The organism is Streptomyces sp. NPDC041796, from assembly GCF_055590785.1.
In genome coordinates, this window is sequence record NZ_JBVJAH010000001.1 from 170,958 (window position 1) to 225,491 (window position 54,534).

Consider the following 54,534-nt stretch of genomic DNA (forward strand, 5'->3'; position numbering starts at 1 on the left):
GACTACCCGTCCTGGACCGTCGGTGTGCAGATCATGCCCGCCGCCGAGGCCGCGACGTACCGGTTCAACCCGTTCGACCTCACCAAGGTGTGGCCGCACGCGGACTACCCGGTCATCGAGATCGGCAAGCTGGAGCTCAACCGCAACCCGCAGAACATCTTCGCCGAGGTCGAGCAGTCGATCTTCTCCCCGGCCCACTTCGTGCCCGGTATCGGCCCCTCGCCCGACAAGATGCTCCAGGGCCGCCTCTTCGCGTACGGCGACGCCCACCGCTACCGCGTCGGCATCAACGCCGACCACCTGCCGGTGAACCGTCCGCACGCCACCGAGGCGCGCACGAACAGCCGTGACGGCTTCCTCTACGACGGCCGTCACGCCGGGGCCAAGAACTACGAGCCCAACAGCTTCGGCGGTCCCGCCCAGACCGGCCGCCCGCTGTGGCAGCCGGTCCCGGTCACCGGGGTGACCGGCGACCAGGAGGCGCCCGTCCATGCCGAGGACAACGACTTCGTCCAGGCGGGCAACCTCTACCGGCTGATGTCGGAGGAGGAGAAGGAGCGCCTGATCGCCAACCTGTCGGGCTTCATCGCCAAGGTCTCGCGCGACGACATCGCCGAGCGCGCGATCAACAACTTCCGCCAGGCGGACGAGGACTACGGCAAGCGGCTGGAGGCCGCGGTCCAGGCCCTGCGCGGCTGAACAGCACTGGATCGCTTGTCGTAACCGGAGGGCCGGTTCCCCTACGAGGGAGCCGGCCCTCTCTCGCGCCCGCTACCCGGCCGTCAGAGTGGCCTCCCGGGTGGCGGCACGCAGGCGCACCGGCGCCCAGCAGCGGATGATGTCGCGTACGGAGACGATGCCGACCGGTCCGTCGCCGTCCAGCACGATCAGGTGCCGGAAACCGCCATGGGCCATGGCCGAGGCGGCCTCCTCCAGGGTCCAGCCCGGCGCCGCGAAGACGACGTCGGTGGTGGTGTGCGCGCCGGCCGTCTCCAGGTCGGGGTTCTGACCGGACCCGACGGAGACGAGGATGTCGCGTTCGGTGAGGATGCCGAGGCCGCTGGTGTCGTGGTCCAGGACCACGGCCGCGCCGACGCGGCGCGCCGCCATCAGTGCGGCGGCCTGCCGGAGGGTGTGTGCGGGGCCGATGGTGAGGACCACGGTGCTCATGGCGTCACGTACGAGCATGTGCGGAGCCACCTCCTTGGTGAACCCCCATGAGAAAGGATTCACAAGTTCACAAGCGGGGGGACTCTTAGAGTGGCAGCCCGCACGGGCCTCAACAAGAGGGCGGCGCCACCTGGCGCGCAGACGCCACTACGGACGGTAGGCGCCCGCCGGGGTCAGTAGCGCTGGTTCAGGTAACCCAGCAGCTCATCGTGGAGCAGGCCGTTCGACGCCGCCGCGTTGCCGCTGTGCGGGCCCGGCTTACCGTCGAGGCCCGTGAACGTACCGCCCGCCTCCTGGACCACGATCGCCGTCGCCGCCATGTCCCACAGGGACAGCTCCGGCTCGGCGCAGATGTCCACCGACCCCTCGGCGACCATCATGTACGGCCAGAAGTCGCCGTAGCCTCGCGTCCGCCAGCACGCGCGCGTGAGGTCCAGGAACCCGTCCAGCCGCCCCTGCTCCTCCCAGCCGCTCAGCGACGAGTACGCGAACGACGCGTCGGACAGCCGCCCCACCTTCGACACCTGGAGGCGGGTCGCCGACGAAAGGCTGCGGCCGGTGTACGCGCCCAGTCCCTTCGCCGCCCACCACCGACGGCCCAGCGCCGGCGCCGACACCACGCCCACGACCGGCTGGAACCCGCCGGGGCCCGCCTCCATCAGCGCGATCAGGGTGGCCCACACCGGCACCCCGCGGACGTAGTTCTTGGTGCCGTCGATCGGGTCGATCACCCAGCGGCGCGGGCCGGTGCCCTCGACGCCGTACTCCTCGCCCAGGATCGCGTCCCGCGGGCGCGCCCGCTGCAGCTGGCCACGGATCAGTTCCTCGGCCGCCTTGTCCGCCTCGCTCACCGGTGTCATGTCCGGCTTGGTCTCGACCTTCAGGTCCAGGGCGCGGAACCGGTCCATGGTGGCGGCGTCGGCGGCATCCGCGAGGACGTGGGCAAGACGCAGATCATCGTGGTAATCGGCCATGGGCCGACTCTATCCCGGTGGATCCGCTGCTTCAGCAGGGCCTATTGACAGTGCGTGGCCGCCCGTCAACTCTGAGCGCAGAGCCGGGATGACGGCCTGGGAGGCGACGATGCCCACCGCGCGAGAAGCACTGCTGAACGCCGCCATGGCGGCCCTGGGAGAACTGCCCTGGTCGGCGGTCCGGATGGTCGACGTGGCCTCTGCGGCCGGGGTCTCCCGGCAGACCCTCTACAACGAGTTCGGCAGCAAGGAGGGCCTCGCCCGCGCCCTGGTGCGGCGAGAGGCCGACGCCTATCTGTACGGGGTCGAGCGCGCCCTCCGGGCCAGGGCGGGCACCACGGACCGGCTCGTATCGGTGGTCGAGTGGACCGTCGGGGAGGCGGCTGCCCGGCCCCTGCTGCGGGCCCTGCTCACCGGCTGCTGGGGCGACCGGCTGCCCGCGCCCCGCCCCGCCGCCGTCCGCTCCCGCGTGCAGGCCGGCGCCCCGGCGCAGCGGCGCGCCGACGCCGGGGCGCCGGCCCCGGGCGAGCTGCTGGCGGCGGTACGGGAGCGGTCCCGGGCCGCCCTGGGGCGCGACGGCACCGACCCCGGCGAGGAGGCGTGCGAGCTGGCGGTGCGACTGGCGCTGTCGTACGTCGTCGCGCCGGACGCCCAGGGGGTCGGCGCGGTGCTGCGGCACGCCCTCAGTGCGACGAGCCCGAAAGCTGCAGACCGATGACGCCGACGATCACCAGCGTGATCGAAACGATCTTCAGGACGGACACCAGGTCACCGAGGAAGATCATCCCGTAGACGGCCGTACCCGCCGCGCCGATGCCGGTCCAGACCGCGTAGGCCGGACCGATGTCCAGCTTCCGCAGCGACAGGGTCAGCAGGCCGAAGCTGCCCAGCGCGAAGCAGGCGAACGCGACCGTCGGCCACAGCCGGGTGAACCCGTGCGACAGCTTGAGGCAGACCGCGAAACCGGTCTCCAGGAAACCGGCGACAATCACCAGCAGCCACGCCATCGTCAGTGCCTCCCGCGTCGGTGACCTCGGTGAGTGATGTCGGTGACTGCTTCGTGTCACTTGGTGCGATTATGCACTTACCAGGCGGAGCCATCCGCAAACGTGCGCGACTCAGTCGCCCTCGCGTCGCTCGCGCGTGGCGAGCAGTCGCCGCAGCGAATACAGCCGGGCGGGGTCGGCGTGCCCCTCGGCCACCCACGCGTCCAGCCCGCAGTCCGGCTCGTCGTGGCTGCAGGCGCGCGGGCACTGCTCCGTACCGGGCACCAGGTCCGGGAAGGCGTTGATGACGCGGGACGGATCGACGTGGTGCAGCCCGAAGGACCGCACGCCGGGGGTGTCGATCACCCAGCCCTCCGCGCGGCTGAGCGGCAGCGCCAGCGCCGAGGTGGTGGTGTGCCGGCCGCGGCCGGTCACCGCGTTCACCAGACCGGTGCTCCTCCGGCGGTCCTCCGGCACCAGCGCGTTCACCAGCGTGGTCTTGCCGACCCCCGAGTGGCCGACGAACGCGGTGGTACGCCCGGCCAGGTACTCGCGGACCCGGTCGGCGGCGGTGTGGCCGTCGTACAGCTCGTCCTGACTCGTCACGACGTACGGGATGTCGAGTGCCCCGTACAGGTCCAGCAGCTTTTCCGGCGGGGCCAGGTCGGACTTGGTGAGCACCAGCAGCGGCTCCAGACCACCGGCGTACGCCGCGACCAGGCACCGGTCGATCAGCCGGGGGCGGGGCTCCGGGTCGGCGAGGGCCGTGACGATGGCCAGCTGGTCGGCGTTGGCGACGACGACGCGCTCGTACGGATCGTCGTCGTCGGCCGTGCGGCGCAGCACCGAGGACCGTTCCTCGATGCGGACGATCCGCGCGAGGGTGTCCTTCTTGCCGGACAGATCACCCACCAGGGAGACCCGGTCGCCCACGACCGCGGCCTTGCGGCCCAGCTCGCGGGCCTTCATCGCCATGATCGTCCGGCCGTCGACCAGGCAGGTCAGCCGGCCGCGGTCCACGGTGAGGACCATGCCCTCGGCCGCGTCCTCGTGCTTGGGACGGATGTTGGTACGGGGGCGGTTGCCCTTGGGGTTGGGACGGGAGCGGATGTCGTCCTCGTCCGGGTTCTTGCCGTAGCGGCGCATGTCGTCAGGCCTCGAGCATTCCGAGCATTCCGGTCCACATCTGCGGGAAGTCCGGCAGGGTCTTCGCGGTCGTCGCGACGTTCTCGATCTCCACGCCGGGGACGGCGAGGCCGATGACCGAACCGGCCGTCGCCATCCGGTGGTCGTCGTACGTGTGGAACACGCCGCCGTGCAGCGGGCGGGGCCGGATGTGCAGACCGTCCTCGGTCTCGGTGACATCACCGCCCAGCTCGTTGATCTCCTTGGTGAGCGCGGCCAGCCGGTCCGTCTCGTGGAGACGCAGGTGGGCCACGCCGCGCAGCGTGGAGGGCGAGTCGGCGAGGGCGGCGACCGCCGCGATGCCGGGCGTCAGCTCGCCGACCTCGCCCAGGTCCACGTCGATGCCGTGGATCGTGCCCGTCCCGCTGAAGGTCAGGCCCTGCTCGGTGAGCTCGCAGGAGCCACCCATTTCGGTGAAGATCTCCCGCAGCGCGTCACCGGGCTGGGTGGTCCGCTCGGGCCAGTCGGGGATGGTGACCCGTCCACCGGTGACCAGCGCGGCGGCCAGGAACGGCTGCGCGTTGGACAGGTCCGGCTCGACGGTCAGGTCGCGGCCGAGCAGCGCGGAGGGGGAGACCCGCCACACGTTGGGCTCGCCGCCGGTCTCCGGCTCGTCGACCTGGGCGCCGACCGCGCGGAGCATGTCGACGGTCATCCGGATGTGGGGCATCGACGGCAGCCTGGCGCCCGTGTGGCGCACCTCCACGCCCTGGTTGAAGCGCGGCGCGGACAGAAGCAGGGCGCTGACGAACTGGGAGGAGGACGAGGCGTCGATCTCCACCGGGCCGCCCTCCAGGGCCCCCGCCCCGTGCACCGTCATCGGCAGCGCGCCGCGCGCCTCGTCGTCGATCCGGGCGCCGAGGACGCGCAGGGCGTCGATCACGCCGTGCAGCGGCCGCTCGTAGGAGCGCGGGTCGCCGTCGAAGCGCACCGGGCCGGTGGCCAGCGTCGCGACCGGCGGGAGGAAGCGCATGACCGTGCCCGCGTTGCCGACGTCGATCGTGGCGGGGCCGTGCAGGCCGGCGGGGATGACGCGCCACCGCTCGCCCGTGCCGTCCGGGCCGACGCCCTCCTCGATGCCGACGCCCATCGTGCGCAGGGCCTCCGCCATCAGCAGGGTGTCGCGGGAGCGCAGCGGATGCCGCAGCCATCCCGGCTCGGAGGCGAGGGCGGCGAGCACCAGGGCACGGTTGGTGACCGACTTGGACCCGGGCACGGTGACGGTCGCGTCCACGGCCCCACTCGCGTGCGGGGCCGGCCAGAGATCGAGCTGTGCGGGGGTTTCGGTCATGCCCCTCACTTTAGACGGGGCAAGTGGTCACGGCCGATCACAGCCCGAGCAGCCAGCGCCCCCCGCCGATCAGCGAGCACAGGGAAACGGCGTGGAAGAAGAACAGCCACAGAGCCGCGGGAACGTGCGTGAGCCGCGAGAGCTGGTCGGCGTCCGAGTCCGGCGCCCCGCCGTGCCGCCGCTTGGCCTGGAGCTCGAAGACCGGACGTACCCCGCCCAGCAGCAGGAACCACACCGCGCTGTACGCGAACCCGGACTGCACGTCCGGTTCCGTCAGCCACGACACCAGCACGAACGCCGCGCCCGTCAGGACGACCGTGAGCGCCCCGTACAGGTTCCGGATCATCACCAGCATGGCCAGCAGGAGCGCGGTGGCGATCCACAGCAGCAGGGTGACCCGGTGTGCGGCCAGGAGCCAGGCGCCGCCGAGGCCCAGCAGGGAGGGCGCGGTGTAGCCGGCGGCCGCGGTGAGGATCATCCCGAGACCGGTGGGCCTGCCGCGGCTGACGGTGAGGCCGCTGGTGTCGGAGTGGAGCCGGATGCCGTCGAGGCGGCGGCCGGTGAGCAGGGCGACCAGCCCGTGGCCGCCCTCGTGGGCGATGGTCACCGCGTTGCGCGAGAGGCGCCACACCCGGTGCGGGACGGTCACGGCGAGGGCCGCCACGGCGGTGACGACGACGAGCCACAGGTCCGGGGCGGGCTGGGTACCGAACAGATCGGTGCTGGCCATTTCTCGGACGGCTCCTCATGGTGTCGGTGGCGCGTGGCAATGTTGGCAAGTATGTGCGGACGTTATTCGGCGAGTCGTAGGCCCGAGGACCTGACCGGACTCTTCCAGATAGAGAAATGGGAGCCGAAGGAGGCCCTGGCCCCCGACTGGAACGTGGCTCCCACCAAAGAGGTGTACGCGGTCCTCGAACGCCCCCTCAAGGACAAGGACGCGGATCCCGACCGTCCGGTTCGGCAGCTGCGCGTGCTGAAGTGGGGGCTGGTGCCCTCCTGGTCGAAGACGCCGGAGGGCGCGGCCCGGATGATCAACGCCCGTGCGGAGACCGTGCACGACAAGCCGTCCTTCCGGCGGGCGTTCGCCCAGCGCCGCTGCATCCTGCCCGCCGACGGCTATTACGAATGGGTGACCGGCGCCGCCGAGCGGCAGCTGGAGGAGCAGGGCAAGAAGAAGCGCCCCCGCAAGCAGCCCTACTTCGTCACCCCGGCCGACGGGTCGGTCTTCGCGATGGCCGGCCTGTACGAGTTCTGGCGCGACCCCACCCTGCCCGCCGACCACCCGCAGGCGTGGTGGGCCACCTGCTCGGTGATCACCACCGAGGCCGACGAGGAGCCGCTGGGCGTGGCCCCGGTGGAGGGCCCCCACTCGCTGGCCGACATCCACCCGCGCATGCCCCTGATGCTGACGCCCGACCGGTGGGACGCCTGGCTCGACCCGGCCCGCACGGACATGGACGACCTGCGCTCCCTGCTGACCCCGCCGGCCGCAGGCCTGATGAGGGCCTACCCGGTGGCCACCGCCGTCAGCAACGTCCGCAACAACGGCCCCGAACTGCTGGAGGAAATCGCCGCCCCCGAGGAGGGAACGCTGTTCTGATCCCGGGCTCCCGGCCCGGCACACGGCAGGATGGCCGGGTGACCACCACCGAAACCGTCCCGACCGGCCTCGGGGACGCCCGTATCACCTGGTACGAGGCGGAGGGCCGGGCCGCCCGCCTGGTCGTGGCGCTGAGCCACGGCGCCGGAGGCGGCATCGAGGCCCGTGACCTCCGGGCGCTGGCCGCCGGCCTGCCCGCCACCGGGGTGACCGTCGCGCTCGTCGAACAGCCCTGGCGGGTCGCCGGCAAGAAGCTGGCCCCCGCGCCCAAGCGGCTCGACGAGGGCTGGCGCGACCTGTGGCCGGCGCTCCGCGCGCCCGGCCCGCCCGTGGTGGCCGGCGGGCGCAGCGCCGGCGCCCGGGTGGCCTGCCGCACCGCCCGCGAGCTGGGCGCCCACGCCGTACTCGCGCTGTCGTTCCCGCTGCACCCGCCCGGCAAGCCGGAGAGCTCCCGGGCGGACGAGCTGCTGGGCGCCGGGGTGCCCACGCTCGTCGTCCAGGGCGGGAACGATCCGTTCGGCAGGCCGGCCGAGTTCCCCGACGGGGATTACGAGCTGGTGGAGGTGCCCTTCGGCGATCACGGGTTCGCCGTGCCGAAACGGGCGCCCATCACCCAGGAGGACGCCCTGACCGTGATCACCGACGGGGTCGGGGCATGGCTGGGGGCCCTGCGGTGAAGTGACGCCCGCGTGCGGGAATGACGGACGGTCCTCCCGGTGTTGTGACGGGCGTCGGTGAGAAAGCAGAGCCAGGAGAGGGAGTCCGTCGCATGGGTTCGACCATCTGCCCGAGCCGGTCGCAGTCCGCTGCCGAGCTGGACTGGACCGTGCTGCCCGCGGCCACGACCGCGCCTGGCCTGACGGGCCGCACACCGGGTGGGAAGAATCGGAAGGACCTGTCCCCGGAAGGTCGACTATTCTCCGATTCGAGCGGGTCCGCACTCGGTCTCGCCGCCGCAGCGCTGGAGGAGGTGGGTCCGGTCACTGGGACCGACACAGGGACCGACGACGGCCACGAGGAGACGACGGCCGAGCGCAACGCGCGCTTCGAGCGCGACGCGCTGGAATACCTCGACCAGATGTACTCGGCGGCGCTGCGCATGACGCGCAACCCCGCCGACGCCGAGGACCTGGTGCAGGAGACGTACGCGAAGGCGTACGGGTCCTTCCACCAGTTCCGTGAGGGCACCAACCTCAAGGCGTGGCTGTACCGGATCCTCACCAACACCTTCATCAACTCGTACCGCAAGAAGCAGCGCGAGCCCCAGCGCAGCGCCGCCGAGGAGATCGAGGACTGGCAGCTCGCCCGTGCCGAGTCGCACATGTCCACCGGTCTGCGGTCCGCCGAGTCCCAGGCGCTGGACCACCTGCCCGACTCCGACGTGAAGGAAGCCCTCCAGGCCATCCCCGAGGAGTTCCGCATCGCCGTCTATCTGGCCGATGTCGAGGGCTTTGCGTACAAGGAGATCGCGGACATCATGGGTACACCCATCGGTACGGTGATGTCCCGACTGCACCGTGGCCGTCGCCAGCTGCGCGGCATGCTCGAGGACTACGCCCGCGAACGCGGACTGGTCCCGGCGGGCGCCGGAGAGTCGTCGAACAACGGGAAAGGCTCGGGCTCATGAGCTGCGGAGAGCCGCACGAGACGGACTGCTCGGAGGTCCTGGACCACCTCTACGAGTTCCTCGACCACGAGATGCCGGACAGTGACTGCACCAAGTTCGAGGTGCACTTCGAGGAGTGCTCCCCGTGCCTGGAGAAGTACGGCCTTGAGCAGGCCGTGAAGAAGCTGGTCAAGCGGTGCTGCGGACACGACGACGTCCCGGCCGACCTCCGGGCGAAGGTCATGGGCCGTATCGAACTGATCCGCTCGGGCGAGGCGGTGCCGGACCACGACGTGACGGCGCCGGGAGCGACCCCCGCGACCCAGGAGTGACCCGCACCGGCCGGCCCTGACCCTCACCGGCGACGCCCCCGCATCCCGCGCCTCCCGGCCCGGGCCGGGTCCCGCCGTGCGGGGCAACCCCGCTGCCGGCGTAGCCCCCTCGTGGGGCAACCCCTCCGCCGCACGTGTGACGCTTTCGCCGCCCGGACAAAGCCGCCCCTACCTGGGGTTGACTCCGCCACCCGGGACGGCCCGCGCCGCCCGGGAAACGCCCCTCCGGGAGAGGGCCCCGCGGCGGGGGCGCTTACGCCGGCCGGCGGCACAACACCCGTTCGTACGGGCCCCGTTATTCGGGACTTATGCCTCTCATCACCCGAAGGTGCTAATCGGTTTCGTCCCGCCGCCGCACCGGGGCCGACTCGTTAGCCTGACGATCCACGTGGTCGACGAAAGCCGACGAAAGCCGACAAGAGGCCGACGAGGCGGCGGGGAGACGGTGTGGGGATTCCGGTAGCGGCGCGCGTGTACATCGCGGGGGCCGTGTTGTGCGCCGTCACCTTCGCGCTTCCGGCGCTCGGTCCGGGGGCAGCGACGCCCTGGCCCGCCCTCGCGTTGCTCACCGGTCTCTACGCGGTGTGCGAGTGGCCCGCCCGCTGCCGCCTCCTCGGCGGGGTGCGGGGCGCCGGTCCCGCTCCGGTGGGTGCCGGATCGTTCCTGCCCGTGCTGCTCGCCGCCGCCCTGCTGCTGCCGCCCGCCGCGGCCGCGCTCGTCGCCGTGCCGGGTGCCCTGATCTCCCACGTCGAGCGGCGGCCCGCCGCGCCGCGCCGGATCTGGCGCGCCGCGCAGCTCGCCCTCGCCGCGTGGGCCGCCGCGCACACCGCCGCGCTCCTGGACGGACCCGCCGCGGTGGCCGCGTCCGACTTCCCGTACGTCCTCCTGCCCGCCGGCGCCGCCGCGCTCGCCTTCTGCCTGGTCGTCGCCGCCCTCGACGGCGGCATCCTCGCCGTGGCCGAACCGGTGCCGCTGCGTGCCGCCTGGCACGGTCTGCTGTCCCGGTCCCTCGTCCCGCACGCCGTGCACGGGCTCGCCGGACTGATGATGGCGGTGCTGTGGCGCAGCCCGTACGGCTGGCCCTCGGCCCTGTTCGTGCTGCTGCCCATGTACATCTCCTCCTGGATGTACGGCCAGTACCACCGTGAACGCGCCGCCCACCAGGCCACCATCCGGGCCCTCGTCCAGGCCGTCGACATCAAGGACACCTACACCCGGGGACACAGCGAGCGGGTCGGCCACGCGTCGGTGCTCATCGCCCGCGAACTGGGCATGGACGAGACCCGTCTCGACGTGATCCGGTTCGCCGGGATCCTCCACGACGTCGGCAAGCTGGGCGTCCCGACGCGGGTGCTGCGCAAGGACGGGCCGCTGACCCCGCAGGAGCGGCGGGTGATCGAGCTGCATCCGGAGTACGGGCACGAGATCGTGCGCGGTATCGGGTTCCTGGGGGAGGCGCGCGCCGCGATCCTGCACCACCACGAGCGGATGGACGGCAGCGGCTACCCGTACGGGCTGAGCGGCGACCGGATCCCGGAGGCGGCGCGCGTGGTCGCCGTCGCCGACGCGTTCGACGCGATGACGTCGACCCGCTCGTACCGGAGGGCCAGGCCCGTCGCGGCGGCGGTGGCGGAGCTGGAGCGGTGCGCGGGGCGGCAGTTCGACCCGAGGATGGTCCGGGCGCTGGTGCGCGCGCTGGACCGGCACGGCTGGCAGCCGGCGGTCACGGCCGACGAACCGGCACCGGCCCCCGGCGGCCCCGGCGCGGCGGGCGGGCGCCCCGACACCCCGGCGCGGGCGCGCGGGAAGGCGCCGGCCGGGCGGCGCCGGGCACCCGGCCACGGCCGCGGTCCCGGCCGGGCGTGGGGCGGCGCCGGGTGACCGCCTCGCCACGCTGCGCCCGGCCGGCCGCCGTGCTGCTCCACTCCGCCGCCGGGGCGGCCGCGGTCGCCGGGCTCGGCTGGACCCTGTGGCACGGGATCGCCGAGCCGGGTACGGCGCTGGCCTTCGGCGTCCTCGTCACCATCGGCGAACTCGCCCGCTGGGGCGCCCGGCCGGGTGAGAGGGAGCCCGCGCCCCTCGCGGCGGCCGGGGCCCTCGCGTACGCCCTGCTCGGCGAGTCCGCCGGGCGGCCGACCACCCACGGGGTCGCCCAGACCGTCGCCGTCGTCGTCGCGGGCGCCCTCGTCGGTGCCGTTCCGCAGGTGGCCCGGGGGCGGGGCCCCGCCTGCGACCTCGTGGCCCGCAGGGTGCTCACGGTCGGCTTCGCCGCCCTGTGCTTCCAGCCCCTCTACAACTCGGGTCAGCTTCTGCGGGCCACCGGGCGGGGGCACTATTACGCGCTGTTCCTGGTGGTCCTCCTGGTCCTGTACGCCCTGTGCGACGCGGTTCTCGTCGCCCTGCTGCTGCATGCCCGCACCGGCCATCCGTACGGCCCGCTGCTGTGCGACGAGCTGCGTGCCCTGCCGGGCATCGGCTCCGCCGTGTGTGCGACGGGCGCCGTGATGGCCCTGGCCGTGGCCGTCGCCGGGCTGTGGGCGCTGCCCGTGTTCTGCGTACCGCTGCTGCTCACCCAGCTGTCGTTCCGCCGGTACGCCGCCGTCCGCGACACCTACCGCCAGACCATCGCCTCCCTCGCGCGTGCCACCGAGATCGCCGGGTACACGCGCCCCGGACATGCCCGCCGGGTGGCGGCGCTCAGCCGGGCCGTAGGGCGCGAGCTGGGGCTGTCGGGGCCCGATCTGACCGTTCTGGAGTACGCCGCACTGATGCACGACATCGGACAGCTGTCCCTGGTCGACCCGGTACCGGAAGGCGCCACGGCCCGCCTACCGGAGGCCGAGCAGCGCCGGATCGCGCTGCTCGGCGGCGCGGTGGTGCGCCAGACCGGCGTACCGGCGGCCGTCGCGGTCATCGTGGAGCGGCAGGCCGACCCGTACCACGAGCAGCCGCTGCCCGCGCGGATCGTCCGTGCCGTGAACGCGTACGACGAGCTGTCGCGGGAAGGCGCCGAGGACCCGGGCGGGGCGCTGGGCGCCCTGGAACGGCTGCGGCTCGGCACCGCGCGGGACTATCACCCGAACGTGGTGGAGTCGCTCGCGAGAGTCCTCGCCCGGGGCGGCGTCGCGGGGTCGGCCCCTGGGTAACCCATGGGTAATGAGCGGGCGTGCGACCCGGCATGGTTGGATGCGAACAAGAGGGTGTCCGGGGGCAGAGACCTTCAGCGACCGGCAGACCGGCAGGCGGGAATCGTGAGGATCTTCGGGAAGGTACGGCATCGGCCCTCCGCCTCGTGGCGGCAGGCCACCGACCGCGCGTTCACGCTGATCGGGGACGGGCGGTACGAGGACGCGGGCGCGTTGCTGACGCGTGCGGCGGACCTGGAGCCCTGGCTCTCGGAGTCCTGGTTCAATCTGGCGCTCCTGCACAAGTTCAGGCACGACTGGGAGCAGGCGCGCACCGCGGGGCTGCGGGCCGTCGCGCTGCTCGACAAGGAGACCGGGGCGCCCGACTGGTGGAACGTCGGGATCGCCGCGACCGCCCTCCAGGACTGGCCGCTGGCCCGCCGCGCCTGGCAGGCGTACGGGCTGAAGGTGCCCGGGGCCGCCGCGGCCGGCGGGGAGCCGACCGGGATGGAGCTGGGCAGCGCGGCGGTCCGGCTGTCGCCGGAGGGCGAGGCCGAGGTGGTGTGGGGACGCAGGCTGGACCCCGCCCGGATCGAGGTGCTGTCCATCCCGCTGCCGTCCTCGGGGCGGCGCTGGGGCGAGGTCGTGCTGCACGACGGGGTCCCCAACGGGGAGCGGACGACATCGGCCGGGCACAGCTTCCCCGTGTTCGACGAGATCGAACTGTGGGCGCCGTCGCCCGTACCGACCTGGGTGGTGCTGCTCGAGGCGGCCACGGAGGACGACCGGAACGCCCTGGAGCGGCTCGCGGCCGACGCCGGGTTCGCCGCCGAGGACTGGTCGTCGTCGGTACGGCTGCTGTGCCGGGCCTGCTCCGAGTCGCGGATGCCCAGCGCCGAGGGCGAGGGCGAGCACCTGGACCCGCACGACCACAGTGAGCCGGGGCACCCGGGGCCGCTGGGCCACCGGTCGCCGGGCGAGCTGTGGGTGCCGGAGCGCGAGTGCGGCATCGCGGCGCCCGCCGGACTGGTCCGGGGCCTGCTCGACGGCTGGGTGGCGGACAGTCCGGACAGCCGGGAGTGGCGGGATCTCGAGGAAGTCTGCTGACCCCTGTCACTCGCGGCCCGTAGGCTGTACGGGCACAACGCGGCGTGCTGTACGGGCACGGCCGCGGGCATCGGGTACTCAGGAAGGCGCAGAAGCGGACATGGCGCAGCAGGAGACGGCTCAGCAGGTCGACGACGAGGGCTTCATCGTCGACACGGAGGACTGCGAGGAGCGCGAGCGCGCGTACCGCGAGCGCGGTACCTCCCGCCCGATCACGGTGGTCGGCAATCCGGTGCTGCACAAGGAGTGCAAGGACGTCACCGAGTTCGGTGACGAGCTCGCCCGGCTGGTCGACGACATGTTCGCCAGCCAGCGGACGGCGGAGGGCGTGGGCCTGGCCGCCAATCAGATCGGTGTCGACCTGAAGGTCTTCGTCTACGACTGCATGGACGACGAGGGCGTCCGGCACGTGGGCGTGGTCTGCAACCCGGTGCTGGAGGAGCTGCCGGTGGAGGGCCGCGTCCTGGACGACTCCAACGAGGGGTGCCTGTCCGTACCGGGTGCGTACGCCTCCCTGGCACGGCCCGACTACGCGGTGGTGCGCGGGCAGGACGTGAAGGGCAACCCCATCAAGGTGCGGGGCACCGGGTACTTCGCCCGCTGCCTCCAGCACGAGACCGACCACCTGTACGGGTACCTGTACATCGATCGGCTGTCGAAGCGGGAGCGCAAGGACGCGCTGAAGCAGATGGCCGAGGGGACGCCGCGCTACCCGGTCGTGGCGAACGACTGACGCCCACTGGCGGGCCCCGTTCCGGTGACCGGGACGGGGCCTTTTCGCGACCGCCAATGGGCGGACAAATGACGCCTCCCCCTGCCCTGTTGACGCGCGTGGACCCGCCGGTCAGTCTCATGGGCGGCGCTCCTCGGACCGTTCGCCCTCGGACAGTTCGCCTCGGACCGTTCGCCCTCGGACATGGAGGCTCGATGCCCGGACGTACCGCACGACTCCTGCTGTCGATTGTCATGCTCATGGCCGCATCGGTGACCGGTGTGGTCGCCACCGCCGGCACCGCCCACGCGGACGGCTGCTACACCTGGTCGCGCACCCTCTCCCAGGGCGCGTCCGGCGCCGATGTCACCCAGCTCCAGATACGGGTGGCCGGCCATCCCGGCTACGGTGGCGTCCTCGCCGTCGACGGCGCCTATGGCCCGGCGACCACCGCCGCGGTCAAGCGCTTCCAGGCCGCGTACGGACTCACGGCCGACGGCGTCGCCGGACCGGCCACCTTCAGCAAGCTCTACGCCCTCCAGGACGACGACTGCACGCCCGTCCACTTCGGCTACGGCGAACTCAACGACTGCAACACCACCTGGGAGGGCGGAGCCGTGAGTGCCGCCACCGCCAAGTCCAACGCGCTGCGCACCATGTGGAAGCTGGAGGCCATGCGGCACGCGCTGGGCGACCAGCCCATCACCGTGACCAGCGGATTCCGCTCGTACGCCTGCAACGACGCGGTCGGCGGGGCGTCCGGCAGCCGGCATCTGTACGGGGACGCCGCCGACCTGGGCGCGGGGCCGCACTCCCTGTGCAGGCTCGCGCAGCAGGCCCGTCACCACGGCTTCAACGGCATCCTCGGGCCGGGCTACCCCGGACACGGCGACCACACGCACGTCGACCACCGCGCGAGCCGCTTCTGGTCCGCGTCGAGCTGCGGTATCTGACCGTTCAGGCCCGCCACGGCCGGCACCGGGGACCGCGCGCCCCCGTGTTGCCGGCCCAGGCGCCCGTCGCCGCGGACCTGACCCCCAGGCCCGCGGCGACGGCCGGCGCGGCGGCGGCTCAGGCCGTCCACCGCACACCGATCACCTCAGAAGTCCTCGTCGAGGTCGACCGAACCCTCCACCGCCACCTGGTAGGCGGACGGGCGGCGCTCGAAGAAGTTGGTCAGCTCCTGCACGCCCTGGAGCTCCATGAACGAGAACGGGTTCTCCGAGCCGTACACCGGGGCGAAGCCCAGGCGCGTCAGGCGCTGGTCGGCGACGCACTCCAGGTACTGGCGCATCGACTCGGTGTTCATCCCCGGCAGGCCGTCACCGCACAGGTCGCGGCCGAACTGCAGCTCCGCCTCCACGGCCTCCTTCAGCATGTCGGTGACCTGCTGCTGGAGCGCGTCGTCGAAGAGGTCCGGCTCCTCCTTGCGGACGGTGTCGACGACCTCGAACGCGAAGTTCATGTGCATCGTCTCGTCCCGGAACACCCAGTTGGTGCCGGTCGCCAGGCCGTGCAGCAGACCGCGCGACCGGAACCAGTAGACGTAGGCGAACGCCCCGTAGAAGAACAGGCCCTCGATGCACGCGGCGAAGCAGATCAGGTTCAGCAGGAAGCGACGCCGGTCGGCCTTCGTCTCCAGCCGGTCGATCTTCTCCACCGAGTCCATCCAGCGGAAGCAGAACTGCGCCTTCTCGCGGATGGAGGGGATGTTCTCCACGGCGTCGAACGCCGCGGCGCGGTCCTCCGGGTCGGGGAGGTAGGTGTCGAGCAGCGTCAGATAGAACTGGACGTGCACGGCCTCCTCGAAAAGCTGCCGCGACAGGTACAGCCGCGCCTCGGGGGAGTTGATGTGCTTGTAGAGCGTCAGCACCAGGTTGTTCGCCACGATCGAGTCGCCGGTCGCGAAGAACGCGACCAGCCGGCCGATCAGGTGCTGCTCGCCCGGCGTGAGCTTGGCGAGGTCGGCGACGTCGGAGTGGAGGTCGACCTCCTCCACGGTCCAGGTGTTCTTGATGGCGTCCCGGTAGCGCTCGTAGAAGTCGGGGTAGCGCATGGGACGCAGGGTCAGTTCGAAGCCCGGGTCGAGCAGGTTCTTTTCCACGGACATTACTGGCAGGCCTCGCAGGACTCGGGGTTTTCGAGGGAACAGGCGACCGCGTCCTCCGGGGTCACCTGGGCGGGTACGGGGGCGGACGCCTGGGCGGCGCGCGCGATACGCGTCGCGGGGCGCGAGCGCAGGTAGTACGTCGTCTTCAGGCCCTGCTTCCAGGCGTACGCGTACATCGACGACAGCTTGCCGATGGTCGGCGTCTCCAGGAACAGGTTCAGCGACTGCGACTGGTCCAGGAACGGCGTACGGGCCGCCGCCATGTCGATCAGACCGCGCTGCGGGATCTCCCACGCCGTCCGGTACAGCTCGCGCACCTCGGCCGGGATCCAGGTGAAGCCCTGCACCGAGCCGCTGGACTCGCGCAGCGCCTCACGGGTCTGCGCGTCCCACACGCCGAGCCGCTTCAGCTCGTCCACCAGGTAGGAGTTGACCTGGAGGAACTCGCCCGACAGCGTCTCGCGCTTGAACAGGTTCGACACCTGCGGCTCGATGCACTCGTACACGCCCGCGATCGAGGCGATCGTCGCGGTCGGCGCGATGGCCAGCAGCAGCGAGTTGCGCATGCCGACCTCGGCGATACGGGCGCGCAGCGCCTCCCACCGCTCGGGCCAGTTGAGCTCCACGTCGTAGTGGTCGGGGTGCAGCACCCCGCGCGCGGTACGGGTCTTCTCCCAGGCCGGCAGCGGGCCGTTGCGCTCGGCGAGGTCGGCGGACGCCTCGTACGCGGCCAGCATGATCCGCTCGGCGATACGGGTCGACAGGGCGCGCGCCGCGGGGGAGTCGAACGGCAGCTTCAGCTTGAAGAAGACGTCCTGGAGGCCCATGGCGCCCAGGCCCACGGGCCGCCACCTGGCGTTGGAGCGCCCGGCCTGCTCGGTCGGATAGAAGTTGATGTCGACGACCCGGTCGAGGAACGTGACGGCCGTACGGACGGTCTCGTCCAGCCGCTCCCAGTCGATGTCCCCGCCGGACACGAACGAGCCGAGGTTGACCGACCCCAGGTTGCAGACGGCGGTCTCCCCGTCGTCCGTCACCTCGAGGATCTCGGTGCACAGGTTGGAGGAGTGGACGGTGTGGCCCGGCTCGGCGGTCTGGTTGGCCGTACGGTTCGAGGCGTCCTTGAACGTCATCCAGCCGTTGCCGGTCTGCGCGAGGGTCCGCATCATCCGGCCGTACAGGTCACGGGCCGGCATGGTCTTGCGGGCCAGGCCCCTGGCCTCGGCGGCGCGGTAGGCCGCGTCGAACTCGTCGCCCCACAGGTCGACCAGCTCCGGCACGTCGGCCGGCGAGAACAGCGACCACTCGGCGTCGGCGTTGACCCGGCGCATGAACTCGTCCGGGATCCAGTGCGCCAGGTTCAGGTTGTGCGTACGCCGGGCGTCCTCGCCCGTGTTGTCGCGCAGCTCCAGGAACTCCTCGATGTCCGCGTGCCACGTCTCCAGGTACACGGCCGCCGCGCCCTTGCGCCGCCCGCCCTGGTTCACGGCAGCGACCGAGGCGTCCAGCGTCTTCAGGAACGGCACGATGCCGTTGGAGTGGCCGTTGGTGCCGCGGATCAGTGAACCGCGCGCCCGGATGCGGGAGTACGACAGCCCGATGCCGCCCGCGTGCTTCGACAGCCGCGCCACCTGGTGGTAGCGGTCGTAGATGGAGTCCAGCTCGTCCAGCGGCGAGTCCAGCAGGTAGCACGACGACATCTGGGGGTGGCGTGTACCGGAGTTGAACAGCGTGGGGGAGGAGGGCAGGTAGTCCAGCTGGCTCATCAGCCCGTACAGCGCCGCGACCTCGTCCAGCGCCCGTACGGAGTCGTCCTCCGCCAGCCCTGCCGCCACCCGCAGCATGAAGTGCTGCGGCGTCTCGATCACCTTGCGCGTGATCGGGTGCCGGAGCAGGTAGCGCGAGTACAGCGTCCGCAGCCCGAAGTAGCCGAACCGATCGTCGCCCGCCGGGTCGACCAACGCGTCCATCCCGTCCGCGTGGAGCGACACGAACGCGGCCGTACGGTCCGCGATCAGACCCTCGCGGTGCCCCACCGCCACCGACGCCGAGAACGACACCGCGCCCTGCCCGGCCGCCTCCTCCGCGATGGTCCGCGTCAGCAGCCGCGCCGCGAGCCGGGAGTACGCCGGGTCCTCGGCGATCAGACCGGCGGCCGCCTCGGTGGCGAGCTCGCGCAGCTCCGCCTCGTCCGAACCGGCGTGCCGGCCGCGCAGCGCGGCGGCGGCGACCCGGCCGGGGTCGGTGTCGGGCAGATCGGCGGTGAGGTCGGTCAGGGTCCGCAGCAGTACGGTCCCGGGTCCGTCGCTTCCGTCGCTCTCGATCGCTGAAACCGGATCGGCTGGCGCGATGGTCACGTGGGGGCTCTCCCTCGCTCGGCTCGGGGCCGCCGCGAACGCGGGCAGGGGAGCGGGCACGCCCGGGCACAGGGCGCAAAGCACCGCGTCCACCGGCCCATTCCGCGAGGCCCGGACGTCTGGGCACCCGAACCGGACGGTCCGGGCGCGCTGTCGGCAGGTCTTCGGACTCGTACGTACACAAAGGCACACCAACACACCGTTGCGGGACAGTTCCGGAATTCCACCGGATTCCCCTGCGGCGACAGCGAGGACGAGCATACATGTGGGGGGCGCCCGTTGAGGCACCCCCCACATGTTGTGTCTTCCGTGCCTCAGAACTCCAGCGCGTACGTGAAGAGGGTCACGCCCGGAAGGGGCTCCCAGTCCCTCTCCGGGGTCCGCACGAACCCCAGCCGCTCGTGGATCCGGTGCGCCGCGCGCATGGACTGCCGGCAGGACAGCACCAGCCGCGCACACCCCTCCACCGCCCGCGCCCGCTCCACACACGCCCGTACGAGCGCCTCGCCCGCGCCCCGCCGCCGCGCCTCCCGCGCCACCGCCAGCATCCGGAGCTCCGCCTCCCCGACCCGGGCGAGCTCGGCCCACCGGGCGCCGCCCTCCGCCACGAACGTCACCCCGCCGAGCACCCGTTCGTCCTCGCCGACCGCGACCAGCACCTCCGCCTCGGCGGCCCGCCGGGCCACGTCCCGCAGCTCGATGAGGTACTCGTCGCTCTCCCCGAAGGGCAGCAACCCGTCCCCGAGATAGGCCTGCGCCGTGACCTCGGCGAGCGCCTGGTGTTCCTCCGGCCGTACCGCCCTGATGGTGATGTCCATGGACCGAGTGTGGAGGCGTACGGCGACGGGCCGCCGCATTTCCGTCCCCGGAAACACGGCGGCCCGTCGTGCCGTCACCCGCTCAGCAGCAGCGGAACCCGTCGCGGGGGTCCGCCTCCAGCGCGTCGGTGCGCCGCCGCTCGAACTCGCGGCGGGTCATGACCTCGGCGTCCGGGTCGCAGGAGCGGACGTGGGCGACGTAGGTGTCGTACGCGGCCTCACCGGACACCTCGCGGACGTACCAGCGGATCCAGCCCGCCGCCCGGCGCAGCCGGCCGCCCGCCCCCGTGGTCACCGGGGGCCTCACTTCGAGCCGCTCCCGGCCGGCACCGCCTCACCGGTGCCGCCCTCCTTCCGGATGCCGCCCTCGGGGCCGAGCCCGGCCGCGACCAGTTCGGCCTTCTCCTCCGCCGTGGGGAACAGCCCGGCCGGAGCGACCAGCCTGGACGGGGTGTACGGGACCTCGGAGAGCTTCACCTGGTCGGGGTTGGCGACGGCCTTGAAGCAGACCCGTCCCGCGTCGGCGATCACCACCACGATGAGCAGGGCGAAGAGGGCGGAAAGGACGCCGTCGACCGTGGAGTTGGTGACGACGGTGTGCATGTCGTCCATCGACTTCGCGGGGGGCAGCACCTGCCCGGAGTCGATGCCCGCCTGGTACTTGTCCCGCTGGGCGAAGAAGCCCACCCGGGGGTCGGCCGAGAAGATCTTCTGCCAGCTCGCGGTGAGCGTGACGGCCACGTCCCAGGCGAGCGGGACCGCGGTGACCCAGGCCCACTTCAGGCGGCCGGACTTGACGAGCAGGGTGGTGCAGACGGCCAGTGCCACGGCGGCCAGGAGCTGGTTGGCGATGCCGAACAGCGGGAAGAGCTGGTTGATGCCGCCCAGCGGGTCGTGCACGCCCACCCAGAGGAAGTAGCCCCAGCCGCCGACGACGACCGCGCTGGCGAACCAGACGCCCGGCTTCCAGCTCACCTGCTTGAACGGCTTGTAGAGGTTGCCGAGTGTGTCCTGGAGCATGAAGCGGCCCACGCGGGTGCCGGCGTCCAGCGTCGTCAGGATGAACAGCGCCTCGAACATGATGGCGAAGTGGTACCAGAACGCCTTCATGGTGGCGCCGCCGAACACCGCGGAGAAGATCTCCGACATGCCGAGCGCGAAGGTCGGCGCGCCACCGGTCCGGGACAGCAGCGACGCCTCCTCGACATCCGCGGCGGCCTTGGCGAGCTGGTCGGGGGAGATGGTGAACCCGAAGTTCGACACCGCTTCGGCGGCCGACTGCACGGTGGTCCCGACCACACCCGCCGGGGAGTTGACCGCGAAGAAGAGACCGGGGTCGATGATGCAGGCCGCGATCATCGCCATGACGGCGACGAAGGACTCGGTCAGCATGGACCCGTACCCGATCATCCGGATCTGGGTCTCCTTCTGGACCATCTTCGGGGTGGTGCCCGAGGAGACCAGGGAGTGGAAGCCGGAGAGCGCGCCGCACGCGATGGTGATGAAGACGAACGGGAACATCGAGCCGGCGAAGACCGGGCCGTCGCCGCGGCTCGCGAAGTCGGTGACCGCGGGCATCTTCAGGGTGGGCAGGGCGACGAAGACGCCGATGGCGAGCAGTGCGATCGTGCCGACCTTCATGAAGGTGGACAGGTAGTCGCGCGGCGCGAGCAGCAGCCACACCGGCAGGACCGAGGCCAGGAAGCCGTACACGACCATCCAGATGACCAGCGTGCCCGGCTCCAGCGTGAAGGTGTCGGCGAGCGAGGACTCGGCGACCCAGCCGCCCGCGACGATGGCCAGGAGCAGCAGCGCGACACCGATGACCGAGACCTCGGTGACCCGGCCCGGCCGCAGCACCCGCAGATAGACGCCCATGAACAGGGCGATCGGGATGGTCATGCCGATGGAGAAGACACCCCAGGGCGAGTGCGCCAGGGCGTTGACGATGACCAGGGCCAGTACGGCCAGCAGGATGATCATGATGGCGAAGACCGCGATGAGCGCGGCCGCGCCGCCGAAGGGTCCGATCTCGTCACGGGCCATCTGGCCGAGCGAGCGGCCGTCGCGGCGGGTGGAGAAGAACAGCGTCACCATGTCCTGGACGGCGCCGGCGAAGATCACGCCGACGATGATCCAGATCGTGCCCGGCAGGTAGCCCATCTGCGCGGCGAGGACCGGCCCCACGAGGGGACCGGCGCCCGCCACGGCGGCGAAGTGGTGGCCGAAGAGGACCCGGCGGTCGGTGGGGTGGAAGTCGACACCGTTGTCGAGCCGTTCGGCCGGGGTCGCCCGTGTCTTGTCGACCTTGAGCACCCGGTTCGCGATGAAGCGGGAGTAGAAGCGGTAGGCGATCGCGTACGAGCCCAGCGCGGCCGCGAGCATCCAGGCGGCCGATATCTCCTCACCCCGGGAGAGCGCGAGAACGGCCCAGCCGGCCGCACCCGCGAGGGCGACGAGTGACCAGATCACGATCGACCTCGGAGCGAGACCCGTCCGTGAAGAGTTCGGTGGTGCCGACGGCTCTGGCATGTGCACGTCCCCTCGCTGATCACCTGTAATGGGCAGGAAATCTAGGGGAGTGTGTCGCGCAGCGTCACCCCCCGTCCGCATATCGGTACGGCAACGCTTTGGGTCCCGCCAGGTCGCGGCAGCGGCCGGGACGGGCACGGGGCCTGTCCCGGCGTCAGACCGGGTTCGGGGCTCAGCCGTTCGGCCGCTTCAGCCTCGCGACGAACTTGTACCGGTCGCCCCGGTACACCGAGCGCACCCACTCCACCGGCCGGCCGTGCTCGTCCAGCGAGTGACGGGAGAGCATCAGCATCGGCAGGCCCACGTCCGTACCGAGCAGGCCCGCCTCCCTCGGAGTGGCCAGCGAGGTCTCGATCGTCTCCTCCGCCTCGGCGAGGTGGACGTCGTACACCTCCGCCAGGGCCGTGTACAGCGAGGTGTACTTGACCAGGGAGCGCCGCAGCGCCGGGAAACGCTTGGCGCTCAGGTGCGTCGTCTCGATGGCCATCGGCTCACCGCTCGCCAGCCGCAGCCGCTCGATGCGCAGCACCCGCCCGCCGGGCGAGATGTCGAGCAGCCCGGCGAGGGTGTCGTCGGCCGTCACGTACCCGATGTCCAGGAGCTGCGAGGTGGGCTCCAGGCCCTGCGCGCGCATGTCCTCGGTGTACGAGGTGAGCTGCAGCGCCTGCGAGACCTTCGGCTTCGCGACGAACGTGCCCTTGCCCTGGATGCGCTCCAGGCGGCCCTCGACGACCAGTTCCTGGAGCGCCTGCCGCACGGTCGTGCGGGAGGTGTCGAACTCGGCGGCGAGTGTGCGCTCGGGCGGTACCGGCGTACCCGGGGGCATGGTCTCCGTCATGTCCAGCAGGTGCCGCTTGAGCCGGTAGTACTTGGGCACGCGCGCGGTGCGGGTGGCTGCCCCGCCCTCGGTCTCGGTGCCGCCCCCATCCGTGGCCATGGCCCGCCTTCCCGACTCCTGTGCTGTTGCCGTCACCGGCTCCTCCGTCTATTGCGGCTCACATGGTGGCACGGACCGGTCACGGGTCGTCGCCCTCCCTCAGGTGTCGGTCCGGTAACGGACCCGACTGCCCTTCTTATACACCCTTGACACCCCTAAAGGTCTAGGCCAAGCTCCGGGTTACTGGTCTAAACCATTAAAGACCAGGTCCCAGTCCCACGGGCAGCACGGGCAGTACACCGGTATGGCTTCGCGGTGGGGGCAGGGTTTGCAGGCATCCCTGAGGAGGGTGGCGTGAAGCGCAAGCTCATCGCGGCGATAGGCGTCGCGGGCATGATGGTCGGTATTGCCGCGTGTGGCTCGGACGACGGCAAGGGGGGCGGCAGTGACGCCGGTGGCAACAAAACCCTCACCGTCTGGGTGATGGACGGCTCGGCGCCCGACGCCTGGATCAAGAACGTCAACAAGGAGTTCGAGGCCAAGCACAAGGGCGTCAAGGTCAAGGTCGAGATCCAGCAGTGGAACGGCATCCAGGAGAAGGTCACCACGGCCCTCTCCGAGGACACCCCGCCGGACGTCATCGAGCTCGGTAACACCCAGACCGCCGGCTACGCCGCGACGGGTGGCCTCGCCGACCTCACCGAGGACAAGGCCGAGCTCGGCGCCGACGGCTGGAACAAGGGCATGCTCGCCTCCAACGAACTGGACGGCAAGCTCTACTCCGCCCCCTGGTACGCCGCCAACCGTGTCGTCGTCTACGACAAGGCCGCCTTCAAGAAGGCCGGGGTCACCCCGCCGAAGACCCGTGCCGAGTGGATCGACGGCCTGAAGAAGCTCAAGGCGTCCGACCCCAAGAGCCAGCCGATCTACCTGCCCGGCCAGAGCTGGTACGTCTACGCCGGGTTCGTCTGGGACGAGGGCGGCGACCTCGCCGTCAAGGACGGCGACAAGTGGAAGGGCAACCTGTCCTCCCCCGAGGCCACGGCCGCCATGAACTTCTACAAGGAGCTGCAGTCGTACTCGACCGCTCCCAAGGACAAGGACGAGGCGACCCCGCAGCAGTCCACCGACGTCATCCCGAAGGGCGGCGTCGCGTCCTGGATCGGCCTCGGCTGGGAGGCCGGCGGCGCGATCGACGCCATGAAGAAGGCGGGCAAGACCGCCGACTTCGGCTACTTCCCGATCCCGGGCAAGACCGCCGACAAGCCCGGCTCCGTCTTCTTCGGCGGCTCGAACCTCGCGGTGTCCGAGCGCTCGCAGAACAAGGACCTGGCCAAGGAGTGGCTGGCGCTGGCCGCCGGCAAGGAGCACATGGCCAAGTACGCCGAGGCCACCCAGGGCGCGCTGCTCCCCAACAACGACGCGGCGCAGTTCAAGCCCGCCGCCGGTTCGTTCGCCGAGGCGATGGCGAAGGCCGCGCCCGTCGGCAAGATCACCCCGGTCACCCCGGGCTGGGCGAACGTCGAGACCGCGCCCAACCCGATCAAGGACTACATGACCAAGGTCCTGAAGGGCGAGGACGCCAAGAAGGCCGGCGAGGCGGCCGACAAGGTGATCACCGAGCGCGTCAACCAGCAGTAGCCGCATCGCCGCGGGCCGCCCCAGGGGTGCGGCCCGCGGCGGTCGCCCCAGCCCCCGGTGGTGCCACCGGTGACCCCACGCCGGTCGCACCACCGGGTCCATGACCCGGTCAGCACAGAACCGCGAGGAAGAAGACCATGACCGTGGACTCCCAGGGAGCGGTGAGCACCGCTCCTTCGGACGCGCCCGGGAGCGCGGCAGGGACGTCGAAGACCCCGCCACCCCCGTCCGGCTCGAAGCACGTCCCGAAGCCTCCTCGCGGCAGGCGCTCCCTGCCCGGCGGGGTGCTGCCCTACCTGCTGATCGCCCCCGCCATCCTCTCCATGGCGGTGCTCCTGCTCTACCCGCTGATCCGCAATGTGATCCTCTCCTTCCAGCAGGTCGGCCGGAGGGAACTGATCACCCGTAAGCCCGAGTGGATCGGCGCGGAGAACTACACCGAGCTGCTGGGCGATTCCGAGTTCTGGACCGTCGTGGTCCGCAGCGTCGTCTTCACGGCCGCCAACGTCGTCCTGATCATGACCCTCGGCACCCTGATCGGCCTGCTGCTCAACCGGCTGGGCACGAAGATGCGCCTGGTCCTGTCGCTGTCGCTGATGCTCGCCTGGGCCATGCCGATCGTCGCCTCCGTCACCGTCTTCCGGTGGCTGTTCGACGAGCAGTTCGGCGTCGTCAACTGGCTGCTGCGCACGCTCGGCTTCGCGGGGTACGAGCAGCACAACTGGTTCGAGACCGGCTTCTCCACCCTCGTCATCGTCACGCTCCTGGTGGTCTGGGGCTCCATCCCCTTCGTCGCGCTCAACATGTACGCCGGCCTCACCACGGTCGGCGGCGAACTGTACGAGGCCGCCAAGATGGACGGCGCGAACGGGTGGCGGACGTTCTGGTCCGTGGTCTTCCCGAACCTCAAGCCGTTCTTCCTGATCACCACGTTCCTGGAGATCATCTGGGTCTTCAAGGCGTTCGCCCAGGTGTACGCGATGAACCTCGGCGGCCCCGACCGGGGCTCCGAGACCCTGCCCGTCTTCGCCTACATCGAGGGCCAGGGGCAGTTCCACTACGGGGTTGCCGCCGCCATCTCCGTACTGACCATCGTGATGCTGATCGCGGCCATGTCCTTCTACTTCCGCCTGATCCTGAAGCAGGAGGAGGAGCAGTGAGCACCACCCACACCCAGACCCCCCAGGTCCTCCGCCGCAGGAAGCCGCTGCGCCCCGGGGTGATCGCCAAGAACGTCACCGCGCTCGTCCTGGCCGTGCTGTTCGTCTTCCCGGTCTACTGGATGCTCAGCTCGTCGCTGAAGCCGCAGTCCGAGATCCTCAGCAAGGACCCGGTGTTCCTCTTCGTCCCGACGTTCGAGAACTACCCGACCGCCACCGGCGTCGACCTGTTCTGGACGTACGTGGGCAACAGCCTCACCGTCACGATCGGAGCCGTGCTTCTCGCCCTGGTCGTCGCCCTCGCCGCCAGCTTCGCCATCGCCCGGATGAAGTTCCGCGGCCGCAAGGGCCTGGTGCTGGGCGTCATGATGGCGCAGATGGCCCCCTGGGAGGTCATGGTCATCGTGATGTACATGATCGCCCGCGACGGCGACATGCTGAACAGCATCCCGCTGCTCACCGCGATCTACTTCGTCATGGTGCTGCCCTTCACCATCTGGACCCTGCGCGGCTTCATCGCCGCCGTCCCGGTGGAGCTGGAGGAGGCCGCCCAGATCGACGGCTGCACCCGTGGCCAGGCCTTCCGCAAGGTGATCTTCCCGCTGCTGGCCCCCGGTCTAATGTCGACCTCGCTCTTCGGGTTCATCACCGCCTGGAACGAGTTCGCGATGGTCCTGATCCTCAACAAGGAGAAGACCGCGCAGACCCTGCCCCTGTGGCTGACCCAGTTCCAGACGGCCTTCGGCAGCGACTGGGGCGCCACCATGGCGGCCTCCTCGCTCTTCGCCCTCCCCGTCCTCATCGTGTTCCTCTTCCTCCAGCGCCGGGCCGTCGGCGGTATGACCGCCGGCGCAGTGAAGGGATAACGGCACCTCATGACGACCCTCGTACGCGGCGCCTCCCCGACCCTGGTCAGAGACGCGCTCACCGTTCTCCAGCCCGGCTTCACCGGCACCACGCCGCCCGACTGGCTGCTGCGGCGCATCGGCGAAGGCCTCTCCTCCGTGGGCTTGTTCGGCCGCAACATCACCTCGCCGGACCAGCTCGCCGCGCTGACCGCCCGGCTGCGCGCCGAGCGGGAGGACGTCCTCGTCGCGATCGACGAGGAAGGCGGCGACGTCACGCGCCTGGAGGTCCACACCGGTTCCTCCTTCCCCGGCAACCTGGCGCTCGGCACGGTCGACGACACCGGCCTGACCCGGGCGGTCGCCGCGGAGCTCGGCCGCCGGCTCACCGCCTGCGGCGTCGACTTCAACTGGGCGCCCTCCGCCGACGTCAACTCCGACCCGGCCAACCCGGTCATCGGTGTACGGTCCTTCGGCGCCGACCCGGAGCTGGCCGCCCGCCACACCGTGGCCTACATCGAGGGCCTCCAGTCCGTCGGTGTCGTCGCGTGCACCAAGCACTTCCCCGGGCACGGCGACACCAATGTCGACTCCCACCTGGCGATGCCCCGCATCGATGTGGACCTCGCCACACTGCACTCCCGTGAGCTGGTACCTTTCCGCGCCGCGATCGCCGCGGGTTCCAAATCGGTGATGAGCGCGCATATCCTGCTTCCCGCGCTCGACCCGGACCGTCCGGCGACCCTGAGCCCGCGGATCCTCACCGGTCTGCTGCGCCAGGAGCTGGGCTACGAGGGCCTGATCGTCACCGACGGCATGGAGATGCAGGCCATCGCCTCGGCTTACGGCATCGAGCGCGGCTCCGTCCTCGCGCTCGCGGCGGGCGCCGACGCCATCTGCGTCGGCGGCGGCCTGGCGGACGAGGAGACCGTCCTGCGACTGCGCGACGCGCTGGTCGACGCGGTACAGACCGGCGAACTGCCCGAGGAGCGCCTGGCCGACGCGGCGGCGCGCGTACGCGCGCTCGCGTCCTGGACCCAGGCGCACCGGGCCAGGGGGGCCGCGGCGGAGCCGGGCGCGGCTTCGGAGGAGGGGACCGCGCCCGGCACCGACATCGGCCTGGTGGCCGCCCGCCGCGCGCTGAGCGTCACCGGCTCGCCCGAGCCGCTCACCGTGCCCGCGTATGTCGCCGCGTTCACCCCGGGCACCAACATCGCGGTCGGCGACGAGACCCCGTGGGGCGTCGGGCCCGAGCTGACCCGGCTCCTGCCGGGGACGACGACCGGGACGTACGCCGCCGACACGGCCGTGGACCGGGTGCTGAGGGACGCGGGGGAGCGGCGGATCGTCGCGGTCGTCCGGGACGTCCACCGTCACCCCTGGATGGCCGGGGCCCTGGAAGGGCTGCTGGCGGCCCGCCCGGACACGGTGGTCGTCGAGATGGGCGTCAACCAGGCGCCCGCGCGCGGGGCGCTGCACATCGCGACGCACGGGGCGGCGCGGGTGTGCGGGATCGCGGCGGCGGAGGTCATCGCCGGGGCGTGAGCCGGTACGGCACCGGGCCGGTCCCCCTGCCGGGGGCCGGCCCGTTCCCGTACGCGCGGACCCGCGGGGGCGGGGCGACTGCGCTCAGATGCCCTGCCAGGAGGGCTTGTGGGCGTAGGTGTGACGGAAGTAGTCCGCGAGCTTCAGCTTGGAGGCGGCCGCCTCGTCGACGACCACGGTGGCGTGCGGGTGCAGCTGGAGCGCGGAGGCGGGTACGAGGGCGGCGACCGGGCCCTCGACGGTCTGCGCCACCGCCTCGGCCTTGCCCTCGCCGGTGGCGAGGAGGACCAGGTGGCGGGCCTCGAGGATGGTGCCGATGCCCTGGGTGATGACGTGGTGGGGCACCTGGTCGATGTCGCCCTCGAAGAACCGCGCGTTGTCGACACGGGTCTGCTGGGTCAGCGTCTTGATGCGGGTCCGGGAGGCAAGGGAGGAGCACGGCTCGTTGAAGCCGATGTGCCCGTCGGTGCCGATGCCGAGTATCTGGAGGTCCACGCCGCCCGCCTCGGCCAGCGCCCTGTCGTACGCCTCGCACGCCGCCTGCACGTCCTCGGCGGAGCCGTCGGGGCCCATGAAGGCCTCGGGGCTCAGACCCAGCGGCTCGACGACCTGGCGAAGCACCGTGGAGCGGTACGACTCCGGGTGCCCGGCCGGCAGCCCCACGTACTCGTCGAGCTGGGCGATCCTGGCGCGCGAGACGTCCACGGCTCCCGCCCGCACCTTGGCGGTCAGGGCGTCGTAGACGGGCAGCGGGGTGGAGCCGGTGGCCACGCCGAGCAGCGCGTCGGGCTTGCGGCGCAGAAGGCCGGCGATGCCCTCGGCGATGAGTTCGCCGCCTGCCTTGGCGTTCTGGACGATGACAACTTCCACGCTGGGCCTGCCGATCTCAGAGAACGTATGTGGTATAGACCAATCTAGCAGAATGGGCCTTCCGACTGGCGGCTTCCCGGGCGTCCTGCTCGACTGAGCGCATGAGCGAGCAGCCGGGCCGGATCATGTCCGGCGAGATGGCGGAGCAGCCTGCCGTGCTGCGCCGGATCCTGGAGCGGGGCGCTCCGGCGATCCGTACCGTCGCGGAGGCCGTCGCCGCCCGCCGGCCCCGCTTCGTCCTGCTGACGGCCCGCGGCACCTCGGACAACGCCGCCCTGTACGCCAAGTATCTGCTGGAGATCCGGCGGGGCCTGCCCTGCGGCCTGACGTCCATGTCCACCACGACGGCCTACGGCGCGAAGCCCGACCTCACCGACGTCCTGGTCATCACGGTCAGCCAGTCCGGCGGCTCGCCCGACCTCGTCGCCTCCACCAAGGCCGCCCGCGAGGCGGGCGCGGTCACCCTCGCCGTCACCAACAACGCCGACTCACCGCTCGCGGCCGTCTCCGAGCACCACATCGACATCCTCGCCGGCCCCGAGAAGGCACTGCCGGCGACGAAGACGTACACCGCCTCCCTGCTCGCCCTCTACCTGTTCGTCGAGGGCCTGCGCGGGGACGGCGACGGCGACGGTGGCGCCATCACCGCCCGTGCCGTCCCCGACCTGGCGGCCCAGGTGCTCGACCGCCTCCCCGAGGTCCGCGCCCTGGCCGGCCGCTACCGTTTCGCCGAGCGCATGGTGATCACCTCCCGTGGCTACGGCTATCCGACCGCCAAGGAAGCCGCGCTCAAACTGATGGAGACCAGCTACATCCCCGCCCTCGCCTACTCGGGCGCGGACCTGCTGCACGGCCCGCTCGCCATGGTCGACAACATCTCGCCCGTCATCGCGGTGGTCCCCGACGGCAAGGGCGGGGCCGCGCTCCAGCCGGTCCTCGACCGCCTCCGGGGCCGCGGCGCGGACCTCGTCGTCATCGGCCCCCGCCCCCAGGTCGAGGCCGCCTCCGCCGGTTTCGTCCTGCCGACGGAAGGGCTGCCGGAGGAGCTGCAGCCGATCCTGGAGATCCTGCCCCTCCAGCTCCTCGCCCACGAGGTCACCATCGCCCGCGGCCAGGACCCCGACGCCCCCCGCGCCCTCGCCAAGGTCACCGAGACCCGCTGAGCCGCCCGCTCCCGAGCGGGCCCTGAAAAACCCGCGGGCCGCGGCGCCAGGACGGGACCCTCAACCCGTCCGGCACCGCAGCCCGGAGTTGCTCGGCCGTCGGGTGTGCGGTCCCGCGGCCGTGTGGAGGACTCGGCGCAGTCAGGGCAGAGAGCGCCGGGTACCTCTATCCACCCTCCTGTGCGGGGAGGGCGGAAGCTTGTGTGTGCATTGTGGACTAGACCAATCTGGTCTGTCCATCGGTCTGCGATCGATAATCCATCACCCATACTCCCTCACCCACCGGCAGAACACCAGGCGCCGGTGCGCGGGTACGCTCGCACACGTGCCCTCCATGAACGACCTCGTACGCCAGCACACCGCTCTGAGCGAATCCGACCTCGACTGGCTCCACCTGCTGGTCTCGGAGTGGCAACTGCTCTCCGACCTGTCCTTCGCCGACCTCGTGCTGTGGGTCCCCACTCTCGACGGCACGCGCTACGTCTCCGTCGCCCAGATGCGGCCCAACACCGGCCCCACCTCCTACCAGGACGACATGGTCGGCCACCTCGTCCCGCGCGGCCGCCGGCCCCTGCTCGACGCGGCGCTCGACGAGGGCCGGATCGTGCGCGAGGGCGACCCTGAGTGGCGCGAGGAGGTCCCGGTACGGGTGGAGTCCATCCCCGTACGCAGGGAAGGCCGTGTACTGGGAGTGATCGCGCGCAACACGAACCTGCTCACCGTCCGTACACCCAGCCGACTGGAGCTGACCTACCTCCAGTCGGCCTCGGACCTGGCGCAGATGATCGCGGCCGGCACCTTCCCCTTCCCCGGTCAACAAGTCGACATGGACGCCTCGCCGCGCGCCGGTGACGGACTGATCCGGCTCGACGCCGACGGTGTCGTGCAGTACGCCTCGCCCAACGCCCTCTCCGCCTACCACCGTCTCGGCCTCGCCGCCGACCTGGTCGGCCAGCACCTCGGCCAGATCACCGCCGAACTCGCCCCCTCCCGGGGCCCCGTGGACGAGGCCCTGGTGAAGCTGGCCAGCGGGTACGCGCCGCGCGAGGCGGAGGTCGAGGGCAACGGCGGCGTCATCCAGCTGCGCGCCATCCCGCTCAAGCCCAAGGGCACCCGGATCGGCTCCCTGGTCCTGCTGCGGGACGTCACCGAACTGCGGCGCCGCGAGCGCGAGTTGATCACCAAGGACGCCACCATCCGGGAGATCCACCACCGGGTGAAGAACAACCTCCAGACCGTCGCCGCCCTGTTGCGCCTCCAGGCCCGCCGGATGGACTCCGACCGTGGCCGCGAGGCGCTCAACGAGGCGGTGCGGCGCGTCGGCTCGATCGCCATCGTGCACGAGACGCTCTCCCAGAACCTGGACGAACGTGTCGAGTTCGACGAGATCGCCGACCGGGTGATCTCGATGGTCGCCGAGATCTCGCCCGGCAAGGTCACCTGCCGCCGCAACGGCCGCTTCGGCATCCTCGACGCCGAGGTGGCCACCCCGCTGTCGATGGTCCTCACCGAGATCCTCCAGAACGCCCTGGAGCACGCCTTCGCCCCGGCCGAGCACGGAACGGTCGAGGTCTCGGCGGTACGCGGCGGCACCCGCCCCGCCGACGCCCGGCTGCTGATCACCGTTCAGGACGACGGCCGCGGACTGCCCGAGGGCTTCGACCCGCAGCGCGCCGGCAACCTCGGCCTGCAGATCGTACGGACGCTGGTGGAGGGGGAGTTGGGCGGTACGTTCGACATGCAGCCCGCCCCGGAGCGCGGTACGCGCGTGGTGCTCGACATTCCGGTGACGCCCCAGAAGTAGCCCGGAGGAACAGCAGCGAGCCCCGGACCGTGGGAGACGGTCCGGGGCTCGAACGCTTTGGGTTACTGCTGCGCGCTGCGGCTCGGGAGGCGGGTCAGTGCGTACACGCTGTACGCGCCGCCTGGCTCAGGCTCGTAGCGGTGGCGTCGCTCAGGCGCTGGCGTTACGCGCCCGGTTGCGGGCGGCGCGGCGCTTCATGGCGCGACGCTCGTCCTCGCTGAGGCCACCCCAGACGCCGGAGTCCTGGCCGGACTCGAGCGCCCACTGCAGGCACTGCTCCATGACGGGGCAGCGTCGGCAGACAGCCTTGGCTTCCTCGATCTGCAGCAGCGCAGGACCGGTGTTGCCGATGGGGAAGAACAGCTCGGGGTCTTCCTCACGACAAACGGCGTTGTGACGCCAGTCCATGGCTGCTACCTCTCCTTGGTGTTGCATGCAAGTTGCTTGTGAATGTGAACGCTTTCACGAATCCCTCAACAAGTGAAGGGCCGAACGCCAGATGAACTGGTGTGGTCCTGGATTTGAGGAGGGGTTCTGGCTTTCACTGGAGGCCGGTCTTGCGGGCCGTCCCGATCGCCATGTAGAGATTCGCAAACCTCGGCTGCGGATACAACCCCTTCCGGAAAGTTTTTTTTGATTCCTCGGTGTCGGCTAGGTCACAGCCGTACTTCTATGGGGTGGACCCTGGCCCATACGTTCGAGATAAAGGACCAACGGCCCTTCCACTCACACAATCACACGCAGTGCACGGCGAACGCCTGTGAACGTCACGCTGCTCCGCAGACCCAGGTGGTCACCGTCCATCTGGAAGGGCAGCGGAACCTTCGAATGCAAGGCGAAGTCGGTCAGGTCGTGCAGTGAGTGGGCATGCTTGCCATGCGGACCGCGCTCCGGGCTGGAGGTCAACAGCTGGGTCGCGTAACGGGCCACCGAGGCCGTCGACAGCCGGCTCAGCGCGAGCACGTCGAGCGCCGTGTCGAAGGACGCCCCGGGTGACGCGTACACCGGACGATTGCCCAGGTAGGTCCAGGGCGCGGTGTTGCAGACTATCGACAGGGAAAGATCGTGAAGCGGGTCGTGGCCCGGGCGCTCCAGCGTGATCACGCCGTGCCTCCGGTGCGGCTCGTCCAGGAACTGGCGCATGGCCTGCCGGATGTAGAGGGCGTGCGTCGACCTCTTCCCGCGCTCCCGCTGCTGTTCGACCCGCCCGATCACCCCCGCGTCGAACCCGAAACCGGCACAGAACGTGAACCAGCGGGCCGGAACGGACTCGTCCTCGGTGCCGGGCGTACCCGCCGCGAGCCCGAGACCGACCGTCCGGTCGCGTCTCTCGCGCAGCGCGTCCAGCAGCGCGCCCGTCGCCTCGACCGCGTCGTTCGGCAGCCCCAGGGCGCGGGCGAAGACATTCGTGGACCCCCCGGGCACCACCGCGAGGTGAGGGAGCCGGTCGGGGTCGGGGCCGTGGTGCAGGAGACCGTTGACGACCTCGTTGACGGTGCCGTCCCCGCCGAGGGCGACGACCAGCTCGACGTCCTGGGACTCGGCGGCCCGCCGGGCGAGGTCGCGGGCGTGGCCCCGGTACTCCGTCGTGACGGCCTCCAGCTTCATCTCGCTGGCCAGCGCGTGGATCAACACGTCACGGGTGCGGGCACTGGTGGTGGTGGCTGCCGGATTGACCACGAGAAGTGCGCGCATGCCCGCCAGGTTACCTACCGCGCGGTACCGGAGCCCAGCCCCGGACCGGTCCGTGGACAGCGGCGGCCGTTACCCTGCGAGGGTGAGCAGTACGGAGCAGACACCCGCCGACACCTCCTCTTCCGCCTCGCGTCCCGCCCGGGTCACGGCCGCCGCGGCCGTGGCCGGGCTGGAGGCGCTCGCCCTGTTCGCCGGGGGCGTCTACCTGCTCGTGACGAGTCTCACGGGCCGGCCCGACGACCTGACGCAGGCTCTGACGGGCGGGGCCACGCTCATCGCGCTCGGCCTGATCCCGCTGGTGGCCGCGCGGGGTCTGCTGCGGTGCCGTAGCTGGAGCCGCGGCCCGGCGATCATCACGCAGCTCATGGCCCTGCCCGTGGCCTGGACGCTCCTCCAGGCGTCGAGCGCCGCGATCCCGGCGGGCATCGCCCTCGCGGCCGCCGCGGTCGCCGGGCTGGTCCTGCTGCTGCACCCCGCGACCACGCGCGCCCTGGGCATCCGCCCCCGCGCCTGAAGCCCCCCGCGCGCGGGCCCCGGGCCGGAGGCTCCCGGCCTTGGGCGGTCCCGGGGGTGTGGTCGTCGGGTCCCGGCCACGGGGCGCCCGTCCCCGCGGGTGTGGTCGCCCCGCGGATGAGGTTGCCCCGCGGGTGGTCGTCCCGGGCTTGAAGTCGTCGCGCGGATGAGGTGGCCCGCGGTGTGGTCGCCCTGCGGCGGGGTCGCCGCGCAGGTGTGGGTGCCCGCGGGTGATCGTCCCGCGGGGTGGTCGTGCTACTCCTCGACCAGGAGCTTCTCGCGCAGCTGCGCGAGCGTGCGGGCCAGCAGACGCGAGACGTGCATCTGCGAGATGCCCACCTCCTGGGCGATCTGCGACTGGGTCATGTTGCCGAAGAAGCGCAGGAGCAGGATGCGCTTCTCGCGGGGCGGGAGATCCTCCAGCAGGGGCTTGAGGGACTCGCGGTACTCGACGCCCTCCAGCGCCTCGTCCTCCGCGCCGAGGGTGTCGGCGACCGCCGGGGACTCGTCGTCCGTGTCCGGGACGTCCAGGGACAGCGTCGAGTACGCGTTGGCGGACTCCAGGCCCTCCAGGACCTCCTCCTCCGAGATCCCGAGGCGCTCCGCGAGCTCGTGCACGGTCGGGGAGCGGCCGTGCAGCTGGGAGAGCTCGGCCGTGGCCGTGGTCAAGGAGAGGCGCAGTTCCTGGAGGCGACGCGGCACCCGCACCGCCCAGCCCTTGTCGCGGAAGTGGCGCTTGATCTCACCGACGACCGTGGGGGTGGCGTACGTGGAGAACTCCACACCCCGGTCGGGGTCGAAACGGTCCACGGACTTGATCAGCCCGATGGTGGCGACCTGCGTCAGGTCGTCCAGCGGCTCCCCGCGGTTGCGGAAACGGCGCGCGAGGTGCTCGACCAGCGGCAGATGCATCCGTACGAGCCGATTGCGCAGCTCGGCCCGCTCCGGCGAGCCGTCGGGCAGCCCCCGCAGCTCGATGAAGAGCGCCTTCGCGCCACTGCGGTCGTTCGGATCGTGGTGGTTCTGCTGCTGCTCGTTCATCCGGTCCGCCCGCTCATCCAAAAGACCGTCCACCGGGTGCGGCCGCGCCTGCTGCTCCGGGATCGAACTCAGTGCCCGTGGGCCGCGCTCCTCGTCTCGCACCGGACCGTCCCCGTTCCTCACGCCGGCCCGGGTCCCGCGCCGCGCTGTTTGTACAGGCTGATGGAGACCGTCCGGTCGTCGGCGACGGACGAGTCGACCTTGCCGGCCAGTGCCGAGAGCACCGTCCAGGCGAACGTGTCGCGCTCCGGCGCCCTGCCGTCGGTCGTGGGCGCCGAGACCGTGACGTCCAAGGAGTCGTCGATGAGGCGGAACACGCAGCTCAGGACCGAGCCGGGCACCGCTTGCTGGAGCAGGATCGCGCACGCCTCGTCGACCGCGATGCGCAAGTCCTCGATCTCGTCGAGGGTGAAGTCCAAACGCGCCGCCAGGCCGGCCGTGGCCGTACGCAGCACGGACAGGTAGGCACCCGCAGCGGGCAGCCGGACTTCCACGAAGTCCTGGGTCCCGGGCTCGCCTGCGATCTGGGACACCCTCACCTCCAAGGTGGCACAAGCTCTTTCGGGGCTCGGGGAGGGCAGATCCTCCCCGGAACCGTGCGGTACGCAGGTATGCGTAGTCCGCCGTGACGCTATCGCGATCCATGGTGCCGTGTCGCCGGGACCCCCGGTCCGGCGCTTGTCACTCATGGTAAGCACATGGGTACGCTCAGTGGCTAGAGGTTTGCGGGGCCCAATCGCGAGAAACCGGCGGAGGGTTGACGTACCCAGACCTCACACGATCGAACCGTCGACAAAGCACCAACGCCACTTCTGGCCGGGTTCGAAGGTCCGCATCACCGGGTGCCCGGTGTCCTTGAAGTGCTTCGTGGCGTGCTGCCCCGCCGACGAGTCGCAGCAGCCGACGTGTCCGCACTGCAGGCACAGCCGCAGCTGCACCGGGTGCGTTCCGTCGGCCGCGCACTCCGGACAGGTCTCGGAGAGCGGGACGGGCTCGGGTCGTGGCAGTCCGGCCAGGTGCAGACACTCGCGCATGATTGCCAGATTACGAGGTGCCGCCCAGCCGGTGCACCGAGGCGGAGCCTCGGTGGCGGAGGTGGTGGGTGGTAGAAGGGCGGAACGCGAGGGTGCCGCCCTCCCGGTGCACCGAGGCGGAGCCTCGGGGTGCGGGCGGGGCTCCGGTGGTTGGCGAACGACGGGTGGGCCAGGGCCGAGACGCCTTGCAGCCGTTCCACCCGGGAGTGGGGAGACGATGGACGCACTGTCACTGGTGGCGCTGGTCGCGGTGAGCGCCGCGATCGCGGGCGTGGCGCGCAGGACGCCGGTGCCGGCACCGCTGCTGCTGGTGGCGGCGGGGCTGGCCGCCTCGTACGTGCCGGGAGTGCCGGACTACACCCTGGACCCGCACATCGTGCTGCCGCTGGTGCTGCCGCCGCTGCTGCACACCGCCGCGCTGGAGTCCTCCTACCTGGATCTGCGGGCGAACATCCGGCCGGTCGCGCTGCTGTCGGTGGGCTACGTGCTCTTCGCGACGCTGGCCGTGGGGTACCTCGCCCACCTCATGGTGCCGGACCTGCCGCTGACCGCCGCCCTGGTGCTGGGCGCGGTGATCGCGCCGCCGGACGCGGTGGCCGCCACCGCCATCGCCCGGCGGCTCGGACTGCCCGGCCGGATCACCACGATCCTCCAGGGCGAGTCCCTGGTGAACGACGCGACCGCGATCACCGCGTTCAAGGTGGCGCTCGCGGCCGCCGTCGGGGAGGGGATCAGCTGGGCCGGCGGGATCGGGGAGTTCGCCGTCGCGGCGCTCGGGGGCATCGGCGTCGGGCTGGTGCTGATGGTGCCCATCCACTGGCTGCGCCGGTCCCTGCGTGAGCCGCTGCTGCAGAACACCCTCTCGCTGCTGATCCCCTTCGTCGCCTACGCCGCCGCCGAGCACGTCCACGCCTCCGGGGTCCTCGCCGTCGTCGTGGTGGCCCTGTACCTGGGGCACCGCTCCTGGCAGGTCGACTTCGCCACCCGGCTCCAGGAGGAGGCGGTGTGGAAGATGGTCGCCTTCGTCCTGGAGACCTCCGTCTTCGCGCTGATCGGGCTGCAGCTGCCGCACGTGATCCGGGAGCTCGGTACGTACGGGACCGGCGAGGCCGCCCTGTACGCGGTCGGTGTCTTCGTCGCCGTCGTCGTCGTCCGGTTCGTCTGGGTCTTCCCGGCCACCTACATCCCGCGCGCGATGTCCCGCCGGGTGCGGGAGCGGGAGCCGGGCGTCGACTGGACGGCGCCCGTGATCGTCGGCTGGGCGGGGATGCGGGGCGTGGTGTCGCTGGCGATCGCCTTCTCCATCCCGGTCACCACGGCGGGGGAGGCGTTCCCCGCGCGAAACCTGGTGCTGTTCCTGACGTTCACCACGGTGATCGGCACCCTGGTGGTGCAGGGCCTCACCCTGCCGCCGCTGATCCGGGCGCTGAAGCTGCCCGGCCGGGACACCCAGGCCGAGACCCTGGCCGAGGCGCAGGCGCAGAGCGAGGCGTCGGGGGCCGCCGAGCGGCGCCTGGAGGAACTCCTCGCCGACGAGCGGAACGCGCTGCCCCAGCCGCTGGCCGACCGGCTGCGCACGGTCCTGGAACGGCGGCGCAACGCCGTCTGGGAGCGGCTGGGCACGGCCAACCCGGTCACGGGGGAGTCGGCGGACGACACCTACCGGAGGCTCGCGCGGGTGATGATCGGGGCGGAGCGTGAGGTGTTCGTGCGGCTGCGCGACGAGCGGCGCATCGACGACGAGATGATGCGTACGCTGCTGCGCCGGCTGGACCTGGAGGAGGCGGCCGCCTACCGGGAGGCGGCTGACGGCTGACCGTGGTCCGGGCGCCCGGGGCCGGTACGTCCGGGAGCGGGGCTCCCCGGATCCGGGCTCACGGGGTCGGGGCGGCCGGTGATCACGGCCGCGAGGGCCGTTCCGGGAGGGAAGGCGCCCTCCTCGGCGAGAGCGACAAGTCCGTACAGCAATTTGGCGACATATATCCGCTCGATGGCGAGTCCGTGCCGCGCCTCGAAGTCGGCGGCGAACGCCTCCAGGGCGGGCGTGGTCCGGGCGTAGCCCCCGAAGTGGAACCGCTCGTCGAGGCTCCAGTCGCCCGCCGGTCCGCCGAACGCCGCGTCCTGGAGCGCCCGTACCTCCCCGCCCAGGAACCCGCCCTTGAGCACCGGTACGCCGATCGCGCGGCGGCCCTCACCGAGTCCGGCCGCCAGCCCGGCGATCGTGCCGCCCGTCCCGCACGCGACCGCGGCGACGTCCACGCCCCGGTCGCCCAGTTCCCGCCCCAGCTCCGTGCAGCCGCGCACCGCGAGGGCGTTGCTGCCGCCCTCGGGCACGACGAAGCTGTCCGCCGGAGCGTCCCGGAGCAGGCGCGCCAGCACCTGGGGGTCGCCCTTCGCGCGGTACGTGGCGCGGTCCACGAACAGCAGCCGCATCCCGTCCGCGGCGCACCGCGCGAGCGACGGGTTCAGGGGCCGGCCGGCGAGCTCGTCCCCGCGCACCACCCCGGTCGTGGGGAAGCCCAGCAGACGGCCGGCGGCAGCGGTGGCGCGGAGGTGGTTGGAGTAGGCGCCGCCGAAGGAAAGGACCGGCCGCCCGGCCGCGGCGGCCAGATTCGGCGCGAGCTTGCGCCACTTGTTGCCCGGCAGGTCCGGGTGGATCAGGTCGTCGCGCTTGAGCAGCAGCCGCACGCCCCGCCGGGTGAAGCGCTCGTCCTCGACCGGCTCCAGGGGGGAGGGGAGCAGTGGGTCGAGGGAGGACAGGCCGAGCGCGTTCACCCGGACATTGTCACTTCAGCCGTTCCGCGATGCGTGCCCGCATGGTCTTCATGGAGAATCCGCGCGGGTCGACCTTGCCCGGCTGCCACTCCAGGTGACCGATGACCGAGCGGGCGGTCCAGCCGTGCCGGCGGCAGATCGCGGCCGCCGCCTTCTCGATGGCCAGGAGCTGCGCCTCGGGCCACGGGTCCTTCCCGTTGCCGAGGTTCTCGCACTCGAACCCGTAGAAGTGGGTGTTGCCGTCGACGTTCGCCTGGTTGTCGTGCGGCAGTGCCTTCTCGGCGATCACGGCCCGCAGTACGTCGCGATCACCCTTGCCGGCGTGGTTGGCCCGGCCGTAGCCGACCAGGTGGACGCAGCCGTCCTTGGTGATCACACCGTGGCAGAGCGGGCCGGGCACCCCCGGGCGGCCGTCGCGGCAGAGGCGGACGGTGCGGTCCCTGCCCTCGGTGACGGTGTGGTGGATCATCACGCCGTGGACCGGCCCCCAGGGGCCCTTGTGGTTGCGGTTGTGGGTGCGCCAGTCGCCGACCTCGACGACGGTGAGGCCTTCGTCGCGCAACGCGTCGAGAAAGCCGCCCGCGGACATGGGTGGGGCCATGCCGCCTCCTTCTGGTTCGTTCCTGTGCCGGTTCTACCCGTGGGATACGGAGGCGGAGCGCTGAGGACTCAGTGTTCGTACGGCGTGCGAGCCGATCCGGACAGGGCCCGCCTGGGGCACCTGAGGAGGGGGGAACGCATGTCATGCCCCGTGGGTGAAGATCCAGTCTCGCTCGTTTGTGTAATGGCGTCGCGACGGAGGGTGCTGAAAGGCTTTTCCTCTGAAGGTCGGACCATGATCGAGAGGGATGTTCATGTCGGTTGGTTCGGTTGGCGAGGAAACCCGCTCGGAACAGGCGTCACCGCAGCAGAGTCTCGGTACGGCCGCCGCGCGGAACCTGGCGACCACCACCAAGTCGGTTCCGCAGATGCAGGAGATCACCTCCCGGTGGTTGCTGCGGATGCTTCCGTGGGTGCAGGTGCAGGGCGGTACCTACCGTGTGAACCGGCGGCTCAGCTACTCGGTCGGCGACGGGCGGGTGACGTTCGTACAGACCGGCGAGCGGGTCGCCGTGATCCCGAACGAGCTGCGGGAGCTGCCGGCCCTGCGCTCGTACGAGGACGAGGCGGCGCTCGCGGAGCTGGCACAGCGGTGCACGCAGCGGGAGTTCGCGGCCGGTGAGGTGATCGTCGAGGCGGGCGCGCAGACCGACCGGGTGTTCCTGCTGGCACATGGCAAGGTCGAGCAGGTCGGCACCGGCCCGTACGGCGACGAGGCGGTCCTCGGCGTCCTCGCCGACGGCGCGTACTTCGGTGACGGGTGCCTGGCCGACCGGGACGCGACCTGGGACTGGACGGCCCGCGCCGCGACCGCGTGCACCGTGCTGGAGCTCACCCGCGCCGACGTGACGAACCTGGCCGAGCGTGCCGAGTCGCTGGCCGGGCACCTGGCCGCCCTGGCGTCCCTGCCGCACCAGCGGACCAACACGTACGGCGAGAAGGCCATCGACCTGTCGGCCGGTCACGTCGGCGAGGCGGTCGTCCCGCACACGTACGTCGACTACGAGGCCTCCCCGCGCGAGTACGAACTGAGCGTCGCCCAGACCGTGCTGAAGGTCCACAGCCGGGTCGCCGACCTCTACAACCAGCCGATGAACCAGACCGAGCAGCAGTTGCGGCTCACGGTCGAGGCGCTGCGGGAGCGCCAGGAGCACGAGCTCATCAACAACAAGGAGTTCGGTCTGCTCTCCAACTGCGACTACGGGCAGCGGCTCCAGCCGCACGACGGCGTGCCGGGCCCGGACGACATGGACGAGCTGCTCTCCCGCCGCCGCGGCAACAAGATGTTCCTCGCCCACCCGCGCGCCATCGCCGCCTTCGGCCGCGAGTGCAACAAGCGGGGCCTGGTCCCGGGCTCCGTGGAGGTCGGAGGCCACCAGATCCCGGCCTGGCGCGGAGTGCCGATCTTCCCGTGCAGCAAGATCCCGGTGTCCGAGGCCCGCACGACGTCGATCATCTGTATGCGCACGGGCGAGGACGAGCAAGGGGTCATCGGTCTGCACCAGACCGGCCTTCCCGACGAGATCGAGCCGAGCCTGTCGGTCCGGTTCATGGGCATCGACGAGCAGGCGATCATCTCGTACCTGGTCACGGCCTACTACTCGGCGGCGATCCTGGTGCCCGACGCGCTCGGCGTACTGGAGAACGTGGAGGTCAGCCGCTGGCGGTGAGGCCGCATGGGGTGGGCGGAGTCGCGCCCGGAGCGGTCGACCCCGGCGCAGTCGTGCCCCGGTGCAACCGCCGGCCGGGCTGTCGGCCGTACACGTGCCCGCTCGGTGGTCCTTCGGGGCTACCGGGCGGGCACGATCGTGTTCACCACCGTTTCCACGACGCGGTCCAGGTCCTCCTCGGCGAGCATCCCGGGCAGCGTGAAGTGCTCCAGCAGCAGACCCGTCATGGCCAGGTACAGCACCAGCACGGTCTCGGCGTCACCCGGCAGCCCCGAGTCCAGGTGGAAGCGGGTGTTCTCGTCGAGGTCGGCGCGGACCGCCCGGGTCAGCTCGGCCTGCAGGGCGGGCCGCCGGGTGGCCTCCAGCCGCAGTTCCAGCATGGCCAGGTAACCGGTGCGTTCGGCCGCGATTCGCCGGACCAGCCACTTCATCAGCTCGGTGACCAGCTCGCGGCTCGGCTCGGGCCGCATCGCCGCGTCCACCTTCTCGGGCGCGGGGACCATCCGCGCGTGGATGCGTGAGCCGGCCTGGGTGAGCAGGTCGTCGCGGTTGGCGAAGTAGTTGGACGACGTACCGGCGGGGACCCCCGCCTGAGCGTCCACGGCCCGGAAGGTCAGTCCGCGCGCTCCCTCCCGTGCCAGTACGTCGATGGCGGCGTCCAGCAGCGCCGTTCTGCGTTCCGGGTTCTTCGCCATGCGACGGCCTCCTCCAAAAAGTTCTTGCGCAACCACTACACCTGGAGCACTATAGCTGTCGTGGTTGCGGCTCCGCAGCCACACTCGACCACTCACGGGGGCATCCGTATGCGCAAGCTCACCTACCTCGTCGCCTGCTCGATCGACGGCTTCATCGGCGACCCGGACGGCGACGCCACCTCGATGATCCAGTTCGCCGGGGACGAATACCTGGCCTGGCTCGTGGGCGAGTACCCCGACGCGCTGCCCGCCCAGGGCCGTGCGGCGCTCGGGCTCGCCGACGCGGAGAACAAGCACTTCGACACCGTGATCCAGGGCCGTGGCAGCTACCAGCTCGGTCTCGACGCCGACATCCCCAGCCCCTACGGGCACCTGCGTGAGATCGTCGCCTCGCGCAGCCTGGAGAAGTCCCCGCACCCCAATGTGGAGATCGTCACCGACGACATCGTCGGCCGCGTCCGCGAGCTCAAGGCGGAGGACGGCGACCTGGGCATCTGGCTGTGCGGCGGTTCGCAGATCGCGGGCGCGCTCTTCGACGAGGTCGACGAGCTCGTGATCAAGACGTACCCCCAGGTGTACGGGGCCGGTATGCCGATGTTCGGCACCGGCTTCCGCATCGCCGACTTCGCCCTCGACGGGGTGAAGGCCTTCGAGAACGGGGTCGTGGTGCGCTGGTACAGCCGGAAGCGGTGACCGTTGCCTGTCCGGTTCGCGTAAACCGCCCTATCCTTACTGCATGGGCAGCGAAGGACGCCGAACCGTCCGCCGCCCGCAGGCCGAGCGGGAGCCCGTGTGTCCGGCCTGTGGACAGCCTGTCGGTACGGTCATCAAGCGACGCAAGGTTCTCGGCGCGTGGGTCCCCGTGTGGCGGCCACGGCCCTGTCACAACCCCGACTGCGTGAGGTACGTGGCCGAGCCGGAGGACGAGCCGGGCAAGAGCGCCAAGACCGGCTGAAGTCCGGCTCCGGGGGTGACCGGCCGCACGTCGGAGACGGTCCTACCGCTACAGTCCGCGCCATGTCATCGGAGTCGACGGAAATCTGGACCGGCTGGTACCGGGACCGCCGCGGGGCGGAAGCGATCGTGATCGCGGCGGACGGGCGGCGCATCGCCACCCGCATCAGGGGCGTGGAGTACGCGGGCGCCAGTTTTGACGCCCTGCGCGCCGCGGAGGAGACCGGCGGCCTGCCCTTGGCCGGCTGCGTGCTGGAATGGGACCTGCCGCTGCCGGTCCTCACCGACGGCACCGCCCAACAGGCCACCCTCAGTTGCCTGTTGGCGCTGGGTGAAGCCCTGTCCGACGGCTCACCCGAGCGAGTGGATCTTCAGCTGACCCTGCACTGCGGGGGAGCGGCGTACGAGTCGGGTTTGGCCGGCGGCGACTTCGGCCAGGCCCTCGATCGCATCCGCCGCCAGCTTCCGCCCGGCAGCCGCTTCGGCCGCCCGTTCCCCGAAGGCGCCGAAGCCGCCGCCTGACACGCCCCGCTGCGGTCGCCGACCTGCTGACCGACCGGCCGGCTGTCCGGCTGTCCGGCTGTCCGGCCACGGGGCCGGTCGGTCGCCCCCGCCCCAGGACTGGGTCGATCTGCCCGCCCCGGCGGGCCCGCGGCTCCGGGGCCCGCCGGGAGGGGGTGGGTCAGGAGGCGTCGGCCAGGGCGGCTGCCAGGCCGTTGCGCCACAGATAGTCGACGCGGGAGCGTTCCTGCGTGTTCGGCTGGGCGTTCTGGCAGGACGGGCCGGGGCCGCCGCCGGACATGAGCTCGCTGCACGGGCCGGAGTAGTGGTCGGGCAGACCGAGGACGTGGCCGGTCTCGTGGGCGGTGACGCGGGTGGAGTTGTAGATCTGGTTCTGCCGGTAGTCGAGGAAGATGTAGCCCCGGCCGTGGCCGTCGGTGCTGGCGTACGAGCCGCGGGAATCGTTGCCCTCGTAGTACCGGAAGTCCGGGCTGCTGCCCTCCTGCAGCTTCACGTTGCTGACGGAGCTGTTCCAGATCTGGGTGGAGCGGGCTATCTGGGTGCGGAAGCTCGGGGCACCCGCCGCCGAGTAGACGACGGTGACGGCCTGCGTGCCCGGGTTGGCGGCCCGCTTCTCGGCGACCGACTCCATCACGGCCTCGAAGAAGGCCCGGTTGGCCGCGGCGTCCTCCGCGGAACCGGCGTACGAGGCGCGCGGGGTGTACGAGGCGTGCGGGGTGTACTGGGCGTACTGGGCGTACTGGGCGTGCGAAGTCGTCGCGGGCGCGGCGGCGGTGGCGGTCGCGGCCGGTACGGCTGCCAGGGCGGCGGCGAGGCTCAGGGCAGCGGCCAGCGCGGCCTTGGGGTGTCTCATGGGGGGCTCCTCGTGATCCTGAACGGCTGGGTGGGCCGTTCGGTTGGGGAGAGTGTCGAGGAGCCGGCGTCCCGTGTGGATGATGCCAACGGGCGATAGCACCGGTGCATCACCCGCCCCTCAACTCCCCTTCCGCGTCTGGTCGTACGGGCGTCAACCGCCCTACCCTCGGGGCATGGAGCTGGAGGTGAGGCACCTGCGGGCGCTGTGCGCCATCGCGGACACGGGCAGTCTGCACAAGGCGGCACGCCTGCTCGGCGTCAGCCAGCCGTCCCTGACGACCCAGCTACGACGCATCGAACAGGCCCTGGGCGGCGAGTTGTTCGCCCGTGAGCGGACCGGGTGCCGGCCCACCCCACTGGGCCACGCCGTGCTCAGCCGCGCCCGCCCCCTCGTGGCGCAGATGACCGTGCTCGTCACCGAGACCAGGGCCGCCGCCGCCCGCGCCGACGGCGCCCGGCTGCGCGTCGGCTCCACCGCGAGCCGGGTGCTGGCGGGCTGGCTGCGCCGACTGCGGGACCGGCTGCCCGGCACGGACATCACCCTTCACATGGACGTCTCCGCGGGCGCACTGCTCCGGGCGGTGGCGGCAGGACGGCTCGACGTGGCGTTCGTCCACGAGGTGGAGGGCTGCCCCCTGCGCGTACCGGACGGCCTGGAGCGGCGCGTACTGGTCGAGCGGGAACCCCAGTTCATCTCCATGGCGCGGGACCACCCGGCCGCCGCCGCGCCCGTCGTGGACCTCAGCGACCTGGCCGGCGACCGCTGGATGGTCGACCCGACCGTGGACGGTGAGTGGGACGGGCTGCGCCGTGTGCTCGAGGCGGCCGGGATCGACCCGCCGGTCCTCCACGGCGACTACCACACGGCCGCGTCGCTCATCGTGGCCGGTGAGGTCGTGGCACCGTGCCAGCCGACGTCGGGGCCGCGCGACGACATGGCGATACGGCCGTTACGTGGCGACCCGCTGGCGGTGCGGCTGCTGCTCTACAGCCGCCCCGCGGCGGAGACCGGTACCCCCGGGTGCGCGGGCGCTGGGTACGCGGCACCGGCGTACGAGGAACTCGCCGCCGCGTACCGCGAGGCGGCGCTGCGCACCTCGGCGTACCGGCAGTGGCTGCTGCGCCACGGAAGTCCCCTGGCGCAGGCAGCCTGACGGCCCCACCACGGAAGGAAACCCGATGGGCTCGCTCACCCTCACCGACGGCGGCCTCGTGCTGCGCGAGTGGACGGACGAGGACGTCCCCGCCATGTCCGAGCTGTTCGACGAACCCTCCGTCGCGTACCGCACGCCCCTCGCCTCGCCCTTCGACGAGGCCGCGGCGGCCGCGTACCTCACCATGATCCGCCGCACCCGCGCCGACGGCACCCGGCTCCACCTGGCGATCACCAAGGACGGCGGCGCACCGCTCGGGGAGGTCCTGCTGAGCCTCACCCACGGAGCCCTCGGGTACGCCGTCGGTGCCGCCCACCGCGGTCAGGGACTCGCGTCCCGCGCCACCCGCCTGCTGACCGGCCACGCCCACGAAGTGCTGGGCCTGGCGCGGGTGATCCTGCAGATCGAGCCGGACAACGCCGCCAGCGCGGCCGTCGCCCACGCGGCCGGTTACCGGCTCACCGGGGAACCGCCCGAGACGGTGCGCAGCAACGGCCGCACCCACACCCTCCTGACGTGGGCCCACGACGCCCCGCCGGCGGCTACTTCCTGAGAGCGGCCAGCGTCGCCCGGGTGTCCGCCTCCAGCATCGCCCGGACCTCCTTCGCGGTCGGCGGTGTGCTCTTGTCGTCGGGGCCGCCGCCGAACCAGCTCCAGCGCATCTCGAAGGTGAACCAGCCGTCCCGCACGGCCAGCGTCATACCGCCCAGTCCGTCCTTGTCCGTTCCGCGCCGCTCGGTCACCAGGTACGCCTCGTCGCCGAGTCCCTTCACGGCCTCGGTCTCGTACGTGTACGTCTTGTCCGACCTGTCCTCGTGGGAAAGCTGGAGCGACGCGAACTCGCCCGCCGGGTCGGTCGCCTTGTGCCACTCGGCCCGGGCGGAGACGTAGACGCTCGCCAGGGAATCCTCCCCGGCCTTCGAGTCCTTGAGACTGCGGCTGCAGTAGCTCTGGTCGATGCCCTCCCGCTGGGAGGCGAAACGATTGTCCGAGTCGGTCTCCTCCTCCAGCGTGTAATGCTTGCGGAAGGCGTCCAGGGGCGTGCTGTCGCACATGTTCTCCCGGTACCGGTGGCCCGCGAAGTCCGCGCTTCCCCCGCCGAGCGTGCCGGTTGCGAACAGTGCCCCCGCCCACACCGCCGACGCCACCACCACGCCCCCGAGCGCCCACAGCCACCCCGGCACCGTCCTGCGCCCTCCCGGACCGGCCACCGGCGGCCCTGGCGGAACCGGCGGCTGGGCCGGGCCGTGGGGCGGCTGTGGTTGGGCGTACGGATTGGGCTGCTGGTGCGGGATGTGCTGGTAGGGGCTCTGCTGGTACGGATTGGGTGTCGACATGCACGCAATCTATCGGGGGCCGGCTCGCCCCAACGGCCCGGTGGGCACGGGAGGATGGCGAGATGAACGCCGCCACACGAACCGAACCCGCCCCGCTGGCCGACGAGCGCACCACCCTGACCGGCTTCCTCCAGTACCAGCGCGACACCCTGGCCATGAAGTGCGCCGGTCTCAGCGTCGAACAGCTCCGCACCCGCGCCGTTCCGCCTTCGTCCCTCTCCCTCCTCGGCCTCGTCCGGCACCTGGCCGAGGTCGAGCGCGGCTGGTTCGGCAACACATGGGGCGGCGAGGACCGCGGCCCCCACTGGCCCGACCGGGAGGACGGCGGCTCCGGCGCGTTCGACGTCGACACCGCCGACCCGGCCGAGGCCCTGCGGATCTGGCGGGACGAGTGTGCCCGCTCCCGTGCCCTCGTGGACGCCGCCGAGTCCCTCGACGCCACCGCCCGGCACGGCGACACCCCGTACTCGCTGCGCCACATCCTCACGCACATGATCGAGGAGTACGCCCGCCACAACGGCCACGCCGACCTGCTCCGCGAATGCCTGGACGGCACGACCGGCGAATAGCCCCGCCCGCGGGGCCGGACGCACGGCGGCCCGGCCATGGCGTGTGCCGCCGGGCCGGGCCGTCGTTCTGTTCGCTTCGCTGCTCGCGGGGCGGGCGGCTCAGGCCTTCTTGGTCTCCCAGAAGATCTTGTCGATCTGCGCGATGTAGTCCAGCGCCTTCTGGCCCGTCGCCGGGTCGGTGGACGCCTTGGCGGCCGAGAGGGCCTTCAGGGCGTCGTTGACGAGCTGGTGCAGCTCCGGGTACTTCTCGAAGTGCGGCGGCTTGAAGTAGTCGCTCCACAGCACCGAGACGTGGTGCTTGGCGAGCTCCGCGCGCTGCTCCTTGATGACCGTGGCGCGGGCCTGGAAGTGCGGGTCGTCGTTGGCCTGCATCTTCTCCTGGGTGGCCTTGACGGACTCGGCCTCGATGCGGGCCTGGGCGGGGTCGTAAACACCGCAGGGGAGGTCGCAGTGGGCGCTGACCTTCACCTTCGGGGCAAACAGGCGGGAGAGCATTGAGCTGTCCTTCCTCGTGATCGTCTTCTCAGGTGGGACATTACTCCGTAGGAGACGGGTTTTCGCGGGTGCCCCCTTGGGCTTACGACAAAAGTCCAGGGTGACCATGGGACTCGTGGAGGAAGGTCCAGGAAGGTCCAGGAGGTGTGCCGGATGACGGAGCAGGGGCGCGGGCCCGAGCGCGGGTCGAAGCCGCCGTTCGGGATCGCGGAGGTGACGGGCCCGTCGATGGTGCCCACCCTGCACCACGGTGACCAACTGCTGGTGCACTACGGTGCGCCGCTGCGGGCCGGGGACGTGGCCGTGCTGCGGCATCCGCTGCAGCAGGACCTGCTGATCGTGAAGCGGCTGGTCGAGCGGCGGGACGGCGGCTGGTGGGTGCTCGGGGACAACCGGGCCGCCGAGGCCGTGGACAGCCGCGCCTTCGGCCCCGTGCCCCCGGAGCTGGTGCTGGGGCGGGTGCGGGCGCGGTACCGGGGGATACGGCCCGGTCGTCAGCGGTCGGTCGGGGTGGTGCTCTCCTGGCTGGTGTCGGCGGTCCGGCCGGTGCTCGCCGACCGTTCCGTCTCCAGGCGCTTGCGGGCCCGGTAGGCGGCGACGTTCGCGCGTGTGGCGCAGCGGTCCGAGCAGTAGCGGCGGGACCGGTTGGTGGAGGTGTCCAGGTAGGCGTTGCGGCACGGGGCCGCCTGGCACAGGCCGAGCCGGTCGGCGCCGAACTCGGTCAGGTGGAAGGCCAGGCCCATGGCGGCGATCGCCGCGTACCCGGCGGTCGCGTTGGAGGGGTGGTCCGCGAGGTGCATGTGCCAGCGCGGCCGGCCCTCGTCGTCGAGGAAGTCGTGGCCGGAGATCTGCGGGCTGACCGGGAACTCCAGCAACAGCGAATTGAGCAGGTCCACGGCGTGCGTCTGGTCGCCGGCGTCGGCCGCGGTGAAGACCGCCCGCAGCCGTGCCCGTACCGAACGGAACCGGGTGACGTCCGCGTCGGTCGCGCGACGCGCCATCTGCGAGGCCTCGCCGAAGAGGTCGCGGACGGCTTCCACGGAGGTCAGGGAGTCCTTGTTGCGCGCCGGCTCCTCGGTGTTCACCAGACGAACGGCGTAATCCGAGTAATAGGCCAGTTCCACTTGTAGTCCTTACGGCGACGGTCTAGTGTCAGAGCGCGTTCTTGTAACAGACGGTTCTGATACGAGGGTATTACGGAGGTCGTGGTGACGGAGACGACTGCGGGAACCGACTGGCGGACCTGGCAGGACAGCTGGGACCGGCAGCAGGAGTGGTACATGCCGGACCGCGAGGAGCGGTTCCGGGTCATGCTCGACATGGTCGAGGCGCTGACCGGTCCGGCGCCGAGGATCCTCGACCTCGCGTGCGGTACGGGAAGTATCACGAAGCGGCTGCTCGACCGGTTCCCCGACGCCGTCAGCACCGGCGTCGACCTCGACCCGGCGCTCCTGGCCATCGCCGAGGGGTATTTCGACGGTGACGCCAGGGTGACCTTCGTCCGGGCCGACCTCACCGACCCCCAGTGGGTGCGGGCGCTGCCGTACGAGTCGTACGACGCCGTCCTCACCGCCACCGCCCTGCACTGGCTCCGCCTGGAGCCGCTGGCCACGCTGTACGGGCAGCTCGGCGGGCTCGTCCGCGAGGGCGGCGTCTTCATGAACGCCGACCATATGCGCGATCCGTCCACGCCCCGTATCAACGCCGCCGAGCGCGCCCACCGGCACGCCGCCATGGACCGTGCCAAGGCCTCCGGCGCCCTCGACTGGGCCGCCTGGTGGGAACTGGCCGCCAAGGACCCGGTGCTGGCCGCGCCGACCGCCGAGCGTTTCGCGATCTACGGCGAGCACGCCGAGGGCGACACACCCTCCCTGGACTGGCACGCGCGCACCCTCCGGGAGGCGGGGTTCGCCGAGGCGAGGGCGGTGTGGTCCTCGCCGTCGGACGCGCTGGTGCTGGCGCTGAAGTAGTCGGGCGATGGGAAGGGGCGGTACGGGGTGACCCGTACCGCCCCTTCGTCCGTCCGCTACAGCACCTTCGACAGGAACGCCTTCGTCCGGTCGTGCTGCGGGTTGGTCAGGACGTCACGCGGGTGGCCGGACTCGACCACCACACCGCCGTCCATGAACACCAGCGAGTCGCCGACCTCACGGGCGAAGCCCATCTCGTGCGTGACCACGACCATCGTCATGCCCGACTCGGCCAGGTCCCGCATCACGTCCAGCACGTCACCCACCAGCTCCGGGTCGAGCGCCGACGTCGGCTCGTCGAACAGCATCAGCTTCGGCTCCATCGCCAGCGCCCGGGCGATCGCCACCCGCTGCTGCTGGCCGCCGGAGAGCTGGGAGGGGAAGTTGCCGGACTTGTCGCCCAGCCCCACCCGGTCCAGCAGCTTCAGCGCCCGCTCGCGGGCGACGGCCTTGGACTCGCCCTTGACCTGGACCGGCGCCTCCATGACGTTCTCGACGGCCGTCATGTGCGGGAACAGGTTGAAGCGCTGGAAGACCATGCCGATGTCGCGGCGCTTGAGCGCGACCTCGCTGTCCTTCAGCTCGTACAGCTTGTCGCCCTTCTGGCGGTAGCCGACGAGTTCGCCGTCGACGTACAGCCGGCCGGCGTTGACCTTCTCCAGGTGGTTGATGCACCGCAGGAAGGTCGACTTGCCGGACCCGGACGGGCCGATGAGGCAGAACACCTCACCCGGGGCCACCTCCAGGTCGATCCCCTTGAGGATGTGGGCCGCGCCGTAGGACTTGTGCACGCCCTCGGCCTTCACCATGGCGGTCATCGCGCCACCTCCGGGCGTCGCAGGGTCGACAGATTGGCCTTGACCTTCTGCCACGGGGTCTTGGGGAGGTCGCGGAGCGAGCCGCGGGCGTAACGCCGCTCCAGGTAGTACTGGCCGACGCTGAAGACGCTCGTCAGGGCCAGGTACCAGAAGGAGGCGACGAACAGCATCTCCATCACCGCGTACGTACGGCCGGAGATGATCTGCGCGCTGCGCAGCAGGTCCGGGTACGAGACCACGGCCACCAGCGACGAGGTCTTCAGCAGGTTGATGAACTCGTTGCCGGTCGGCGGGATGATCACCCGCATGGCCTGCGGCAGCACCACCCGGCGCATGGTCTGCGCCTGGGTCATGCCGAGCGCGTGCGCGGCCTCCGTCTGGCCCTCGTCGACCGACTGGATGCCGGCGCGGACGATCTCCGCCATGTAGGCGCCCTCGTTGAGGCCCAGGCCGAGCAGCGCCACGACCAGCGGGGTCATGACGTCCGTCATCTCGTCCTTGTAGATGAACGGGATCTCGAAGATGGGGAAGATCAGCGCGAGGCTGTACCAGAGCAGCAGCTGGACGTAGACCGGGGTGCCCCGGAAGATCCAGATGAAGAGCCAGGAGACACCACCGGTGACCGGGTTCTTCGACATCCGCATCACGGCGAGGACGACGCCGAGCACGAGACCGATGATCATCGAGACAACGCTGATCATCAGCGTCCGGCCCATGCCGGCCAGGATGTTGCCGTCGGTGATGTAGTCGCCGACCGTGTTCCAGTTGACGTTGCCGCCGGCGAAGGCGGACACCAGCCAGACCAGGAAGGCCAGCACGAGCGCGCCGCTGACGTAGCGCCCGTAGTGGCGGACGGGTATCGCCCGGATCGGCTCGGCGGCGTCGCCGTCCTCCTTGGCGATCCGCGGCGTACCGCCGGACCCGCCGGCGTCCCCGGCGTCTCCGGCGGCGGGCTCCTTGGTGAGCGTCGCGGCCTTCGTGTCCTTCGCGTCCTTCGCGGGCTCGGCGTCCGTCGCGTCCGCGGCGGCCGAAGCACCCTTCGCGGGCTTGGCGTCCTCGGGCTCCGCCTGGGCGGCCTTCGCGGGCTTGGCGTCCTCGGGCTCCGCCGCGGCGGCGGGGGTCTCCCGGACGGTCTCCACGGCCTCGGCCGCGGTGGCTGCCGTGGCGGTGGCCTCGGCGGCGTCGGTCGCCTTGGCGGCGGTGGCCTCGGCGGCGGCACCGCCCGTGGCGGCAGGGGCCTCGGCCACGGCGGCCTGAGTGCCCTGGGCGGTCTCCACGGCCTCGGCGGCGGTGGCTGCCGTCGCGGTGGCCTCCGTGGCCTCGGCCGCCTTGGTGGCCGCGGTGGCGCGCTTGGCGGGGGCCTTCTTGGCCGGCGTCGCCTTGCGGGCCGTCGTGGTCTTCTTGGCGGCCGTCGTCTTACGGGGGGTGGCCGCCTTCTTGGCGGCCGTCTTCCTCGGGGTCGAGGCCTTCTTCGCGGCGGCGGGCTTCGCCGCGCCGCTCCCGGAGTCCTCCGACGGTGTGCCGGAGGATCCCGGGTTGAGCTGTTCAGTCACGATGACTGCCTTTCACAGAGCGGGGGTGGATCACTTGCCGCCGTTGATGACGGCCTTCTCGATCGCGCTCTGCGAAGCGCCCCACTTGTCGAGGATCTTCTTGTACGTGCCGTCCGCGATGATCGCGTCCAGCGCTTCCTTGATCGCGTCACGCAGCTGGGTGTTGCCCTTGTCGACGGCGATGCCGAACGGGCCCGCGTCGACCGGCTCGCCGGCGACCTCGAAGGCCTTGCCGCCGTCCGCGGTCTTCGCGACGTGCACGGCGACCGGGTAGTCGTTCAGGTCGGCGTCCGCGCCGCCCGCCTTCACGCGGACCTGCGCCTCGGCGTCGGTGTCCGGCGTCTCGATGGCGATCTTGGGCTTGCCGTCCTTCTCGCACTTGGCGGACTGCGCCTTGGCGGCGTCCGCGTACGTCGTGCCGAGCTGGACCGCGACCTTCTTGCCGCACAGGTCGTCGAGGGTCTTGATCCCCTTGGGGTTGCCCTTCTTGACCAGGATGGCCGTGCCGGACTGGAAGTAGTCGACGAAGTCGACGCCCTTGCCGGTCTTCTTGCCCTCGTCCAGGCCCTGCTGGCGGTCCTTGTTGTCCGTCATGCCGGACATCACGATGTCGACGCGGCCGGAGTACAGGGAGCCGACCAGGCCGTCGAACTTGCCGTTCTCGAACGTGAACGTCACGCCCAGCTTCTTGCCGAGCGCCTCACCGATCTCCGGGTCGATGCCGACGATCTTGTTGCCCTCCATGGACTCCATGGGGGCGTACGCGGCATCCGTGCCGACCTTGATGACGCCGGACTTCTTGTACTTCTCGGGAAGCTTGGCGAAGAGCGGGGCCGAGCTGCCCTGGGAAGCGGCGCCCGATTCCTTCGCCTTGCCGGCCTCGGTCTGGTCACCGCAGGCGGTCATCAGCATCGAGCCGGCGACCGCGATCGCGGCGACCGCGGCTATCCGGGACGTCCGGGGCTTCGCGGCGGTCGTACAGCGGGTGGTGCTTGCGGTCATGGTCGGGTTCCTCCGGCGGGTGAGGGAGTTGCCAAAGCGGTCTCGCACGCACCATCGGGTGCCTCGACCGCGTGTGATTACGGCATCTTGCCATTCGGACTAGCCCAAACAGGGGGCCGCGCATGTCAAAATCGGGTAACGGGACACCCCCGAACCCCAACAGGCCGGTACATCAAGGCCGGACCTCTTACGGGGTTGCCTTCTTCCGGCCGGAAAATCTCCGGTTGATCTCGTCATTCGGACGCGATAGCGGCCGCAAACCAGGCTGCGTACGGACTTGTCCAGAAATCCGGCTATGAGTCATGTCACCGGATTCGGGCTGTGGCCGGGGTCGAGGCTCATATGAGATACCGACTCGTCGACAGAGCGGTCCGTCCGGTAAGAAGGATCCTTACACCCCTCATCCGGGGCTCAGGGCGCGTGTGCGGCGCGCCCGACGCGTTCGTACCTCCCCCTGCAAGGGCGGGCCAACCGCCTCGCGCAGGCACGGACGCGGTGCCCGCCCACCCCTCCTCAACCAGGAGTGGCCACCCTCGAACGAAATGACTTAAGGGGTCAACAAATGGCAGCGGAGATCGTCAATCCTCGCAGCGACAGTGACAACAGCACCGAGAGTGCCGACGAGCCCTTCGATCCGGCGTTCGCGCTGCATCGCGGCGGCAAGATGGCCGTCCAGGCGACGGTTCCGATCCGCGACAAGGACGACCTGTCCCTCGCGTACACGCCCGGCGTCGCCAAGGTGTGCAGCGCCATCGCCGAGCAGCCGGAGCTCGTGCACGACTACACCTGGAAGTCCCAGGTCGTCGCCGTCGTGACGGACGGTACGGCCGTGCTGGGACTCGGTGACATCGGCCCGGAGGCCTCCCTCCCGGTCATGGAGGGGAAGGCGATCCTCTTCAAGCAGTTCGGCGGCGTGGACGCGGTGCCCATCGCGCTCGCCACGACCGACACGGACGAGATCGTGGAGACCGTCGTCCGCCTCGCGCCGTCCTTCGGCGGCGTGAACCTGGAGGACATCTCGGCGCCCCGGTGCTTCGAGATCGAGCGCAAGCTCCAGGAGCGGCTCGACATCCCCGTCTTCCACGACGACCAGCACGGCACCGCCGTGGTCACCCTGGCCGCCCTGCGGAACGCCGCCAAGCTCACCGGGCGCGGTCTCGGCGACCTGCGCGCGGTGATCTCCGGCGCCGGCGCGGCCGGTGTGGCCATCGCCAAGTTCCTGCTGGAGGCCGGCCTCGGCGACGTGGCGGTCGCGGACCGCAAGGGCATCGTCAGCCGGGACCGCGAGGACCTCACGTCCGTCAAGCGCGAGCTGGCGGAGCTCACCAACCGCGCCGGGCTCTCCGGCTCCCTGGAGAGCGCGCTGGCCGGCGCGGACGTCTTCATCGGCGTCTCCGGCGGTACGGTGCCGGAGCCGGCGGTCGCGTCGATGGCGCCGAACGCCTTCGTCTTCGCGATGGCCAACCCGA

General features: G+C 71.2%; 57 protein-coding genes and 1 riboswitch (2 of these 58 running past the window's edge). Of the genes, 29 read left to right on the forward strand and 28 right to left on the reverse strand.

The genetic code is table 11. The features are described 5' to 3' along the window. Positions 1–699 carry the 3' end of a catalase gene (locus ACZ6C1_RS00770; RefSeq protein ID WP_469236447.1) on the forward strand. Its footprint begins 753 nt before the window's first position, so the window shows 699 of its 1,452 coding nt (coding positions 754–1,452); its start codon lies beyond the left edge, outside the window; its stop codon occupies positions 697–699. A 72-nt stretch (positions 700–771) separates the two neighbouring features. Here the strand turns inward: ACZ6C1_RS00770 and ACZ6C1_RS00775 are convergent, their stop codons facing one another. Beyond that, entirely contained in the window at positions 772–1,188 is a 417-nt protein-coding gene (locus tag ACZ6C1_RS00775; protein ID WP_469236448.1) for a CBS domain-containing protein, read from the reverse strand. Positions 1,189–1,343: 155 nt separating this feature from the next. Further along, a complete protein-coding gene (hisN, locus tag ACZ6C1_RS00780) occupies positions 1,344–2,144 on the reverse strand; it encodes a histidinol-phosphatase (RefSeq protein WP_469236449.1) in 801 nt (266 codons plus the stop codon). 109 nt (positions 2,145–2,253) lie between these two features. Between hisN and ACZ6C1_RS00785 the strand changes: the two genes are divergently transcribed. After that, positions 2,254–2,862, forward strand: coding sequence for a TetR/AcrR family transcriptional regulator (locus ACZ6C1_RS00785; RefSeq protein WP_469236450.1), 609 nt, complete (start codon positions 2,254–2,256; stop codon positions 2,860–2,862). Here the strand turns inward: ACZ6C1_RS00785 and ACZ6C1_RS00790 are convergent. The 4 genes from ACZ6C1_RS00790 to ACZ6C1_RS00805 form a co-directional block, all read right to left on the reverse strand. After that, positions 2,828–3,151: a DMT family transporter gene (locus ACZ6C1_RS00790; RefSeq protein ID WP_336318926.1), complete on the reverse strand. Its 324-nt coding sequence runs from the start codon at positions 3,149–3,151 to the stop codon at positions 2,828–2,830. The genes ACZ6C1_RS00785 and ACZ6C1_RS00790 overlap by 35 nt on opposite strands. A gap of 111 nt (positions 3,152–3,262) precedes the next feature. Then, positions 3,263–4,276, reverse strand: a complete 1,014-nt coding sequence (gene rsgA, locus ACZ6C1_RS00795) for a ribosome small subunit-dependent GTPase A (protein WP_469236451.1) — start codon at positions 4,274–4,276, stop codon at positions 3,263–3,265. A 4-nt stretch (positions 4,277–4,280) separates the two neighbouring features. Beyond that, positions 4,281–5,606: a 3-phosphoshikimate 1-carboxyvinyltransferase gene (aroA, locus tag ACZ6C1_RS00800; RefSeq protein WP_469236452.1), complete on the reverse strand. Its 1,326-nt coding sequence runs from the start codon at positions 5,604–5,606 to the stop codon at positions 4,281–4,283. Between the two features lie 37 nt (positions 5,607–5,643). Further along, positions 5,644–6,336, reverse strand: coding sequence for a M50 family metallopeptidase (locus tag ACZ6C1_RS00805; RefSeq protein ID WP_469236453.1), 693 nt, complete (start codon positions 6,334–6,336; stop codon positions 5,644–5,646). A gap of 51 nt (positions 6,337–6,387) precedes the next feature. Here ACZ6C1_RS00805 and ACZ6C1_RS00810 point away from each other — a divergent pair, with 51 nt between their 5' ends. From ACZ6C1_RS00810 to ACZ6C1_RS00850, 9 genes are all read left to right on the forward strand, one after another. Continuing rightward, entirely contained in the window at positions 6,388–7,209 is an 822-nt protein-coding gene (locus ACZ6C1_RS00810) for an SOS response-associated peptidase (protein ID WP_469236454.1), read from the forward strand. 38 nt (positions 7,210–7,247) lie between these two features. Next, entirely contained in the window at positions 7,248–7,886 is a 639-nt protein-coding gene (locus ACZ6C1_RS00815) for an alpha/beta hydrolase family protein (RefSeq protein ID WP_469236455.1), read from the forward strand. A gap of 293 nt (positions 7,887–8,179) precedes the next feature. Next, positions 8,180–8,836 (forward strand): sigma-70 family RNA polymerase sigma factor, encoded by a 657-nt coding sequence (locus ACZ6C1_RS00820; RefSeq protein WP_198944053.1) that lies wholly within the window; start codon positions 8,180–8,182, stop codon positions 8,834–8,836. Further along, positions 8,833–9,147: a mycothiol system anti-sigma-R factor gene (gene rsrA, locus ACZ6C1_RS00825; RefSeq protein ID WP_469236456.1), complete on the forward strand. Its 315-nt coding sequence runs from the start codon at positions 8,833–8,835 to the stop codon at positions 9,145–9,147. Before ACZ6C1_RS00820 ends, rsrA begins: the two co-directional genes overlap by 4 nt. Before the next feature lie 447 nt (positions 9,148–9,594). Then, positions 9,595–11,028 (forward strand): HD-GYP domain-containing protein, encoded by a 1,434-nt coding sequence (locus tag ACZ6C1_RS00830; RefSeq protein WP_469236457.1) that lies wholly within the window; start codon positions 9,595–9,597, stop codon positions 11,026–11,028. Beyond that, positions 11,025–12,293, forward strand: a complete 1,269-nt coding sequence (locus tag ACZ6C1_RS00835) for an HD-GYP domain-containing protein (protein WP_469236458.1) — start codon at positions 11,025–11,027, stop codon at positions 12,291–12,293. Before ACZ6C1_RS00830 ends, ACZ6C1_RS00835 begins: the two co-directional genes overlap by 4 nt. Positions 12,294–12,398: 105 nt before the next feature. Further along, entirely contained in the window at positions 12,399–13,379 is a 981-nt protein-coding gene (locus tag ACZ6C1_RS00840; RefSeq protein ID WP_469236459.1) for a tetratricopeptide repeat protein, read from the forward strand. Between the two features lie 100 nt (positions 13,380–13,479). Beyond that, positions 13,480–14,112 carry a peptide deformylase gene (def, locus tag ACZ6C1_RS00845; protein WP_469236460.1) on the forward strand — a complete coding sequence of 211 codons (633 nt, stop codon included), beginning with the start codon at positions 13,480–13,482 and terminating at the stop codon, positions 14,110–14,112. A gap of 233 nt (positions 14,113–14,345) precedes the next feature. After that, positions 14,346–15,044: a D-Ala-D-Ala carboxypeptidase family metallohydrolase gene (locus tag ACZ6C1_RS00850; protein ID WP_469237142.1), complete on the forward strand. Its 699-nt coding sequence runs from the start codon at positions 14,346–14,348 to the stop codon at positions 15,042–15,044. Positions 15,045–15,190: 146 nt separating this feature from the next. On the opposite strand, the gene ACZ6C1_RS00855 is transcribed toward ACZ6C1_RS00850, so the two are convergent. From ACZ6C1_RS00855 to ACZ6C1_RS00880, 6 genes are all read right to left on the reverse strand, one after another. Continuing rightward, entirely contained in the window at positions 15,191–16,201 is a 1,011-nt protein-coding gene (locus tag ACZ6C1_RS00855) for a ribonucleotide-diphosphate reductase subunit beta (RefSeq protein ID WP_469236461.1), read from the reverse strand. Beyond that, a complete protein-coding gene (locus ACZ6C1_RS00860; RefSeq protein WP_469236462.1) occupies positions 16,201–18,558 on the reverse strand; it encodes a ribonucleoside-diphosphate reductase subunit alpha in 2,358 nt (785 codons plus the stop codon). Before ACZ6C1_RS00860 ends, ACZ6C1_RS00855 begins: the two co-directional genes overlap by 1 nt. A 138-nt stretch (positions 18,559–18,696) precedes the next feature. Continuing rightward, positions 18,697–18,819, reverse strand: a riboswitch (cobalamin riboswitch). A gap of 53 nt (positions 18,820–18,872) precedes the next feature. After that, positions 18,873–19,376 carry a GNAT family N-acetyltransferase gene (locus ACZ6C1_RS00865; RefSeq protein WP_469236463.1) on the reverse strand — a complete coding sequence of 168 codons (504 nt, stop codon included), beginning with the start codon at positions 19,374–19,376 and terminating at the stop codon, positions 18,873–18,875. Positions 19,377–19,458: 82 nt separating this feature from the next. Continuing rightward, positions 19,459–19,671 carry a YbdD/YjiX family protein gene (locus ACZ6C1_RS00870; RefSeq protein ID WP_469236464.1) on the reverse strand — a complete coding sequence of 71 codons (213 nt, stop codon included), beginning with the start codon at positions 19,669–19,671 and terminating at the stop codon, positions 19,459–19,461. A gap of 8 nt (positions 19,672–19,679) precedes the next feature. Next, positions 19,680–21,908, reverse strand: coding sequence for a carbon starvation CstA family protein (locus ACZ6C1_RS00875; protein ID WP_469236465.1), 2,229 nt, complete (start codon positions 21,906–21,908; stop codon positions 19,680–19,682). Positions 21,909–22,080: 172 nt separating this feature from the next. Continuing rightward, positions 22,081–22,845, reverse strand: a complete 765-nt coding sequence (locus ACZ6C1_RS00880) for a GntR family transcriptional regulator (protein WP_469236466.1) — start codon at positions 22,843–22,845, stop codon at positions 22,081–22,083. A gap of 294 nt (positions 22,846–23,139) precedes the next feature. On the opposite strand from ACZ6C1_RS00880, the gene ACZ6C1_RS00885 reads away from it, so the two are divergent. From ACZ6C1_RS00885 to ACZ6C1_RS00900, 4 genes are all read left to right on the forward strand, one after another. Next, complete coding sequence (locus tag ACZ6C1_RS00885; RefSeq protein ID WP_469236467.1) at positions 23,140–24,426, forward strand: extracellular solute-binding protein; 1,287 nt, start codon at positions 23,140–23,142, stop codon at positions 24,424–24,426. A 137-nt stretch (positions 24,427–24,563) separates the two neighbouring features. Further along, positions 24,564–25,586: a carbohydrate ABC transporter permease gene (locus tag ACZ6C1_RS00890; protein ID WP_469236468.1), complete on the forward strand. Its 1,023-nt coding sequence runs from the start codon at positions 24,564–24,566 to the stop codon at positions 25,584–25,586. After that, positions 25,583–26,452, forward strand: coding sequence for a carbohydrate ABC transporter permease (locus ACZ6C1_RS00895; protein ID WP_469236469.1), 870 nt, complete (start codon positions 25,583–25,585; stop codon positions 26,450–26,452). The genes ACZ6C1_RS00890 and ACZ6C1_RS00895 overlap by 4 nt, the downstream gene beginning before the upstream one ends. Positions 26,453–26,461: 9 nt before the next feature. Next, positions 26,462–27,976, forward strand: coding sequence for a glycoside hydrolase family 3 protein (locus tag ACZ6C1_RS00900; protein ID WP_469236470.1), 1,515 nt, complete (start codon positions 26,462–26,464; stop codon positions 27,974–27,976). An 84-nt stretch (positions 27,977–28,060) separates the two neighbouring features. On the opposite strand, the gene nagB is transcribed toward ACZ6C1_RS00900, so the two are convergent. Further along, complete coding sequence (nagB, locus tag ACZ6C1_RS00905) at positions 28,061–28,846, reverse strand: glucosamine-6-phosphate deaminase (RefSeq protein ID WP_469236471.1); 786 nt, start codon at positions 28,844–28,846, stop codon at positions 28,061–28,063. Between the two features lie 101 nt (positions 28,847–28,947). On the opposite strand from nagB, the gene ACZ6C1_RS00910 reads away from it, so the two are divergent. Next, positions 28,948–30,009, forward strand: a complete 1,062-nt coding sequence (locus ACZ6C1_RS00910) for an SIS domain-containing protein (protein WP_469236472.1) — start codon at positions 28,948–28,950, stop codon at positions 30,007–30,009. 334 nt (positions 30,010–30,343) lie between these two features. Then, positions 30,344–31,813 carry a sensor histidine kinase gene (locus tag ACZ6C1_RS00915; protein ID WP_469237144.1) on the forward strand — a complete coding sequence of 490 codons (1,470 nt, stop codon included), beginning with the start codon at positions 30,344–30,346 and terminating at the stop codon, positions 31,811–31,813. A 150-nt stretch (positions 31,814–31,963) separates the two neighbouring features. Here the strand turns inward: ACZ6C1_RS00915 and ACZ6C1_RS00920 are convergent, their stop codons facing one another. Then, positions 31,964–32,221: a WhiB family transcriptional regulator gene (locus ACZ6C1_RS00920; protein ID WP_003953983.1), complete on the reverse strand. Its 258-nt coding sequence runs from the start codon at positions 32,219–32,221 to the stop codon at positions 31,964–31,966. Between the two features lie 318 nt (positions 32,222–32,539). After that, on the reverse strand, positions 32,540–33,508 hold the full coding sequence (locus ACZ6C1_RS00925) for a diacylglycerol/lipid kinase family protein (protein ID WP_469236473.1): 969 nt from the start codon (positions 33,506–33,508) through the stop codon (positions 32,540–32,542). A gap of 82 nt (positions 33,509–33,590) precedes the next feature. Between ACZ6C1_RS00925 and ACZ6C1_RS00930 the strand changes: the two genes are divergently transcribed. Next, positions 33,591–34,022, forward strand: coding sequence for a hypothetical protein (locus ACZ6C1_RS00930; RefSeq protein WP_469236474.1), 432 nt, complete (start codon positions 33,591–33,593; stop codon positions 34,020–34,022). Between the two features lie 254 nt (positions 34,023–34,276). On the opposite strand, the gene ACZ6C1_RS00935 is transcribed toward ACZ6C1_RS00930, so the two are convergent. From ACZ6C1_RS00935 to ACZ6C1_RS00945, 3 genes are all read right to left on the reverse strand, one after another. Continuing rightward, the gene (locus tag ACZ6C1_RS00935) at positions 34,277–35,164 is read right to left on the reverse strand and encodes an RNA polymerase sigma factor SigF (protein WP_469236475.1); all 888 of its coding nucleotides are present in this window, start codon (positions 35,162–35,164) and stop codon (positions 34,277–34,279) included. Positions 35,165–35,181: 17 nt separating this feature from the next. Then, positions 35,182–35,595: an ATP-binding protein gene (locus ACZ6C1_RS00940; protein WP_073754203.1), complete on the reverse strand. Its 414-nt coding sequence runs from the start codon at positions 35,593–35,595 to the stop codon at positions 35,182–35,184. Between the two features lie 240 nt (positions 35,596–35,835). Next, a complete protein-coding gene (locus ACZ6C1_RS00945; RefSeq protein WP_469236476.1) occupies positions 35,836–36,096 on the reverse strand; it encodes a UBP-type zinc finger domain-containing protein in 261 nt (86 codons plus the stop codon). A gap of 217 nt (positions 36,097–36,313) precedes the next feature. Here ACZ6C1_RS00945 and ACZ6C1_RS00950 point away from each other — a divergent pair, with 217 nt between their 5' ends. Then, a complete protein-coding gene (locus ACZ6C1_RS00950; protein WP_469236477.1) occupies positions 36,314–37,912 on the forward strand; it encodes a Na+/H+ antiporter in 1,599 nt (532 codons plus the stop codon). Here the strand turns inward: ACZ6C1_RS00950 and ACZ6C1_RS00955 are convergent. Both ACZ6C1_RS00955 and ACZ6C1_RS00960 read right to left on the reverse strand, forming a co-directional pair. Next, complete coding sequence (locus ACZ6C1_RS00955) at positions 37,888–38,871, reverse strand: 1-aminocyclopropane-1-carboxylate deaminase/D-cysteine desulfhydrase (protein WP_469236478.1); 984 nt, start codon at positions 38,869–38,871, stop codon at positions 37,888–37,890. The two genes, ACZ6C1_RS00950 and ACZ6C1_RS00955, sit on opposite strands and share 25 nt — an antisense overlap. Positions 38,872–38,881: 10 nt before the next feature. Then, positions 38,882–39,472, reverse strand: a complete 591-nt coding sequence (locus tag ACZ6C1_RS00960; protein ID WP_469236479.1) for an N-acetylmuramoyl-L-alanine amidase — start codon at positions 39,470–39,472, stop codon at positions 38,882–38,884. 253 nt (positions 39,473–39,725) lie between these two features. On the opposite strand from ACZ6C1_RS00960, the gene ACZ6C1_RS00965 reads away from it, so the two are divergent. Further along, the gene (locus tag ACZ6C1_RS00965) at positions 39,726–41,141 is read left to right on the forward strand and encodes a family 2B encapsulin nanocompartment shell protein (protein WP_469236480.1); all 1,416 of its coding nucleotides are present in this window, start codon (positions 39,726–39,728) and stop codon (positions 41,139–41,141) included. 119 nt (positions 41,142–41,260) lie between these two features. Here ACZ6C1_RS00965 and ACZ6C1_RS00970 read toward each other — a convergent pair whose 3' ends face one another. Beyond that, positions 41,261–41,836, reverse strand: coding sequence for a TetR/AcrR family transcriptional regulator (locus tag ACZ6C1_RS00970; protein ID WP_469236481.1), 576 nt, complete (start codon positions 41,834–41,836; stop codon positions 41,261–41,263). A gap of 108 nt (positions 41,837–41,944) precedes the next feature. Here ACZ6C1_RS00970 and ACZ6C1_RS00975 point away from each other — a divergent pair, with 108 nt between their 5' ends. The 3 genes from ACZ6C1_RS00975 to ACZ6C1_RS00985 all read left to right on the forward strand — a co-directional run bounded on the left by ACZ6C1_RS00975 (position 41,945) and on the right by ACZ6C1_RS00985 (position 43,312). Next, positions 41,945–42,529: a dihydrofolate reductase family protein gene (locus tag ACZ6C1_RS00975; protein ID WP_469236482.1), complete on the forward strand. Its 585-nt coding sequence runs from the start codon at positions 41,945–41,947 to the stop codon at positions 42,527–42,529. A gap of 43 nt (positions 42,530–42,572) precedes the next feature. Continuing rightward, on the forward strand, positions 42,573–42,791 hold the full coding sequence (locus ACZ6C1_RS00980) for a hypothetical protein (protein WP_469236483.1): 219 nt from the start codon (positions 42,573–42,575) through the stop codon (positions 42,789–42,791). 62 nt (positions 42,792–42,853) lie between these two features. Continuing rightward, positions 42,854–43,312 (forward strand): DUF6304 family protein, encoded by a 459-nt coding sequence (locus ACZ6C1_RS00985; RefSeq protein ID WP_469236484.1) that lies wholly within the window; start codon positions 42,854–42,856, stop codon positions 43,310–43,312. A gap of 160 nt (positions 43,313–43,472) precedes the next feature. Here the strand turns inward: ACZ6C1_RS00985 and snpA are convergent, their stop codons facing one another. Further along, on the reverse strand, positions 43,473–44,165 hold the full coding sequence (snpA, locus tag ACZ6C1_RS00990) for a snapalysin (RefSeq protein ID WP_469236485.1): 693 nt from the start codon (positions 44,163–44,165) through the stop codon (positions 43,473–43,475). A gap of 175 nt (positions 44,166–44,340) precedes the next feature. Here snpA and ACZ6C1_RS00995 point away from each other — a divergent pair, with 175 nt between their 5' ends. Beyond that, on the forward strand, positions 44,341–45,321 hold the full coding sequence (locus ACZ6C1_RS00995) for a LysR family transcriptional regulator (RefSeq protein ID WP_469236486.1): 981 nt from the start codon (positions 44,341–44,343) through the stop codon (positions 45,319–45,321). A 25-nt stretch (positions 45,322–45,346) separates the two neighbouring features. Continuing rightward, on the forward strand, positions 45,347–45,874 hold the full coding sequence (locus tag ACZ6C1_RS01000) for a GNAT family N-acetyltransferase (protein WP_469236487.1): 528 nt from the start codon (positions 45,347–45,349) through the stop codon (positions 45,872–45,874). Here the strand turns inward: ACZ6C1_RS01000 and ACZ6C1_RS01005 are convergent. Continuing rightward, positions 45,864–46,658 (reverse strand): hypothetical protein, encoded by a 795-nt coding sequence (locus ACZ6C1_RS01005; protein WP_469236488.1) that lies wholly within the window; start codon positions 46,656–46,658, stop codon positions 45,864–45,866. The genes ACZ6C1_RS01000 and ACZ6C1_RS01005 overlap by 11 nt on opposite strands. A gap of 62 nt (positions 46,659–46,720) precedes the next feature. On the opposite strand from ACZ6C1_RS01005, the gene ACZ6C1_RS01010 reads away from it, so the two are divergent. Continuing rightward, positions 46,721–47,227 (forward strand): DinB family protein, encoded by a 507-nt coding sequence (locus tag ACZ6C1_RS01010; RefSeq protein WP_469236489.1) that lies wholly within the window; start codon positions 46,721–46,723, stop codon positions 47,225–47,227. 99 nt (positions 47,228–47,326) lie between these two features. Here the strand turns inward: ACZ6C1_RS01010 and sodN are convergent, their stop codons facing one another. Next, entirely contained in the window at positions 47,327–47,722 is a 396-nt protein-coding gene (gene sodN / locus ACZ6C1_RS01015; RefSeq protein ID WP_064068537.1) for a superoxide dismutase, Ni, read from the reverse strand. A 153-nt stretch (positions 47,723–47,875) separates the two neighbouring features. Here sodN and sodX point away from each other — a divergent pair, with 153 nt between their 5' ends. Then, positions 47,876–48,313, forward strand: a complete 438-nt coding sequence (gene sodX, locus ACZ6C1_RS01020; protein WP_469236490.1) for a nickel-type superoxide dismutase maturation protease — start codon at positions 47,876–47,878, stop codon at positions 48,311–48,313. Here sodX and ACZ6C1_RS01025 read toward each other — a convergent pair. Then, positions 48,217–48,846 carry a CGNR zinc finger domain-containing protein gene (locus tag ACZ6C1_RS01025; RefSeq protein ID WP_469236491.1) on the reverse strand — a complete coding sequence of 210 codons (630 nt, stop codon included), beginning with the start codon at positions 48,844–48,846 and terminating at the stop codon, positions 48,217–48,219. The two genes, sodX and ACZ6C1_RS01025, sit on opposite strands and share 97 nt — an antisense overlap. Positions 48,847–48,930: 84 nt before the next feature. Between ACZ6C1_RS01025 and ACZ6C1_RS01030 the strand changes: the two genes are divergently transcribed. Continuing rightward, on the forward strand, positions 48,931–49,692 hold the full coding sequence (locus ACZ6C1_RS01030; RefSeq protein WP_469236492.1) for a class I SAM-dependent methyltransferase: 762 nt from the start codon (positions 48,931–48,933) through the stop codon (positions 49,690–49,692). Positions 49,693–49,748: 56 nt separating this feature from the next. Here the strand turns inward: ACZ6C1_RS01030 and ACZ6C1_RS01035 are convergent, their stop codons facing one another. From ACZ6C1_RS01035 to ACZ6C1_RS01045, 3 genes are all read right to left on the reverse strand, one after another. Next, complete coding sequence (locus tag ACZ6C1_RS01035) at positions 49,749–50,510, reverse strand: amino acid ABC transporter ATP-binding protein (protein ID WP_064068541.1); 762 nt, start codon at positions 50,508–50,510, stop codon at positions 49,749–49,751. After that, positions 50,507–51,412: an amino acid ABC transporter permease gene (locus ACZ6C1_RS01040; protein WP_469237145.1), complete on the reverse strand. Its 906-nt coding sequence runs from the start codon at positions 51,410–51,412 to the stop codon at positions 50,507–50,509. Before ACZ6C1_RS01040 ends, ACZ6C1_RS01035 begins: the two co-directional genes overlap by 4 nt. Before the next feature lie 681 nt (positions 51,413–52,093). After that, positions 52,094–53,065, reverse strand: a complete 972-nt coding sequence (locus tag ACZ6C1_RS01045) for an ABC transporter substrate-binding protein (RefSeq protein WP_469236493.1) — start codon at positions 53,063–53,065, stop codon at positions 52,094–52,096. Positions 53,066–53,627: 562 nt separating this feature from the next. On the opposite strand from ACZ6C1_RS01045, the gene ACZ6C1_RS01050 reads away from it, so the two are divergent. Beyond that, positions 53,628–54,534: the 5' portion of an NAD(P)-dependent malic enzyme gene (locus ACZ6C1_RS01050; protein WP_469236494.1), read on the forward strand. It continues 308 nt past the right edge of the window; 907 of the gene's 1,215 nt are visible here — the first part of the coding sequence; it begins with the start codon at positions 53,628–53,630; its stop codon lies beyond the right edge, outside the window.

Bases quoted from the DNA above. Each gene is read 5' to 3' on its own strand.
- ACZ6C1_RS01010 (WP_469236489.1), top strand. From the start codon at position 46,721: ATGAACGCCGCCACACGAACCGAACCCGCCCCGCTGGCCGACGAGCGC.
- ACZ6C1_RS00790 (WP_336318926.1), bottom strand. From the start codon at position 3,151: ATGGCGTGGCTGCTGGTGATTGTCGCCGGTTTCCTGGAGACCGGTTTC.
- ACZ6C1_RS00910 (WP_469236472.1), top strand. From the start codon at position 28,948: ATGAGCGAGCAGCCGGGCCGGATCATGTCCGGCGAGATGGCGGAGCAG.
- rsgA (WP_469236451.1), bottom strand. From the start codon at position 4,276: ATGCGCCGCTACGGCAAGAACCCGGACGAGGACGACATCCGCTCCCGT.
- ACZ6C1_RS00865 (WP_469236463.1), bottom strand. From the start codon at position 19,376: ATGGACATCACCATCAGGGCGGTACGGCCGGAGGAACACCAGGCGCTC.
- aroA (WP_469236452.1), bottom strand. From the start codon at position 5,606: ATGACCGAAACCCCCGCACAGCTCGATCTCTGGCCGGCCCCGCACGCG.
- ACZ6C1_RS00970 (WP_469236481.1), bottom strand. From the start codon at position 41,836: ATGGCGAAGAACCCGGAACGCAGAACGGCGCTGCTGGACGCCGCCATC.
- ACZ6C1_RS00980 (WP_469236483.1), top strand. From the start codon at position 42,573: ATGGGCAGCGAAGGACGCCGAACCGTCCGCCGCCCGCAGGCCGAGCGG.
- ACZ6C1_RS00985 (WP_469236484.1), top strand. From the start codon at position 42,854: ATGTCATCGGAGTCGACGGAAATCTGGACCGGCTGGTACCGGGACCGC.
- ACZ6C1_RS00880 (WP_469236466.1), bottom strand. From the start codon at position 22,845: ATGGCCACGGATGGGGGCGGCACCGAGACCGAGGGCGGGGCAGCCACC.
- ACZ6C1_RS00785 (WP_469236450.1), top strand. From the start codon at position 2,254: ATGCCCACCGCGCGAGAAGCACTGCTGAACGCCGCCATGGCGGCCCTG.
- ACZ6C1_RS00875 (WP_469236465.1), bottom strand. From the start codon at position 21,908: ATGCCAGAGCCGTCGGCACCACCGAACTCTTCACGGACGGGTCTCGCT.
- ACZ6C1_RS00975 (WP_469236482.1), top strand. From the start codon at position 41,945: ATGCGCAAGCTCACCTACCTCGTCGCCTGCTCGATCGACGGCTTCATC.
- def (WP_469236460.1), top strand. From the start codon at position 13,480: ATGGCGCAGCAGGAGACGGCTCAGCAGGTCGACGACGAGGGCTTCATC.
- ACZ6C1_RS01005 (WP_469236488.1), bottom strand. From the start codon at position 46,658: ATGTCGACACCCAATCCGTACCAGCAGAGCCCCTACCAGCACATCCCG.
- sodN (WP_064068537.1), bottom strand. From the start codon at position 47,722: ATGCTCTCCCGCCTGTTTGCCCCGAAGGTGAAGGTCAGCGCCCACTGC.
- ACZ6C1_RS00925 (WP_469236473.1), bottom strand. From the start codon at position 33,508: ATGCGCGCACTTCTCGTGGTCAATCCGGCAGCCACCACCACCAGTGCC.
- ACZ6C1_RS00900 (WP_469236470.1), top strand. From the start codon at position 26,462: ATGACGACCCTCGTACGCGGCGCCTCCCCGACCCTGGTCAGAGACGCG.
- ACZ6C1_RS01035 (WP_064068541.1), bottom strand. From the start codon at position 50,510: ATGACCGCCATGGTGAAGGCCGAGGGCGTGCACAAGTCCTACGGCGCG.
- ACZ6C1_RS01045 (WP_469236493.1), bottom strand. From the start codon at position 53,065: ATGACCGCAAGCACCACCCGCTGTACGACCGCCGCGAAGCCCCGGACG.
- ACZ6C1_RS00850 (WP_469237142.1), top strand. From the start codon at position 14,346: ATGCTCATGGCCGCATCGGTGACCGGTGTGGTCGCCACCGCCGGCACC.
- ACZ6C1_RS00945 (WP_469236476.1), bottom strand. From the start codon at position 36,096: ATGCGCGAGTGTCTGCACCTGGCCGGACTGCCACGACCCGAGCCCGTC.
- rsrA (WP_469236456.1), top strand. From the start codon at position 8,833: ATGAGCTGCGGAGAGCCGCACGAGACGGACTGCTCGGAGGTCCTGGAC.
- ACZ6C1_RS00775 (WP_469236448.1), bottom strand. From the start codon at position 1,188: ATGCTCGTACGTGACGCCATGAGCACCGTGGTCCTCACCATCGGCCCC.
- ACZ6C1_RS00805 (WP_469236453.1), bottom strand. From the start codon at position 6,336: ATGGCCAGCACCGATCTGTTCGGTACCCAGCCCGCCCCGGACCTGTGG.
- ACZ6C1_RS00890 (WP_469236468.1), top strand. From the start codon at position 24,564: ATGACCGTGGACTCCCAGGGAGCGGTGAGCACCGCTCCTTCGGACGCG.
- ACZ6C1_RS00965 (WP_469236480.1), top strand. From the start codon at position 39,726: ATGTCGGTTGGTTCGGTTGGCGAGGAAACCCGCTCGGAACAGGCGTCA.
- ACZ6C1_RS00920 (WP_003953983.1), bottom strand. From the start codon at position 32,221: ATGGACTGGCGTCACAACGCCGTTTGTCGTGAGGAAGACCCCGAGCTG.
- ACZ6C1_RS00855 (WP_469236461.1), bottom strand. From the start codon at position 16,201: ATGTCCGTGGAAAAGAACCTGCTCGACCCGGGCTTCGAACTGACCCTG.
- snpA (WP_469236485.1), bottom strand. From the start codon at position 44,165: ATGAGACACCCCAAGGCCGCGCTGGCCGCTGCCCTGAGCCTCGCCGCC.
- ACZ6C1_RS01000 (WP_469236487.1), top strand. From the start codon at position 45,347: ATGGGCTCGCTCACCCTCACCGACGGCGGCCTCGTGCTGCGCGAGTGG.
- ACZ6C1_RS00995 (WP_469236486.1), top strand. From the start codon at position 44,341: ATGGAGCTGGAGGTGAGGCACCTGCGGGCGCTGTGCGCCATCGCGGAC.
- hisN (WP_469236449.1), bottom strand. From the start codon at position 2,144: ATGGCCGATTACCACGATGATCTGCGTCTTGCCCACGTCCTCGCGGAT.
- sodX (WP_469236490.1), top strand. From the start codon at position 47,876: ATGACGGAGCAGGGGCGCGGGCCCGAGCGCGGGTCGAAGCCGCCGTTC.
- ACZ6C1_RS00950 (WP_469236477.1), top strand. From the start codon at position 36,314: ATGGACGCACTGTCACTGGTGGCGCTGGTCGCGGTGAGCGCCGCGATC.
- ACZ6C1_RS00960 (WP_469236479.1), bottom strand. From the start codon at position 39,472: ATGGCCCCACCCATGTCCGCGGGCGGCTTTCTCGACGCGTTGCGCGAC.
- ACZ6C1_RS00915 (WP_469237144.1), top strand. From the start codon at position 30,344: ATGAACGACCTCGTACGCCAGCACACCGCTCTGAGCGAATCCGACCTC.
- ACZ6C1_RS00810 (WP_469236454.1), top strand. From the start codon at position 6,388: ATGTGCGGACGTTATTCGGCGAGTCGTAGGCCCGAGGACCTGACCGGA.